General features: G+C 41.6%; 55 protein-coding genes (1 of these 55 running past the window's edge). 33 read left to right on the top strand and 22 right to left on the bottom strand.

Annotated features, from left to right (window positions below):
- Positions 1–172 carry the 5' end (the start) of an aminodeoxychorismate synthase component I gene (gene pabB / locus F899_RS12800; protein WP_004891544.1) on the bottom strand. The gene continues 1,160 nt to the left of window position 1, outside the view, so only the first 172 of its 1,332 coding nucleotides appear in the window; it begins with the start codon at positions 170–172; its stop codon lies off the left edge, out of view.
- Positions 173–453: 281 nt separating this feature from the next.
- On the opposite strand from pabB, the gene F899_RS12795 reads away from it, so the two are divergent.
- Both F899_RS12795 and F899_RS15730 read left to right on the top strand, forming a co-directional pair.
- The gene (locus F899_RS12795) at positions 454–1,386 is read left to right on the top strand and encodes an IS5 family transposase (RefSeq protein ID WP_034434103.1); all 933 of its coding nucleotides are present in this window, start codon (positions 454–456) and stop codon (positions 1,384–1,386) included.
- Between the two features lie 120 nt (positions 1,387–1,506).
- On the top strand, positions 1,507–3,369 hold the full coding sequence (locus F899_RS15730; RefSeq protein WP_212749412.1) for a putative pilus system protein FilF: 1,863 nt from the start codon (positions 1,507–1,509) through the stop codon (positions 3,367–3,369).
- An 83-nt stretch (positions 3,370–3,452) separates the two neighbouring features.
- On the opposite strand, the gene F899_RS12785 is transcribed toward F899_RS15730, so the two are convergent.
- Positions 3,453–5,087 carry a phospholipase D family protein gene (locus F899_RS12785; RefSeq protein ID WP_416201954.1) on the bottom strand — a complete coding sequence of 545 codons (1,635 nt, stop codon included), beginning with the start codon at positions 5,085–5,087 and terminating at the stop codon, positions 3,453–3,455.
- 101 nt (positions 5,088–5,188) lie between these two features.
- On the opposite strand from F899_RS12785, the gene F899_RS12780 reads away from it, so the two are divergent.
- Positions 5,189–6,199 (top strand): metallophosphoesterase, encoded by a 1,011-nt coding sequence (locus F899_RS12780; RefSeq protein ID WP_005223149.1) that lies wholly within the window; start codon positions 5,189–5,191, stop codon positions 6,197–6,199.
- A gap of 22 nt (positions 6,200–6,221) precedes the next feature.
- On the opposite strand, the gene F899_RS12775 is transcribed toward F899_RS12780, so the two are convergent.
- From F899_RS12775 to trhA, 3 genes are all read right to left on the bottom strand, one after another.
- Entirely contained in the window at positions 6,222–6,662 is a 441-nt protein-coding gene (locus F899_RS12775; RefSeq protein ID WP_005223148.1) for a hypothetical protein, read from the bottom strand.
- A gap of 143 nt (positions 6,663–6,805) precedes the next feature.
- Positions 6,806–8,113, bottom strand: coding sequence for an MFS transporter (locus tag F899_RS12770; RefSeq protein ID WP_004891555.1), 1,308 nt, complete (start codon positions 8,111–8,113; stop codon positions 6,806–6,808).
- A 142-nt stretch (positions 8,114–8,255) separates the two neighbouring features.
- Complete coding sequence (gene trhA / locus F899_RS12765; protein WP_004814489.1) at positions 8,256–8,900, bottom strand: PAQR family membrane homeostasis protein TrhA; 645 nt, start codon at positions 8,898–8,900, stop codon at positions 8,256–8,258.
- A gap of 101 nt (positions 8,901–9,001) precedes the next feature.
- Here trhA and F899_RS12760 point away from each other — a divergent pair, with 101 nt between their 5' ends.
- The gene (locus F899_RS12760) at positions 9,002–10,222 is read left to right on the top strand and encodes a class I SAM-dependent methyltransferase (protein WP_005223146.1); all 1,221 of its coding nucleotides are present in this window, start codon (positions 9,002–9,004) and stop codon (positions 10,220–10,222) included.
- On the top strand, positions 10,216–10,647 hold the full coding sequence (locus tag F899_RS12755) for a GNAT family N-acetyltransferase (protein WP_004891559.1): 432 nt from the start codon (positions 10,216–10,218) through the stop codon (positions 10,645–10,647). Before F899_RS12760 ends, F899_RS12755 begins: the two co-directional genes overlap by 7 nt.
- Before the next feature lie 60 nt (positions 10,648–10,707).
- Here F899_RS12755 and F899_RS12750 read toward each other — a convergent pair whose 3' ends face one another.
- The 4 genes from F899_RS12750 to F899_RS12735 all read right to left on the bottom strand — a co-directional run bounded on the left by F899_RS12750 (position 10,708) and on the right by F899_RS12735 (position 15,784).
- Positions 10,708–11,049, bottom strand: a complete 342-nt coding sequence (locus tag F899_RS12750) for a hypothetical protein (RefSeq protein ID WP_004891561.1) — start codon at positions 11,047–11,049, stop codon at positions 10,708–10,710.
- Between the two features lie 154 nt (positions 11,050–11,203).
- On the bottom strand, positions 11,204–13,336 hold the full coding sequence (locus F899_RS12745) for a 3-hydroxyacyl-CoA dehydrogenase NAD-binding domain-containing protein (protein ID WP_004891563.1): 2,133 nt from the start codon (positions 13,334–13,336) through the stop codon (positions 11,204–11,206).
- 10 nt (positions 13,337–13,346) lie between these two features.
- On the bottom strand, positions 13,347–14,552 hold the full coding sequence (locus F899_RS12740; RefSeq protein WP_004891565.1) for an acetyl-CoA C-acetyltransferase: 1,206 nt from the start codon (positions 14,550–14,552) through the stop codon (positions 13,347–13,349).
- Between the two features lie 221 nt (positions 14,553–14,773).
- Positions 14,774–15,784 (bottom strand): AraC family transcriptional regulator, encoded by a 1,011-nt coding sequence (locus F899_RS12735; protein WP_004814497.1) that lies wholly within the window; start codon positions 15,782–15,784, stop codon positions 14,774–14,776.
- Between the two features lie 212 nt (positions 15,785–15,996).
- Here F899_RS12735 and F899_RS12730 point away from each other — a divergent pair, with 212 nt between their 5' ends.
- From F899_RS12730 to F899_RS12720, 3 genes are all read left to right on the top strand, one after another.
- Positions 15,997–17,118, top strand: a complete 1,122-nt coding sequence (locus F899_RS12730) for a CaiB/BaiF CoA transferase family protein (RefSeq protein ID WP_004891568.1) — start codon at positions 15,997–15,999, stop codon at positions 17,116–17,118.
- A gap of 256 nt (positions 17,119–17,374) precedes the next feature.
- Entirely contained in the window at positions 17,375–19,018 is a 1,644-nt protein-coding gene (locus F899_RS12725) for a nitrite/sulfite reductase (protein WP_004891571.1), read from the top strand.
- Positions 19,011–19,496: a DUF934 domain-containing protein gene (locus F899_RS12720; RefSeq protein WP_004814500.1), complete on the top strand. Its 486-nt coding sequence runs from the start codon at positions 19,011–19,013 to the stop codon at positions 19,494–19,496. Before F899_RS12725 ends, F899_RS12720 begins: the two co-directional genes overlap by 8 nt.
- A 43-nt stretch (positions 19,497–19,539) precedes the next feature.
- Here the strand turns inward: F899_RS12720 and F899_RS12715 are convergent, their stop codons facing one another.
- The 3 genes from F899_RS12715 to F899_RS12705 form a co-directional block, all read right to left on the bottom strand.
- Positions 19,540–20,001, bottom strand: a complete 462-nt coding sequence (locus F899_RS12715) for a VOC family protein (protein WP_004891573.1) — start codon at positions 19,999–20,001, stop codon at positions 19,540–19,542.
- A gap of 262 nt (positions 20,002–20,263) precedes the next feature.
- Positions 20,264–21,439, bottom strand: a complete 1,176-nt coding sequence (locus F899_RS12710) for a thiolase family protein (RefSeq protein ID WP_004891575.1) — start codon at positions 21,437–21,439, stop codon at positions 20,264–20,266.
- A 111-nt stretch (positions 21,440–21,550) separates the two neighbouring features.
- Entirely contained in the window at positions 21,551–22,072 is a 522-nt protein-coding gene (locus tag F899_RS12705) for a GspH/FimT family pseudopilin (protein WP_004814504.1), read from the bottom strand.
- 372 nt (positions 22,073–22,444) lie between these two features.
- Here F899_RS12705 and omp38 point away from each other — a divergent pair, with 372 nt between their 5' ends.
- A complete protein-coding gene (gene omp38 / locus F899_RS12700) occupies positions 22,445–23,494 on the top strand; it encodes an outer membrane protein Omp38 (RefSeq protein ID WP_004814506.1) in 1,050 nt (349 codons plus the stop codon).
- 108 nt (positions 23,495–23,602) lie between these two features.
- A complete protein-coding gene (locus F899_RS12695) occupies positions 23,603–24,136 on the top strand; it encodes a cysteine peptidase family C39 domain-containing protein (RefSeq protein WP_004814508.1) in 534 nt (177 codons plus the stop codon).
- Between the two features lie 45 nt (positions 24,137–24,181).
- Here F899_RS12695 and F899_RS12690 read toward each other — a convergent pair whose 3' ends face one another.
- From F899_RS12690 to F899_RS12680, 3 genes are all read right to left on the bottom strand, one after another.
- Positions 24,182–25,645, bottom strand: a complete 1,464-nt coding sequence (locus F899_RS12690) for an amino acid permease (RefSeq protein ID WP_004814510.1) — start codon at positions 25,643–25,645, stop codon at positions 24,182–24,184.
- Complete coding sequence (locus F899_RS12685) at positions 25,645–26,679, bottom strand: methyltransferase (RefSeq protein ID WP_005223141.1); 1,035 nt, start codon at positions 26,677–26,679, stop codon at positions 25,645–25,647. The genes F899_RS12690 and F899_RS12685 overlap by 1 nt, the downstream gene beginning before the upstream one ends.
- Positions 26,680–26,744: 65 nt before the next feature.
- Positions 26,745–28,115: a uracil-xanthine permease family protein gene (locus tag F899_RS12680; protein WP_004814515.1), complete on the bottom strand. Its 1,371-nt coding sequence runs from the start codon at positions 28,113–28,115 to the stop codon at positions 26,745–26,747.
- Between the two features lie 162 nt (positions 28,116–28,277).
- On the opposite strand from F899_RS12680, the gene typA reads away from it, so the two are divergent.
- Together typA and mscL are read left to right on the top strand one after the other, a co-directional pair.
- Positions 28,278–30,113, top strand: coding sequence for a translational GTPase TypA (gene typA / locus F899_RS12675; protein ID WP_004814517.1), 1,836 nt, complete (start codon positions 28,278–28,280; stop codon positions 30,111–30,113).
- A gap of 173 nt (positions 30,114–30,286) precedes the next feature.
- Positions 30,287–30,724, top strand: a complete 438-nt coding sequence (gene mscL, locus F899_RS12670) for a large conductance mechanosensitive channel protein MscL (protein WP_004814520.1) — start codon at positions 30,287–30,289, stop codon at positions 30,722–30,724.
- Positions 30,725–30,830: 106 nt separating this feature from the next.
- Here mscL and F899_RS12665 read toward each other — a convergent pair whose 3' ends face one another.
- Entirely contained in the window at positions 30,831–31,115 is a 285-nt protein-coding gene (locus F899_RS12665) for a peptidylprolyl isomerase (RefSeq protein ID WP_004814521.1), read from the bottom strand.
- The gene (gene mutM / locus F899_RS12660; protein WP_005223139.1) at positions 31,115–31,972 is read right to left on the bottom strand and encodes a bifunctional DNA-formamidopyrimidine glycosylase/DNA-(apurinic or apyrimidinic site) lyase; all 858 of its coding nucleotides are present in this window, start codon (positions 31,970–31,972) and stop codon (positions 31,115–31,117) included. Before mutM ends, F899_RS12665 begins: the two co-directional genes overlap by 1 nt.
- Positions 31,973–32,353: 381 nt before the next feature.
- Here mutM and F899_RS12655 point away from each other — a divergent pair, with 381 nt between their 5' ends.
- From F899_RS12655 to F899_RS12645, 3 genes are all read left to right on the top strand, one after another.
- Positions 32,354–33,616, top strand: coding sequence for a carbohydrate porin (locus tag F899_RS12655; RefSeq protein ID WP_005223138.1), 1,263 nt, complete (start codon positions 32,354–32,356; stop codon positions 33,614–33,616).
- 91 nt (positions 33,617–33,707) lie between these two features.
- Complete coding sequence (locus F899_RS12650; protein WP_005223137.1) at positions 33,708–34,832, top strand: NADH:flavin oxidoreductase/NADH oxidase; 1,125 nt, start codon at positions 33,708–33,710, stop codon at positions 34,830–34,832.
- A gap of 81 nt (positions 34,833–34,913) precedes the next feature.
- Positions 34,914–35,849 (top strand): AEC family transporter, encoded by a 936-nt coding sequence (locus tag F899_RS12645; RefSeq protein WP_005223136.1) that lies wholly within the window; start codon positions 34,914–34,916, stop codon positions 35,847–35,849.
- A 47-nt stretch (positions 35,850–35,896) separates the two neighbouring features.
- Here the strand turns inward: F899_RS12645 and F899_RS12640 are convergent, their stop codons facing one another.
- On the bottom strand, positions 35,897–36,715 hold the full coding sequence (locus F899_RS12640; protein ID WP_005223135.1) for a tetratricopeptide repeat protein: 819 nt from the start codon (positions 36,713–36,715) through the stop codon (positions 35,897–35,899).
- A 217-nt stretch (positions 36,716–36,932) separates the two neighbouring features.
- Here F899_RS12640 and F899_RS12635 point away from each other — a divergent pair, with 217 nt between their 5' ends.
- On the top strand, positions 36,933–37,184 hold the full coding sequence (locus tag F899_RS12635; RefSeq protein ID WP_004814532.1) for a hypothetical protein: 252 nt from the start codon (positions 36,933–36,935) through the stop codon (positions 37,182–37,184).
- Between the two features lie 43 nt (positions 37,185–37,227).
- Here F899_RS12635 and F899_RS12630 read toward each other — a convergent pair whose 3' ends face one another.
- A complete protein-coding gene (locus F899_RS12630) occupies positions 37,228–37,953 on the bottom strand; it encodes a CAF17-like 4Fe-4S cluster assembly/insertion protein YgfZ (protein WP_005223133.1) in 726 nt (241 codons plus the stop codon).
- A 116-nt stretch (positions 37,954–38,069) separates the two neighbouring features.
- A complete protein-coding gene (locus F899_RS12625; RefSeq protein ID WP_005223132.1) occupies positions 38,070–40,208 on the bottom strand; it encodes a multicopper oxidase family protein in 2,139 nt (712 codons plus the stop codon).
- 784 nt (positions 40,209–40,992) lie between these two features.
- On the opposite strand from F899_RS12625, the gene acnD reads away from it, so the two are divergent.
- The 9 genes from acnD to F899_RS12585 all read left to right on the top strand — a co-directional run bounded on the left by acnD (position 40,993) and on the right by F899_RS12585 (position 49,557).
- Positions 40,993–43,599, top strand: a complete 2,607-nt coding sequence (gene acnD, locus F899_RS12620; RefSeq protein WP_005223130.1) for a Fe/S-dependent 2-methylisocitrate dehydratase AcnD — start codon at positions 40,993–40,995, stop codon at positions 43,597–43,599.
- 74 nt (positions 43,600–43,673) lie between these two features.
- A complete protein-coding gene (locus tag F899_RS12615; protein WP_004814543.1) occupies positions 43,674–45,341 on the top strand; it encodes an ATP-dependent nuclease in 1,668 nt (555 codons plus the stop codon).
- Between the two features lie 121 nt (positions 45,342–45,462).
- The gene (locus tag F899_RS15455) at positions 45,463–45,606 is read left to right on the top strand and encodes a zinc ribbon-containing protein (protein WP_004814545.1); all 144 of its coding nucleotides are present in this window, start codon (positions 45,463–45,465) and stop codon (positions 45,604–45,606) included.
- A 125-nt stretch (positions 45,607–45,731) separates the two neighbouring features.
- The gene (locus tag F899_RS12610) at positions 45,732–46,310 is read left to right on the top strand and encodes a DUF4126 domain-containing protein (protein ID WP_004814547.1); all 579 of its coding nucleotides are present in this window, start codon (positions 45,732–45,734) and stop codon (positions 46,308–46,310) included.
- Between the two features lie 187 nt (positions 46,311–46,497).
- On the top strand, positions 46,498–46,710 hold the full coding sequence (locus tag F899_RS12605; RefSeq protein WP_004814551.1) for a hypothetical protein: 213 nt from the start codon (positions 46,498–46,500) through the stop codon (positions 46,708–46,710).
- A gap of 144 nt (positions 46,711–46,854) precedes the next feature.
- Positions 46,855–47,553 carry a hypothetical protein gene (locus F899_RS12600; protein WP_005223127.1) on the top strand — a complete coding sequence of 233 codons (699 nt, stop codon included), beginning with the start codon at positions 46,855–46,857 and terminating at the stop codon, positions 47,551–47,553.
- Positions 47,554–47,682: 129 nt separating this feature from the next.
- Positions 47,683–47,940 carry a hypothetical protein gene (locus tag F899_RS12595; RefSeq protein ID WP_004814555.1) on the top strand — a complete coding sequence of 86 codons (258 nt, stop codon included), beginning with the start codon at positions 47,683–47,685 and terminating at the stop codon, positions 47,938–47,940.
- Positions 47,941–48,463: 523 nt separating this feature from the next.
- The gene (locus F899_RS12590) at positions 48,464–48,703 is read left to right on the top strand and encodes a DUF6868 family protein (protein WP_004814557.1); all 240 of its coding nucleotides are present in this window, start codon (positions 48,464–48,466) and stop codon (positions 48,701–48,703) included.
- A 140-nt stretch (positions 48,704–48,843) separates the two neighbouring features.
- Positions 48,844–49,557 carry an SIMPL domain-containing protein gene (locus tag F899_RS12585; protein ID WP_005223125.1) on the top strand — a complete coding sequence of 238 codons (714 nt, stop codon included), beginning with the start codon at positions 48,844–48,846 and terminating at the stop codon, positions 49,555–49,557.
- A gap of 38 nt (positions 49,558–49,595) precedes the next feature.
- On the opposite strand, the gene F899_RS15945 is transcribed toward F899_RS12585, so the two are convergent.
- The gene (locus F899_RS15945) at positions 49,596–49,724 is read right to left on the bottom strand and encodes a hypothetical protein (RefSeq protein ID WP_264821565.1); all 129 of its coding nucleotides are present in this window, start codon (positions 49,722–49,724) and stop codon (positions 49,596–49,598) included.
- Between F899_RS15945 and F899_RS12580 the strand changes: the two genes are divergently transcribed.
- The 6 genes from F899_RS12580 to F899_RS12555 all read left to right on the top strand — a co-directional run bounded on the left by F899_RS12580 (position 49,723) and on the right by F899_RS12555 (position 54,380).
- The gene (locus F899_RS12580) at positions 49,723–50,388 is read left to right on the top strand and encodes an RluA family pseudouridine synthase (protein ID WP_005223123.1); all 666 of its coding nucleotides are present in this window, start codon (positions 49,723–49,725) and stop codon (positions 50,386–50,388) included. The genes F899_RS15945 and F899_RS12580 overlap by 2 nt on opposite strands.
- A gap of 597 nt (positions 50,389–50,985) precedes the next feature.
- Entirely contained in the window at positions 50,986–51,921 is a 936-nt protein-coding gene (locus tag F899_RS12575) for an SNIPE associated domain-containing protein (RefSeq protein ID WP_005223119.1), read from the top strand.
- Positions 51,922–52,160: 239 nt separating this feature from the next.
- Positions 52,161–52,544, top strand: a complete 384-nt coding sequence (locus tag F899_RS12570) for a ribonuclease E inhibitor RraB (protein WP_004814565.1) — start codon at positions 52,161–52,163, stop codon at positions 52,542–52,544.
- A 218-nt stretch (positions 52,545–52,762) separates the two neighbouring features.
- Positions 52,763–53,101 (top strand): zinc ribbon domain-containing protein YjdM, encoded by a 339-nt coding sequence (locus F899_RS12565; RefSeq protein ID WP_004814566.1) that lies wholly within the window; start codon positions 52,763–52,765, stop codon positions 53,099–53,101.
- A 140-nt stretch (positions 53,102–53,241) separates the two neighbouring features.
- Positions 53,242–53,604, top strand: coding sequence for a 5-carboxymethyl-2-hydroxymuconate Delta-isomerase (locus F899_RS12560; protein WP_017401434.1), 363 nt, complete (start codon positions 53,242–53,244; stop codon positions 53,602–53,604).
- Between the two features lie 326 nt (positions 53,605–53,930).
- Positions 53,931–54,380 carry a YybH family protein gene (locus F899_RS12555; protein ID WP_004814571.1) on the top strand — a complete coding sequence of 150 codons (450 nt, stop codon included), beginning with the start codon at positions 53,931–53,933 and terminating at the stop codon, positions 54,378–54,380.
- Positions 54,381–54,512: 132 nt separating this feature from the next.
- On the opposite strand, the gene F899_RS12550 is transcribed toward F899_RS12555, so the two are convergent.
- Complete coding sequence (locus F899_RS12550; RefSeq protein WP_004814574.1) at positions 54,513–55,283, bottom strand: hydroxymethylpyrimidine/phosphomethylpyrimidine kinase; 771 nt, start codon at positions 55,281–55,283, stop codon at positions 54,513–54,515.
- Positions 55,284–55,376: 93 nt separating this feature from the next.
- Between F899_RS12550 and F899_RS12545 the strand changes: the two genes are divergently transcribed.
- Positions 55,377–56,027, top strand: a complete 651-nt coding sequence (locus F899_RS12545; RefSeq protein WP_004814576.1) for an HAD-IA family hydrolase — start codon at positions 55,377–55,379, stop codon at positions 56,025–56,027.
- 535 nt (positions 56,028–56,562) lie between these two features.
- The coding region (locus F899_RS15190; RefSeq protein ID WP_005223118.1) for a GA-like domain-containing protein at positions 56,563–57,671 on the top strand (1,109 nt) is incomplete at its 3' end.

The following is a 57,671-nucleotide window of genomic DNA, read 5'->3' as shown; positions in this document are numbered from 1 at the left end:
TTTGTATAATATCATCCTGTATAACTGTATAACGTTCAGCACAGCAGGCAATAAATGGCGTACCGTTGTCATATAAATATACAGCATGATCCAGGGAGCGCAATGCTTCCAAAATGGCATGCGGGGAACTATTTGAAGCAGACAGGAGATGTTGAAAAGTTAGGCTATGCATTCAGTTTAAAGCATTCAAGAGACTGAGATGATTCTATCTCAATTATCAAGAAAAATGAGGTAGAACTTGTATATACCGTTTATCGGTGAATAACGAAATGCGACCAACAACAGTTGAACAAAAAATGACACGCAGCTAATTTAGGGGGGCGAGCAAATCACTCAAGGATTAATTGTTCGTGCTGTCGTAAAATAAAAATACATCATGGACAAAGAGTGATTCACAACGGCTTTGTTGCACAAACCTATCTGTAAAGGCTTTTTTAGCGATATAATTTTCAAATGAAGAAGCCTACACAGAAAATCTACCGCACAACCAATTGGCCCGCATATAACCGAGCACTCATGAGTCGCGGAAATATTGCCATTTGGTTTGATCCTGCTACGCAATGGTATGCTCCATCAAAAGGCAAACAAGGGCGAAATCAAACCTACTCCGACGCAGCCATCCAATGCTGCTTAATGATTAAATCCTTATTTCGTCTGTCTTTACGTATGGTTACTGGCTTTGTACAAAGTCTGATTAAACTTTGCGGATTAAATTGGATAGCTCCAGATTACACCACGCTTTGTAGAAGACAAAAGCATATTGATATTGTAATCAGCTACCAAAAAAGTAGCGATGGGCTGCATCTACTCATGGACTCTACAGGCATGAAGTTTCTAGGTGAGGGCGAATGGAAACGCAAGAAACATGGATCTGAATATCGTCGCCAATGGCGTAAACTTCATATTGGTATAGATGCCAAAACCCTACAAATACGAGCAGTTCAGCTTACAACCAATAATGTCAGTGATTCACAGGTGCTTGGTGATTTACTTGATCAGATTCCACAAGATGAGCGGATTGACTCTGTTTATACCGATGGAGCTTATGACACCAAGCAATGCCGTCAGGTCATTGCAGATCGGCAAGCGCATGCGGTGATTCCACCTAGAAAAAATGCGAAACAATGGAAAGATACAAAGAGTAGCTCGCTAGAGCGAAATGAATTACTTCGAACAATTAAACGTTTAGGCAGGACACTATGGAAAAAATGGTCAGGCTATCATCGGCGAAGTTTGGTTGAAACTAAGATGCACTGCATTAAATTATTAGGAGATAAACTCAGCGCAAGGAGTTTTGGTAGCCAAGTGAATGAGATCCATGCACGTGTAGCAGTCCTTAACAGATTTACGGAATTAGGTCGCCCACTTACCCAAGTTACGCCTTAAATTTGGCTCAATTAGGGGCGCTTTGCATTTCAAATCTTTGTGCAACAAAGCCGTAGTACAGTCAATGGGGCCTGTATTGGCACAAATTCGGGTTGTATTGAATTTGCTTTAGATTATCCATTGCAAACTTTAGATTTCCATTGTGGTGATGATACAAAGCAAACATTTGTCACCACATATGATGTAGATAAGGGTGTGGCAACAGGTGCCTGTAAAGTAGGCCAGTCAATTACTTTCTATATTCTAGGTAAAGATGAAAGACGTGTAGATCTGGGTTCATTCTCAATGAATAGGATTGGTAATGTTACATCTAAATCTCATTATCCACGTATGAATTTATTGGATATCGCTGAGGGCATCCGTAACACCAACTCAGCAGGTGATCTGTCTCAATATGATATTGCTATTCGCTTAGTCCAGTTAATTCAAGCCATGGGTTTAAATACTGATCAATTACGATCAGCAACGGAAATCTATCCTGTTGCGATAAATGAAGATATTCGAGCTGGACTTGATCAATTAGATGAAGATATTACTGTTGAAAAAATCAAGACTTTATCTGATCAGGATTTTGATGCCTTACTGAAAAAATGGTTGGGACCAACAACGATTACTAAAGAACAGGCCGAACAGGTACTTCAAGCATTATTAAATATTTCAAATGCTGCTGTTTATCAGCCAGAATTTTCCCTGTTTTCTACTGAATCCTTAGGTAGTTATGTTACCGGTTCAGAAGGGTTAGTAGGATGCAGTAATCTTAACCGAGAATGCTCGCTAACAGATACTGACCTGACACATATCTTGGGTCATTTTATATTGATGACTGACCGTCAGGGGATGACTTTCGGCAGTGGCTTACAGTGGAAAGGCAAAATAGAAAGCACAACCCAGAATCCTGGTGATTTCACCACGATAGGTGGACTGAATGCTCATTTAATTCGTAGTATTAAACCTGTACAAATGACTGCTGATGCCCAAAATTCATGGATTGACCCGGAAACAAAACAAATTGCCAATACACCAGGTTATCTATTCAGAGTAGGTGACTCTACTACCGAGAAACTCAAGATTGAACAAGGTCGCTTATATAATGATTATATGATTGCTGGTAAAGAGCGTTTTTATAAGGTTTTGACCGGTAAGAGTGTGAGTTATAACTTAAATGAGAGTGAAAAACGTGAGCTAGGTCTGTGGCAGCAAACCGGGGGAACACTGAATTTTGCTGGTACGATGGATCTTTATAAAATCTATCCAATCACACATTTGGACCGAAGGGTTTTCACGACTCAAAATAATGTAAGAAATCAAGAAAATTATTTTTTCCCGCTTTATGGAAATTTAAAATTTACCTTAACAAATGATTCAAACAGAATAATTAATTTGGGCATTGTGATTGATGAGAATGGTGATATTCGTACGAATATTAAACCTGCTACAGCAAAAGTTGATGAATGTAGTGCTGAATACAATCCATCTACAATGCAAACAACCTATTTGGTCGAGGATTCTGAGGATACGGATGCGGTAGAAACAGTACAACAATATCGTATTGGAACCGTTTCACGTGCCTTTGTACCTGCAGCTGTGAGAAAGAAAACAGACAATACACTTTCTATTCGTATGGTTTTCGCTAATGAGGAATTAGGCGATTTGAACGGTGCTCTCATTGGTATGAATTCCACCATCAAGACCTCAACTGATGGTTCTTCCGAATCCATAGTGGTAGGGGGAGCATTAGTGAATTTGACTGATTTATTTAATGTGAGAGTAACAGGTGACGGTACGAATACTCCTAAACCGACGATCAGTTTGACAGACTCTGAAGGGAATACGGTAAAATGGGCAAATAGCTTTGCTAGCTTTAGCCAAGTTTATGGTAAACAGAATCCTTCTGATGAAAGTGTTAAGAGATTATCCAAACTTGCAGGAGGTACAGTTAGCCTGACCGCTGCTGAATGCTATAAAGTAAAAGCGAAATCCTAATATAAAAAATTCAATAAAAAACCAGTCGCATCGACTGGTTTTTTATTATTTGGTTCAGCTATTTTTCCAGACGGGCCATGTTGTTACATGAACCCTTCAAGCGGAAGCCAAGACACAAACTTTAATAGGGCTTTTTGATGCCATTTCATTTTCGGTTCTTTGGTCAAAGTTTTAATTTCACCATTCGGTTGCTGGATCTTCCAGTTGATATTCTGATTGGCATCTAATACCAGCTTATAAGCATATTTACTTAAGTTCTGATCCATGGTTTTATGCACAGCTTGTGCTAAGGAAGGGCTATTGAGTAATACACCAATCTCTGTATTTAGATAGGCTGAACGCGGGTCAAAGTTAAAAGAACCAATAAATACCTGTTTCTCATCTAAGGCCATCAGTTTTGCGTGTAAACTGGAACGACTCAGACCTTTCAAGCTCACTTTAGCCTTGTCAGCAATTTCCTTGGTATTGGCATTCAGGTTTGCTGCATCTGGCGCCGCTAGAAATTCGTACAACTGTACATCATGTTCCAGTAAATCTTTACGGTACTTAGAATAAAAAGCATGCACAACAGGAACGTCATTGGCTTTATAAGAATTGGTGAGTACTCGAATCTTTATATCTTTTTGAGCCAGACTTTTGAGCCGTTCTGCACCTTCTTTTTCTGGTACAAAATAAGCAGAGACAATATCTACACTTTGTTCAGGTTTTTCCAGATGCTGTAACAACTGGAAATTCAGGTGTTCTTCTTTTTTTGCCTTGGACTTGATCTTGGTAGGCGGGTCTTTGACTACTTCTGCTTCAACCCAATCCAGCTGGATATTATGATCAAGCCATTTATCAAAAGCCTTAGACCTGTTAGCTAAGTCGAGGTAGTTTTGTACTCGTGGGTCATCCTGATGTGCTTTTAGCTGCTGTTTAAGGCTTTCAAAGCGTAGGCTATGGTGACGTGGATTAACAATATTCCGCACTGGATAGGCATAGTCATCATTCCAGTATTCATCAAAGGAATGGATAATCTCATCTGAGGCAGCACCAACCAGCAACACATCTACATCGGAAAATTGATAGGCATCACTTACATTGTAATACTGATTGCTCATATTACGTCCGCCAATCAAGGCAATCTGATTATCTGCAATAAAGCTCTTGTTGTGCATACGACGATTGATACGTTTCAAATCCAGTACCATATCCATGGCACGATGCTGACGAAAACGATAGGGATTATATAAGCGGACATCGATATTTTGATGCTGATCCAGTGCCAGATAAATGCCTTCCATCTTCTTGGCATTGTTGTCATCAATCAGAAGGCGGACCTTTACTCCACGGTCAGCAGCCTGAATAATGCCATTTAAGGCCAGTGCACCAATCCGGTCATTGTCCCAAATGTAATATTGCAGGTCTAAAGTCTGCTCGGCCTTATGAATCAGTTGCATACGGGCTGCAAGTGCTTCAAGTGGATCATAGAGAACATGATATCCAGTCAAACCTAGATATTGATCACGTAAAGGTTGAACAATTTTAGCCAGGGAAGTCTGTGAAGTATCAGTTTCAAAGGCAGTATGTGAAGGTTGTTCTACCTGCGGAGGAAGCGTGCTGCAGGCAGAGATCCCCAGAACAAGACTCAAACCCAGTAAAACAGCAGATTTATATGGAGTATTACGTTGGGAAGTGACCATGGGCTGGTCAGCCTTGGAGCGGGGAGCATTCGTCATATGAATCTAAGCGTGATAAATTAGGTTTGAGTATAATTGCCAGCTGTGAAAAGATAAATACAGAGCAGAGAATGTACTAAAGAACTGGACAAGGCAAAATTATGGGGAATATCGATTCCGTGATCTTATATTTCTATATCGGAATGGCGATTTTGGCGCTGTGGTGTATATCGCAGGCGTGGATCAGTCAGTCACATACCCAGACGATTCATCCCTTTAAAGCCTTTACCCATCTGCTCGCTTATTATTTATCTTATCTACTGATTCCTTTATTTTTCTTTAGTATTTATGGCGGTTTTAATGGGTATTATTCCATTCATGAGGCAGTATTTATCTGTCTGCTCAGTGGTGTACTGTGTTATGCACGTTTTATTGAACCGCATTTAATCCAGATCAAGACTACCCGGTATCAGATTAATACTGATAAAAAAATGCGGCAACCTGTTCGTATTGCTTTAATTGCGGATTTGCATATTGGTTTATTTTCTGGTCATGAACGTCAGCTAAAACAAATTGTACATAAATTAAATCAGCAGCAGCCTGATTTGGTGGTCGTCGCAGGCGACTGGACCTATGAACCGGAAGATACTCTGACCCAAGAACTCGCCATTTTGCAGGAAATTCAGGCACCGGTATATTCTGTGAATGGTAACCATGACGAACAGTATCCGGGACCGCCTATTCAGGAGTTATTACATACTGCTCTAGTAAGCAATAATGTTATAGATATTGAAGGGCAAATTGTTGAGTTTGATGAATTTCGCCTGGTGGGTATTGGTGATCTCTGGGCAGGTAAAGCAGATATGCGGTTCTTGCCGGAGTTGCCGCAAGATAAGCCTTGGGTGATCCTGTCACATAACCCGGATACGGTAGACATGGTGCCGAAATTGCCAAGCCGGCCATTGATGCTCTCTGGGCATACGCATGGTGGGCAAGTGGAATTGCCGTGGTTGACGGATTATGTGATGAAACGGGTGTCAATTCTCGGACATAAGCGCGGTTTATACCGACATGCACATGCCGATGTATTTGTCACTGTCGGAACAGGTCTGGTGGGTGTACCTTTCCGTTTTCGTGTACCACCCACCATCGATATCATTGAGTTGATATAAATGATTTGGCGGATTTCAGTATCTAGCCAACCATCCAGATAATTAGCAGAATCAGAAGAATAATACCTGCAATGATCCAGATCAGATGCGGTTCATTTTTTGCAGTGACCGGTTCAGCGACTTTTTTCTGTAACTCTTGGGTCGACTCTGGAATGGGTGGGCGGGTAGCATGATCTTGTGTAGCGCTTGCAGGGATGGAGACTGCAATAAAGTCGGTTAGTGCTTCAGTCTTCAGCTGTGGATTAATGGTGACATCATCACTAAATCTTGCGCCTTGTGTCTGTAGCTGTAAGGCAGCATCATGCTCCATCACGATCGCGGCAATCACTTCAAGCGCCTGCTGTTGGTCTAATGGCGTATGTTGAACAATATATTGGATGGCTTCGGTTTTCTTGTCTTCTTCCAGTAAGACCACAATATGAACCAGCTGGTCTTCGGTCAAATGTTCGATTGGATCCTGCATATCTTATCCTTCTCGTTATGAATCCGTTTCTGTATTGTTCCGTAAATAGAGGAGGAGAAATAGCAGTTTTTTGTTGCACACCAAATTTCGGAAATAAAAAAGCCAGTGCATTCACACTGGCTTTTTAGAAGGTAATCCTAGAATTAGATCTGATTGTTCACATCATCATTCTTGGTTTCACGAATCAGCAGAAATGCCAGCAGTGACAAAATAGAGGCTGCTGTCAGATAATAACCTACGGCAGATAAGCCATATTGTGTTGCCAGCTTGGTTGCGATTAAAGGCGCAAAAGATGCACCGAAGATGCCTGCCAAGTTGAAGGTCAAAGCGGAACCTGTATAACGTACTGAAGTCGGGAAGATTTCAGACAATACGGTACCAATTGGGCCATAAGTTAAGCCCATGATCGCAAGTCCGATACACAGGAACAGGAATACGATAACTGTACTGCCTGATTCAAGCATGTCGGCAAAGAAGATACCGAAGATCGCAGAAACGATACATACACCGATGGAAGTCGCTTTACGACCGAACTTTTCTGCGAATACAGCAGATAATGGAATGAATGCAGCAAAGCATAGCGTTGCAACTAATTGCAACTGAAGGAATTCTTCACGTGAATAGCCTAACTGCTTAGTACCCCATTGCAGCGCAAATACAGTTGTTAAGTAAAATACAACAAAGGTACAGATAGCTGCAATTGTACCCAGTACTAACATTTTAGAATGTTTTTTAAATACTTGAACAAAAGGTACGTTTACTTCTTTTTGCTTGTCCAAAACGTTCTGGAATGCAGGTGTTTCATGTAGTTTTAAACGAATCCAAAGACCTACAATAACAAGAAGCGCACTTGAAATGAATGGAATACGCCAGCCCCAAGCCATGAAGTCAGCTTCAGACATCAATGCACCGAGCGTCAAGAATGAGCCAGTTGCTAGAATAAAGCCAATTGGTGCACCCAATTGCGGGAACATACCATACCAGGCACGTTTACCTTCAGGTGCATTTTCAGTTGCAAGTAAGACCGCACCTGACCATTCACCACCCAGACCAAGGCCCTGACCTAAACGGCATAATGCCAAAAGCAAAGGCGCTACAATACCAATTTGAGCATAAGTTGGCAGCAGGCCAATCGCTACAGTAGACAGTCCCATGGTCAGCAAGGCAGCGACCAGGGTGGCTTTACGACCAATTCTGTCGCCGAGGTGACCAAACAATGCCGCACCGATCGGACGTGCGATAAAGGCAATTGCGAAAGTCGCAAGTGACTGGATCGTTGCGGTCATTGGGTCTGTACTTGCCGGGAAGAACAAATAAGGGAAAATAATGACAGCGGCAGTAGCATAAATATAGAAATCGAAGAACTCGATTGTAGTGCCTACTAAACTCGCTGTTAAAACGCGGAATTTTGAGTTTTGTGCTGGCTGAGCAGCAGAATTTGACGACGCCATGAATGACCTTACACTTACTAAAAATAAAAGAACTTAGTTTTAAAAGCGTAATCTTTTTAAAAAAGGCGTAATTTCTTAAAAAAACAACTGCAATCTTCTCAATTCAACTCGCTCAGGGTCACTGAAATGGAGAATGAGAGGATTAAATCACGTAAAGATAGATAGACAGAAAATGTGATCCTGCGCCTATCAATACAAAAATGTGCCAGATAGCGTGCGTATATCTTACTCTTTTTAATGCATAAAACAATGCACCCACCGTATAAGCAAGTCCCCCAATGATGAGAAAGGTTAAAGATTGTACTGATAAATATTTCTGCATATCATCAATAACTAACAGTGCAAGCCAGCCCATTGCCAGATAAGCAAACAGGGAAAGTTTCTGAAAACGATGAATGAAAATGAACTTGAATAGTGTTCCAAGGACAGCAATGATCCATAAAGCAATCAACAAATACTGGGCTTTGGCCGTTGGAATGGCAATTGCCAGAAAGGGGGTATAAGTACCGGCAATCAGATAATAGATCGCAGTATGGTCAATTTTTTTATAGAAATAACGTCGGTCTGCAGTTGTGGCCATGTGATACAGCATGGATGCAGAAAAAAGTACAATCATGCTCAGTGCATAAACCCATAAGCCAATCCATTGACCCGTACTAAGATAAGAGCCTTTAATCACCAGTAAAATACCGGCAATTACTGACAAGGCAGCACCTACACCGTGACTGATGTAGTTGATGCGCTCTTCGACAGCATCATAATCCTGGAGTAGTGGTGCATTTGACATAGTTATCATTCTTCTTAAATATACAAATGTATAGTAATTCAATTTTGCTTTTAGGGTAAGAACATTTACACTTTAACGGCAATTCATTTCAGGTTTCTTTTATGTCCATTTTGGCTTCTCTCTCGGTTCAAGAACAGCAATTTCTGGATACTTTCCAGCAAGCTATTGAAACAGATCAATTTGATCGTCTGATTTTAAGTCAGTATAAGGGCGAACTGGAACAACTGGAGAAAATGACCTTACGCGTCATTTGGCTGAATGAGCAAAAAGTACTGAGTTGTCTGTACAGATATAAAACCCAGGACGTCACTAAAAATTATCCTTTAATTGAGGCTTTGTCTCAGGTCACTGAATTATTGGCCTGTTGCAAGCAGGTCAATCTGATCACTACAGCCGAAGAATTGCAGCTGAAAAAAAACAAGAAAAAAATCATGCTGACCCGCAGCAAAACTCAACCTGTCGTTAAATCCAAAACTGCTGAACAGGGCCATGACCGGGTCAAGCAGCGTTATGTGGATCAGGACAGTGTGTTTCTGCAGCATCTCGGCATTACTGATCAGCAAGGTCAGGTCATTCCGAGCATGGCGCGCAAGTGGAAACAGATTAACAAGTTTGTGGAAATTTTCTCGAATGCGCTTTCGCAGATTAAAGCCTCTCAGGAAGGTCTGCAGGTAGTAGATTTTGGTTCAGGTAAGGGCTATCTGACTTGTGCCTTGTATGACTATATGCAAAAGCATGGACAGACACCGTGGGTGACGGGTGTAGAACTGAATCCGAAAATGGTCGAGTTTTGTCAGAAGGTGGCAGACCAATCCCAGTTTAACCAGCTCGATTTCTTCCAGGGTGATGTGCGCACCTATGAGCCTGAGCATCTGGATGTGATGATTGCCTTACATGCTTGTGATGTGGCCACGGATTTTGCCATTCATACCGGCATTCGTCTGAATGCGCAGATCATCATGTGTGCCCCATGTTGTCACAAGGAACTACGCCCACAGTTACAGGCGCCAAAAGTTTTGAGTCCAATGCTGCAATTCGGGATTCATGCGGGCCAGCAGGCAGAAATGCTGACAGATACTATTCGTGCCTTGTTGCTGAAAGCCTATGGTTATGAAACTAAAGTATTCGAATTTGTTGCGCTTGAGCATACCAGTAAAAACAAAATGATTCTGGCGGTGAAGCGCAAGGACGATCAGGAACCGGATCAGGACGTGCTGAATCAGATTCAGGCTTTGAAAGAGATGTATGGGATTCAGAAACACTCCCTTGAATTATTGCTCAAGGATGAATGGGATCAACAGGGGATTGGTTGTAAATGCTAAATCATGCTGAGCTAAAAATTGTTGCAGGCACTTGGGCCGAGCTGGCTGCCGCAGCCAGACTGATTCGCGAAGCTGTGTTTATTCAGGAACAGCATATTGCATCGGAAGATGAATGGGATGCAGAAGATAAGCTGTGCACCCATTTTGTGGCTTATCTGCATGATCAACCGGTTGCCACAGCCCGACTATTAACAAGTAATAGTATCGGTCGTGTTGCAGTACTGAAATCAGCGCGTGGTTTCAAGATCGGTCAGCAGTTAATGCAGGCAGTGATTGACTATGCATGCGCTGAAGGACGGCAGTTTATCAAACTTTCCTCTCAAGTCCACGCTATCGGCTTTTATCAGGTTTTGGGTTTTCAGCTACAGGGTGATGAATATCTAGACTGTGGAATTCCACATATCGATATGTATTTACAACTTTAAAGATTCATTTTCAGATATAAAAAAGCGAGGCATGAACCTCGCTTTTTTTATCGTAAGATCTTAATGATCATGTGCACCATGTTCGGTATCCATATGGGCATGTTCATCTGCTGACATATGCTGTTCTTCAGCAGCTGTTGATTGCGGTTCAGTACCTTGTTGAGCTGCTGCACGTGCTTCACGATCTGCCTGAGCTTTGGCAATGGCTTCTTCTGACATGGTTGGGGCATTTTTAAATGCGTGTTGCTGGGTATCCTGTTTCTTCTGCTGGCTTGGCATGTAGTCCGGTTCATTGCTGACAGCTAACCAGAAGATAAACATGAATATACCACCAATTATGCAGAAGATAATCAGTGCTCTCCAACCCCAAGGCGAATTTTCAGGAGTATTTTGATCAGACATGGTATGAACCCAAAGAGGATATAGAATCTATGTTACTTTATAACATAGATTGGCTGAAAAGCAGACTGGATTTGCACTGTAAAATATGATCATTTTTTCAGTAGACTTATAAAAAGAGGAGCTGAACGCTCCTCTTTATTCTGTGCGAATGAGATTAAAAAGTTTCAGCAGCAGAAACCTTATTTTTTAACAGTGCCGGTGCTTTAAAGCGTTCACCATATTTTTTTTCCAGTACATTGGCACGTGCCAAGGCCTTCGCCAGTCCATACTGATTTAAATACTGCACTGCACCACCGGTCCAGGCAGGGAAGCCAATGCCAAAGATCGAGCCAATATTTCCTTCTGCAGTTGACTGCAACACGCCTTCTTCCAGGCAACGTACGGTATCCAGTGCCTGTACAAACAGGAAGCGTTCAATCATCTCCTGCTCAGAAATCTCGGTATTTTTATTCCAGTGACTGAGGCCTGACCAGAGTTGTTTTTTCCCACCTTCAGGATAGTCATAAAAGCCCGCGCCAGCTGCCTTTCCTTTGCGATTAAACTGGTGAATCATGGTTTGAATGACTGCATCGGCAGGTGAGGCCTGACGTTCTTTACCTTCTGCCTGAAGTACCTTGCGCGTTTCATTGCTAACATGCTCGGTCAGGGTTAAGGACACTTCATCCTGAACTGCCAATGGACCAACGGGCATACCAGCTTTTAAAGCAGCCATTTCAATACGTGCTGGATGCACACCTTCTGACAGCAGACGCAAACCTTCTTGTACAAAAGTACCAAAGACACGGCTAGTAAAGAAACCACGACTGTCATTCACGACGATTGGCAACTTGCCGATCTGCTGCACGAAATCAAAAGCTTTGGCGAGGGTTTCGTCTAAGGTATTTTGCCCCCTGATGATTTCTACCAGCTGCATTTTATCCACCGGACTAAAGAAATGCAGACCGATAAATTTATCTTGATCCTTACTTGCCTGTGCCAGATTGCTAATTGGTAAGGTCGAAGTATTTGATGCCATTACGCCGTCGGCAGCCAGATATTGTTCTGCTTCCTGAATCACCTGAGCTTTCAGTTCCTGATTTTCAAAGACCGCTTCGATGATCAGGTCACAGCCCGTCAAATCTTCTGTGTTTGCAGTGGGATGAATCAGATTTAAAATCTGTTCGCGCTGTCCAGCTGTAAGTCGACCTTGACTGACTTTCTTGTCCAGCAGTTTCTGGCTATAGGCTTTGCCTTTTTCAGCAGCTTCGATCGAGATATCTTTTAGAACGACCTGAATACCTCTGCTGGCGGTGACATAAGCAATTCCAGCGCCCATCATCCCTGCACCCAAAATCCCAACTTTCTTGGCTTGCCATTTGGCACAATCTTTTGGGCGATGAACCCCGGATTTAATACTGTTCATGCCATGCCAGAAGGTGCCGATCATGTTTTTCGATATCTGACCGGTCGCCAGATAGGTGAAATAACGGGATTCAATACGGAGGGCTGTATCGACATCGACCTGCGCACCTTCAACTGCTGCAGACATAATCGCTTCAGGTGCTGGATAACAAGCTTTGGTTTTATCACGTAGCATCGCAGGAGCAATTGCCAGCATTTGTGCCACTGCTGGCGTGGATGGTGAGCCGCCTGGAATCTTGTAGCCTTTTTCATCAAAAGGTTGTACGGATTTAGGATGGGCTTTAATGCATACAACTGCTTTTTCCAGCAGCTCATCAGGGCTATCAGCCGTGTCATGAATCAAGCCCAATGCTTTAGCTTTTTCTACACCGAGCTGCTTACCTTCCATCAATAAAGGAAGAGCGGTTTGCAAACCCAGCAAACGAACAGTGCGGACTATGCCGCCACCACCGGGTAGCAGACCTAAAGTCACTTCAGGTAAACCAAATTTGCTTTTTGGATCATTCAAGGCAATCCGGTGGTGGGCACACAGGGCAATTTCCCAGCCACCGCCAAGAGCGGTGCCGTTCAAGGCTGCAACCACCGGAATACCACGGGTTTCGATATAGCGCAGCTGTACTTTCATCTCTTCAATCATGTTGAAGAATTCAGTGGCATGTTCTGGTGTAGCTTGAATCAGTTCATCCAGATCACCGCCAGCGAAAAAAGTCTTTTTGGCTGAACGGAAAATAATTCCGGAAATTTCATCATCTACTTTAAGCCTATCGACAACTTCGCTAAGTGCAGTGCGAAAGTCGGCATTCATGGTGTTAGCAGACTGGTTTGGAGAGTCAAAAGTCAGAACAACAATATTGTCCGCTGTTTTTTCAAATTGAATGGCGCTCATGGTTCTCTCCTTAAACCAGTTCAATAATAGTGGCAATACCCATGCCGCCACCGACGCATAAAGTTGCTAATCCACGTTTTTTACCCTGGCGTTCCAGCTCATCTAACAAAGTACCGAGAATCATGGCACCGGTTGCACCCAGTGGATGTCCCATGGCAATGGCGCCACCGTTAACATTGACTTTGGCTGGATCAACGTTGAGTTCTTTAATAAAGCGCATAACGACTGCGGCGAAGGCTTCATTGACCTCAAACAGGTCAATATCATCAATGCTGAGACCAGCTTTAGCCAAAGCTTTACGTGCAGCCGGGGCAGGGCCGGTGAGCATAATGGTTGGATCAGCGCCCACCAGAGCCGTTGACAAGACTTTGGCACGCGGTTTCAGGTTCTGCTCTTTAACAGCCTGTTCTGAAGCAAGCAGGACCAAGGCAGCACCATCCACGATGCCAGAAGAATTTCCCGCATGGTGCACATGATTGACTGTACCGACTTCTGGATATTTTTGCAGGGCAATTGCATCAAAGCCCATCTGTCCCATGGTGGCAAAGCTTGGGTTGAGTTTGCTGAGTGTTTCAATTGTCGTATTCGGTTTAATGAACTCATCTTTATCCAGAATCACCACACCAGCTTTATCTTTAACTGGCACAATCGATTTATCAAAATGACCACTGGCCTGAGCTGTTGCCGCTTTTTTCTGGGACTGTTCTGCAAAACTATCTACATCATCACGGCTATAACCATCAATGGTCGCGATCAGGTCGGCACCAATGCCTTGTGGAATAAAATCACAAGCCATATTGGTTTCAGGATCGAGCGCCCAAGGGCCGCCATCCGAACCCATCGGTACGCGGGACATGGATTCGACTCCACCCGCAACCACTAAATCCTCCCAACCTGAACGGACTTTTTGTGCGGCCATATTGACTGCTTCCAGACCAGAAGCGCAGAAACGGTTAATCTGTACACCAGCCACATCGTTATCCCAACCCGCTGCAATTGCTGCAGTTTTGGCAATATCAGCACCTTGGTCACCAATCGGAGTGACACAGCCCAAGACAATGTCATCAACCTTGGAGGTATCTAAGGAATGACGCTCTTTCAGTTCATTGAGCAGGGTAGTGAGTAAACTGATCGGTTTGACTTCATACAAGGATCCATCCTTTTTTCCCTTGCCACGTGGTGTGCGAATGGCATCGATGATATAGGCCTCGCTCATACAATTTCCCTTTTTTGAATGAATAAGATTTGTTCTAATCATTTTGAGTGTAATGATTCTTTAACTAAGCGCAATGACGAGAACGGACCAGGTCATTTGAGCAATCTGGTCAATGGCGATGATTCAAGAAAAAGATCAGACGAAAAAATGCCCAAGTCTGGAGCTTGGGCATGAACTGAGATTAGCAAAAGAGCTAATATTGAATATGAAGAGAATGTGGCTTAATGGTAACCATGTAATTGGCGATATAAACCTGGTGTTACACCGGTCCATTTTTTGAAAGCACGATGGAAGGTGCTGGTTTCACTAAAACCAACTTGCTGCGCGACATCTTCCAGGGTTAAATCTGGATTTAACAAGAGGTGGATGGCAGCATCTCGACGCAGTGCATCTTTAACGCCTTGATAACTCTTGCCTTCAGCAGCCAGACGACGACGTAAAGTTTGTGGAGATAGATATAGCATGGAAGCGACATCATTCAGCGTCGGCATTTCTTCGCCGATCTGGCTCTTCAGTACATCACGAATACGGGAGGTTAGAGAGTTGGTATTTTTGAATTTTACCAACAGTTGAGCAGGTGCAGCTTTCAGGAACTCTTCCAAGGTTTCTTCATTCTGACGGATGGGTAAATCGAGATAATCCGCTGCAAAAGTAATTTCAGTACGTGGCGCGTCAAACTGCATCACGGGTGCAAAAAATAATGCGTCATACTCATCCGCATGATTTGGACGTGGATAGCTGAAATGTACACGTTCCAATGGAAGGCGGCGTTCAATCAACCACGAAGCCAGACCATGCCAGATCATTAGCATGCTTTCAGTGATGAAATGATCCGGGTCCATCTCTTTCGGAATTTGAGGGACTAAACGTGCTTCATGCTTGTCACGTTCCAGTGTCACCGCCCAGTCATCGCCAAACAGCTTGTAGAACTGGGAAGAAAGTTCCAGCGCATCACCTAAAGTTTTAGCATGGATGATCAGCTGACACATGATTGCAAATGTGCCCAGACGGCGAGGCTGTTTGTCAAAGCCGACATGCTCGTCCTGTGTCACCATCCACAGCATTTTAATAAAACGGGTATATTGTTCTGGCGAGATACGGGCCTTAGGCTGATGCAGAAGTTCAGCTTCAATACCAACATGAGACAATAACGTATCGACGTCCATGCCGAGACGCTTCACGCCGTAGAGTGCAGCGTTAACGAAATGGATACTGATCGTATCGCGACTCATGTTTAATCCTTCAGTCTCTTTGATGTTCACTAATGCTTGACCTAATTGACAACAAATAATAAATCAATGGCAATTTACAAAATCGGATTTGCCATTTGTTACATATTAAATTGCCGAAATGATCAAGGTAAATGGCTGAACATGACATTGTTTTTGTGTGTTTATGTTTCTAATATGCATAAAAAACCATCATAAATAGAGTAATTATTCTAATGTCCTATGCATTAAAAGGATTGAAAGTCCTCGATTTTTCTACACTTTTACCTGGTCCTTTTGCCACCATGTACTTGGCAGACCTCGGTGCCGAGGTTGTGCATATTGAATCACCAACACGTCCTGACCTATTGCGATTAGTGCCACCATACGCACATGGACAGGCAACTGCACACAATTATTTGAATCGTAACAAACAATCTATCACGCTGGATCTTAAAAATCGTGACTGTATCGAACAGATCAAAACCAGGATTTCGGACTATGACATCGTGGTTGAACAGTTCCGTCCCGGCGTAATGCAACGTTTGGGACTGGATTACGCCACCTTGGCTGAAATCAATCCGCGACTTATTTATTGTTCCATTACTGGCTATGGGCAAACTGGTTCTTATAAAGATAAGGCCGGGCATGATATTAACTACTTGGCCTTATCCGGAATTGCCGGACATAGCGGTCGGGTTCAGGGTGGTCCACCGGCTTTAGGTATTCAGGTCGCTGATGTTGCTGGCGGTTCCATGCATGCGATTATCGCTATCCTGGCAGCGGTGATTGAGCGCCAGCGTAGCGGAATGGGACAGTATATTGATATTTCCATGACCGATTGTGCGGTGACCTTAAATAATATGGCAGCCGCCGCCAGTCTGGCAGCAGGTGTGCATGCCCAACCGGAATCGGGGCATCTCAATGGCGGCACTTTTTATGATTATTACCAAACTCAAGATGGACGTTATCTTTCTATTGGCAGCTTGGAGCCACAATTTATGCAGGGTTTGGCCCAGGCATTGCAGTTACCAGTTCTGTTAGAAAAAGGTTTATCCTTAGATGCTCAAGACCAGAAAGAAGTGAAAGCAGCAATTCAAGAGAAAATTCGCAGTAAAACTCTGAATGAGTGGCAGACTATATTTGCTACTTTAGATGTGTGTGTGGAGCCGGTATTACACCTGGATGAAGCCTTAACTTCACAACTGGCACAAGAGCGGGGCTGGGTGGTGCATGTTCCAGTCAAAGCAGGGGAACAGGAGACTGAGCCACAGCTGGCCTGTCCAATCAAATTTTCCCGTTCTAGCTCACGCTATGATTTTATGGGACAGGCACTAGGTGAATCTGAACAGTGGTAAGTTTTTAGATTTTTTAATGATTATTTATTAATCAGCAGAGGTGAGCTGCTTTTATATGAAAATAAATGCTAAAGATTTAAAAAATAAATCATTATTCGTTGAAAAGGAGTTTTGCTCGACAAATCCTTTAAATCACTGAATTTCTGGTAGGCTTATCAATAAAATCGCTATGAAATATGTATAAAAAGCATTTTATTGATAGTTTTAATCTCGTTATCCTTGCCGACGATATAATAGAAACTACTAGCTGTACGCCATGTATTTATATACTGATTTCGATCAGCAACTGATTAATGAACGTGTTGCACAGTTCCGTGACCAAACGGAACGTTACTTAGCGGGCAAATTGACGGAAGATGAATACCGTCCGCTCCGCCTTCAAAATGGCCTATATGTACAACGTTATGCGCCAATGCTGCGTGTAGCAGTACCGTATGGTCTGATGAACTCTAAACAGTTACGTAAAATTGCGGAACTGGCAAAAGAATACGACCGTGGTTATGCACACGTATCAACACGTCAAAACTTCCAGTTCAACTGGCCTGCACTGGAAAATGTGCCAGATATGCTGCAAGAATTGGCATCAGTACAAATGCATGCGATTCAGACATCAGGTAACTGTATCCGTAATACGACGACTGACCAATATGCTGGTGTCGTTGCAGGCGAGATTGCAGATCCGCGTCCAACATGTGAATTGATCCGTCAATGGTCTACTTTCCACCCGGAATTTGCTTTCTTGCCACGTAAGTTCAAGATCGCTGTTTCAGCACTGGAAGAGATCGACCGTGCAGCAACTTCATTCCACGATATCGGTGTATATATCGTAAAAAATGAAGCGGGTGAGATGGGCTATAAAATCAAAGTCGGTGGTGGTCTAGGCCGTACACCAATTATTGGTAGCTTTATCCGTGACTTCCTTCCACGTGAAGACCTGATTGCATACCTTGAAGCTGTACTTCGTGTATACAACTTGCATGGTCGTCGTGACAACAAATATAAAGCGCGTATCAAAATCTTAGTAAAAGCACTCACACCTGAAGTATTTGCTGAGAAAGTAGAAGCGGAATTTGCACATACCATTAAAACATTGAAAATCGATGCTGAAACCTTGGCAAAAATGGATGAGAACTTCACGCCATTTGCTTATCAAGATTATGCAGATGAAGATTTCTCTGAACAGTTCGCGGCGCATCCGAAATTCAAGCAATGGTTCAATATCAATACCAATGCGCACAAAGTGAAAGGCTATCGTATCGTTACGATTTCACTGAAACGTACAGGTGTGGCTCCTGGTGATGTAACCACTGAAGAGATGAACCTGATTGCAGATCTTGCAGACAAGTACACTTTTGGTGAATTACGCACGACTCATGAGCAAAATATTGCCCTTGTTGATGTCCCACAAAAAGACCTGTTCGAATTGTGGACGATCCTGGAACAAAACAATCTGGCACGCGCTCACATCGGCTTCTTGACGGACATCATTTGCTGCCCGGGCGGTGACTTCTGTTCATTGGCAAATGCAAAATCAATTCCGATTTCTGAAGCAATTTCACGTCGTTTCGATGATCTGGATACGATTTATAACCTTGGCAAAATCGACCTGAATATTTCAGGTTGTATGAATGCCTGTGGTCATCACCACGTCGGTAATATCGGTATTTTGGGTGTAGACAAAAAAGGTGCTGAATTCTACCAAATTACTTTAGGTGGTAATGCAGACCATGATGCATCGATTGGTGACATTCTTGGTCCATCATTTGCTGCTGACGTAGTGCCGGATATCATCGAAGAAATCCTGAATACTTATCTTGACCTGCGTCAGGAAGGTGAAGAATTTATCGATACCTATCGTCGTGTTGGCATCCAACCATTCAAGGAGCGTGCATATGCTTAATACCGCACTACAAGTGCTCTCTAAAGATGGCACGATTGCAGACAATACTTATCAGTTAATTGGTGAAGATGGCGTATTGCCACAAGGTGATGTGGTTCTGACTGTTGAACAGTTAGAACAAATCGCCAATGTTCCGGGTAAAAAAGCACTGTACTTAACGGTAGATGCTTCTCCTGAAACCAATGAATTTCCACTTGATCAGTTGGATGCAATCTTTATCGAGTTTGCCGGTTTTAATGATGGCCGTGGTTATTCATTTGCAGCACTTCTTCGTCGCCAGGGTTTTCAGGGCGAGCTGCGTGCAACAGGTGATGTATTTAAAGACGTACTGAACTATATGAAGCGTTCGGGTTTCGATACTTTCGTGATTAAAGAAGGTAAAGATATTCAGGAAGCGGCAGCGGGTTTAAATGACTTTAGCAATCCGTACCAAGCATCCACAGCTGTGCCAAAACCGAACTATCAGACTGGAGCTTAATCCGTCTTCAGTTAAAAGCCTCCAAATGGAGGCTTTTTTATTTCTAGAAATTTGGACTACGTTCTTCTAATAGACAGTTAATCATCCACTGCACACCAAACTGATCGGTACAGGCACCGTAAAGTGCGCCCCAAAAAGTTTTTTCCAAAGGCATTTCAATTTGACCCTTGGCAGATAAAGCCTCAAACAGTCGTTGAGCTTCGGCTTGTTCACTAGCACTTAAAATAATTGCAATATAGTGATTGGTCCCTTTGGTAAAAGTAGGGGGGCTAGGACTGTCTAGCTTTTCATTAATATCTGATCCCATTAATTCAGTATATTCATTGATAGGAAGTGAAATATGCAAAATCTGGCTTCTATCCGTATCGGAGAGGTCAATGCCTTCCTGTCCGGGCATATCGCCATAACGGCTCAAATTAGAAAATTCACCACCAAACACTGAACGATAAAAAGTAAAAGCGGCTTCAGTTTCACCTTGGAAGTTGAGATAGTGATTAAATCGCATGGAGGTTTCCTTTTTTCTTGTTTTGATTCTCTCTAATTTACTCTTTGCAACGTGTCTGATTGATAAAGAAGCTTTATGAAAATGTAAGTAAGGGAATTCTTCTATTGATAGGATAATCAAGACAAAAATAATTTTTAGTTTAAGACCCGGTTTTAAATGATTGTTCGAGTAATGCTTTAGTAGACATCATTAAGGCCAGATTTTGGATTAATAAAAAAAGAGGGCTTTAAAAGCCCTCTTCAGTCGTTTGACTTTTTGAAAATTAGATTAGCTCAATCGCGACTGCAGTTGCTTCACCACCACCGATACATAGAGCTGCAACACCTTTCTTGCCGCCAGTGCGCTTTAAAGCATGGATCAAAGTCAGGATAATACGAGAACCTGTAGAACCCACTGGGTGACCTAGTGCACAAGCACCACCATTAATATTGACTTTTTCAGGATCAAGCTTGAACTCATCCATTGGACACATGGTGACCATGGCAAAGGCTTCATTAATTTCCCAAAGATCTACTTCTTCAGCTGTCCAGCCTGCTTTATCCAGTACTTTCTGAATAGCACCAACTGGAGCAATTGTAAACTCGGATGGATGCTGAGAGTTTGACGCATAGGCAACAATTTTTGCTAATGGGTTTAAATCTTGAGCTGCTGCATTGTCAGCAGAAGTTAAAACCAATGCAGAGGCACCATCAGAAATAGAGCTGGCATTTGCTGCAGTAATGGTACCATCTTTAGCAAAAGCAGGACGTAATGTTGGGATTTTATCAATATTGGCATTGAATGGCTGTTCGTCTTTATCAACCACTACATCACCTTTACGGGTGGAAACAGTGACTGGCACAATTTCATCTGCAAAGTAGCCTTCATTGACCGCAGTTTGTGCACGTTTTAATGAACGGATAGCGAAATCATCCATCTGTTCACGCGTATAACCTTTGGTATTTGCCATATCTTGGGCAAAAGAACCCATTAGGCGACCAGTTTCTGCATCTTCTAAACCGTCCAGGAACATATGGTCTTTAATTTCACCATGGCCCATACGGAAGCCGCCACGTGCTTTAGGTAATACATAGGGCGCATTGGTCATCGATTCCATTCCACCAGCAACTACATAAGTTGCAGAACCGGCCTTGATCATGTCAGCAGCTTGCATCACTGCTTTCATGCCTGAACCACAAAGCTTATTAATAGTTACAGCACCTGTGCTGTCTGGAAGACCAGCCTTACGCATTGCCTGACGGGCAGGACCCTGTTTTAAACCGGCAGGAAGAACACAACCCATAATGACTTCTTCGATGTCTGTTGGTTGTAAACCTGCACGTGCAATGGCTTCTTTGATCGTGACAGCACCTAGTTCAGGCGCAGTCACACCTGATAAGCTGCCTTGGAAGCCACCCATGGCTGTACGTGCACCATTGACAATTACGATGTCAGTCATTGTTGTATCTCCATATGAGTTTTAGTCTTTTATTCTCGACCTAAGCAGTATATTGAAAAAACTGCAAGATTAAAGCCTCAAAAAAATTGAATCATAAACCGGACAGTTTTCTCAGCATGTATTTAGATTCTCTTTACGCAGATGCCCCATTTTGCTAAGTACAATTTTGTAATAATAGGAATGCTGAAAAGAACAGTAGTAAAAGCTGCCATTGGAGCCAATAGGTAAATTGGTTTGAGCCTGATAGTTGATACTTGGGACACTTAAAGCACCTCTCCAATCCAGCTGTCCATATTTAAGCCTTAGATGATCAACATGCAGTACGGTTTCGCCGGCATCAACCTGTCTATTTTTATTTTGATCGACAAATACCAGCCAGGCATTGCTCCACTGATTTGTTTGACAGGTCGATAGATTTAATGTGGGACAAATCACAATATTCTGCCGTAATACTGCCGATTGACTGCGTGCATAGCGATTCACTGCTGTAATCTTCTGATAAATACTGTTAGCTTCTTGTTTTGACTGATATTCTTGAAACAGAGGAACTGCTAGGGTTGTAAGTATTGCAAGAGTGGAAATAACAACAATAAGCTCCACAATTGTGAACGCATTATTTCTTTTTATATACATGGTTTAACCTATTTATATATTATTTTTATTTGAAACATGCTATTAATTAGGCGTTTTTTAATGCTTTTTTTTATTTACCTAGTATTTTTGTACTTGAAATAGGAGAAAGCTGTTAAAATTAGGTAAGAGACAATAAGGTATTCACAATAAAAAATTGAGTAAAAATTTACCGAATTACAACGGAAATTGTAAGTAATTTTGTCAATAATTTACTTGATTAGATTAATCAAGCACTTGGAAAATTTATTCAGTGTTTGTATGATTCCCTGTGAATAGCTTAAAAATAAAACTGGGGTAAAAGAAGCCTATCTCAGGAAAGCCAATTTAGGCTTGAGCTTGAACAACAATTTGTTATCTCTGGAGGATAAATCCATGAAAATGAGTCGTATTGCTTTAGCAATGCTTGTAGCTGCTCCTTTCGCTGCTGCAAACGCAGGCGTAACTGTTACTCCATTACTGGTTGGTTATACTTGGCAAGATACAAAACACAACAACAGCTATGAAGATCATCTATATGGTGAAACTCCTGAGCTTCAAGACGACCTATTCGTAGGTGCTGCGCTTGGTGTTGAACTGACTCCATGGTTAGGCTTTGAAGCTGAATATAACCAAGTGAAAGGTGATATCGAAGACAGCGAAGCTTCTTACGGTGAGTATAAGCAAACTCAAATCAATGGTAACTTCTACGTTACTTCTGATCTGATCACTAAAAACTATGACAGCAAAATCAAACCATACGTACTTTTAGGTGCTGGTCACTACAAGTATGAATATGATTTAGATGGTGATGCGCGTCTTAAAGATGACGAAGGTACTTTAGGTAATGCTGGTCTAGGTGCTTTCTGGCGTTTAAACGATGCTCTGTCTCTACGTACAGAAGCTCGTGCAACTTATAACATTGACGAAGATTTCTGGAACTACACAGCGCTTGCTGGTTTAAACGTAGTTCTTGGTGGCCACTTGAAACCTGCTGCGCCAGTCGTAGAAGTTGCTCCAGTTGAACCAGTTGCTCCAGTTGCTCCAGCTCCACAAGAGTTGACTGAAGACCTGAACATGGAACTTCGTGTATTCTTTGATACAAACAAATCTAACATCAAAGATCAGTACAAACCAGAAATCGCGAAAGTTGCTGAAAAATTGGTTGAATATCCAAACGCAACTGCTCGTATCGAAGGTCACACTGACAACACTGGTCCACGTGCACTGAACGAACGTTTATCTCTTGCTCGTGCTAACTCTGTGAAATCTTCACTAGTTAACGAATACAACGTTGATGCTTCTCGTTTGTCTACTCAAGGTTTCGCTTGGGATCAACCGATTGCTGACAACAACACTAAAGAAGGTCGTGCTATGAACCGTCGTGTATTCGCGACTATTTCTGGTAGCCGTACTGTACTAGCTGAACAACCAGCTGCTCAATAATTCATTATTGAACACTGATTAAAAAAAGCGACTCTCTTATGAGTCGCTTTTTTTATTGCCCTGATTTGACTACACTGCATAGCCCTAAACCTGTTTTTGAGTCTGAGCATGAGTGTGGAACTTCCTGAAGATTTACAAAATCTGGAGGCCAATAGTGGCCTCTATGCGATCTGGATGATTTTTCATCACTATGGTATAGATCTGCATATTCCGGATCTGGTACAGCTCACACACCATGATCCTGAAATGGGAACCTCCAGTATTGCGCTTGCAGTTGCTTTAAAAACACTGGGTTTGGATGTTCATTTTTATACTGAACATGACCCAGATAAACAGCCAATTGAAATTGAGTTCTATCAACAAGCATCTCGTTTACAAATCCCGGTTATAGAACAGCCATTGTCTTATGCAGACATTCAGGAAAATGTAGAAGCTGGTCGTTTTGTGATTGTGTTCTATGACACCCTGGAGGGCGTAGGGAATCATTCTTTGGTGTACGAAATCAATAAAAGTGAAATCAGCTTCTTTGACAGTTTTGAGTCCATGCGGAAAGAAGTGTTTGAACAGCAGCGTCGGGTAGAGGGGATTTGTCAGCAAACTATCGTCATTGACGATCGAAATTTTGTTATGCGCCACAGTTAATACAATAAAAAAGCAGCCATTCAGGCTGCTTTTTCAGATCGAAAATTATTCATGATCTATTTTCATCGGCTGAACATCCATCTCTTTATAAGAAATGAGTTTGGTGTTGTGTTTCCACTTATAACCTAACCAGATTGCCAAGAATAAGAAAATACCAATGTAAGTAGAAAGTACTGCAAGCCATTCACCACTCAGTACTGCTTGATAGTTTTGCCCCAGGACCACAATCGCACATAGCACAAAAGCAAACCATGGTGCAAATGGGAAGAACTTGGCGCGATACGCCAGATCCTCAAGTTTATAACCTTGAGCCAGATATCCTTTACGGAAGCGATAATGAGATATTGCAATACCCAACCATACAATAAATCCACACATACCAGACATATTGAGTAGCCAGTTAAATACTTCCTGTTCACCAATAAATGTTGTCAGAAAACATAATGCTGCGATTGCAGTGGTGGCATATAGTGCATTCATTGGCACACCGCGCGCATCCAGACGACCAAACAATTTTGGTGCACTGCCTTTACGTGCCATATCAAACAGCATACGAGTAGAGGAGTACATGCCCGAGTTACCCGCAGACAGAATTGCAGTCAAAATCACTGCATTCATCACACTGGCAGCAAAAGCGAAACCAGCTTGTTCATATAGCAAAGTGAAAGGCGAAAGCGCAATATCTTCACTAGACGCTGCCTGTAAAAGACGTGGATCATCATAAGCAATCAGGGTGCCGATAATGAAAATACACACAATATAGAATAACAGGATACGCCAGAAAATTTGCTTGATTGCTACTGGAATGGTTTTCTGCGGATCTTTAGATTCACCTGCAGCGACACCGACCATTTCAGTCCCTTGGAAGGAGAATCCGGCAATCATTGCCACCCCGATCAGGGCAGATAAGCCACCCACAAATGGTGCTTCACCTTTGGTCCAGTTGGCAAATGTAGCAACCTCAGGAGTTAACATGATTTTTGCAATCATGAAGATACCAATGATGATAAACGCAATAATCGCCAGCACTTTGATTAAGGAGAAGAAAAATTCAGATTCACCAAAGCCTTTTACCGTCAGTGCATTAATCCCGAAGACCACCGCCAGGAACAGGGCGCTCCAGTAAAAACCAGGAATATCCGGAAACCAGAATTTCATGATGAACTGGACTGCGACCAGCTCAAAGGCTACGGTGATTGCCCAGTTGTACCAGTAGTTCCAGCCTAAAGCGAAACCAAAACCACCTTCGACATATTTAGTACCGTAGGTAAAGAAAGCACCTGAAGTCGGATTATGGGTTGCAAGCTCCCCCAAGCTGGTCATCAGGAAGTAAATCATGACACCAATGAGCGCATACGCAAGTAATGCACCACCTGGTCCGGCATTGGCAATAGTTGCACCTGAAGCCAGGAACAAACCTGTACCAATTGATCCACCGATGGCGATCATATTCAGATGACGAGCACTTAGCTTACGCTGCAGCTGTGTGCTGTGTTGAGTTTCGCTCATCATGATTCCTTAACATTTTTTTGAGTGCTGGCGAAAAGCACCTTGAAGCCTTGTTGATCTGTTTTGACTGTACACTGGCCAAAACTTTGCTCAATTAAAATCGGGTAATTTAAGAAGCGGTTTGCCACAATCCATAATTCACCACCAGACTTGAGATGACGACGTGAAGTCTTGCACAGATTTTCACTGGCATCATAGTTGGTCTGAATGCCCTGATGGAAGGGTGGGTTACTGACGATGGCGTGCAAAAATAATGGTGCATCATCAATCCCGCTCACTGCCTTAATTTCAAGTTGCTCAGGCTCAAGCTGATTTTTCTCAAAAGTCATTTTAGTAGAGGCTAATGCAAAAGCATCTACATCTAAGGCAAAGATACGATTGTTCGGATTGAGCTTGGCAAGATAGGCACTAATGACGCCGGCACCACAGCCAAAGTCGGCAATTTTACCTGAAGTCACTTCAGACAGGTAGGGCAGGAAAACTGCTGTACCGACATCCAGATGATTCTGGCTAAATACACCAGGGAGTGCACAAATCTGTAAATCGCCTTTGGGAGTGGAGACGCTATAGGTTTGTGCCCAGTCAGCTAATGCTCTTTTCTCGACGTTGCAGTCTAGTGTCAATTGCCATAATTGGCAATGTCGTGCGCTATCGAGTTTGAGGCTTTTACCATAGGGTTGCAGCTGTTTTGCCGCGCGTTCCACGCCACCTTTTTTCTCACCTACCAAAAATACCTGGCTGCCTTGTTTTAGGTAAACCGCTACATTGTGAATCAGGTAATTAAGTAATTCTCTGGATTTTGGAACAAAGATTACAGCCTGATCAAATTCACCTTCAGGAAATTCTGTACCAAAATGTACATTAGCTTGCTGGGCCTGAAAATACAGGTAGTCATTATAATTCCATGTCCACACTGCAGCCTGAATGGATTGATCAAATTCAGCCAGCAGATGATCCGTTGGAGGATTAATCAGCAGTACACGACCCGACAAATAATCATATTGTCTTAATAAAACTTCGCTTTTAGCATCCATAGGAATCTCTCCAATAGAAAAACACTGTCCAAGTTCAACTCAGACAGTGTTTTCTGGACATGAACTTACTTCTTTGTTTCAGGAAGTACAATATTTAGAATCAAGGCCGCAATACCGCCGGTCGCAACACCAGAACTAAAGATATTACGGAATAATTCAGGAAGATGTTCCAGAATCTGTGGAACCTGTGCCACACCCAAGCCTAATGCAAGAGAAATTGCAATGATCAGCAAGGCACGACGGTCCAGGTGAATACCAGACAGAATGTTAATACCAGAGGCAGCGACTGCACCAAACATTACCATCACTGCGCCACCAAGAACAGCTTGAGGAACGGCCTGAATCACGCCAGCCACTGCTGGAAGTAAACCCAGAATGACTAAAAGTGCTGCAATCCAGATGCCGACATAACGGCTCGCTACACCAGTTAGCTGAATCACACCGTTATTTTGTGCAAATACAGAACTTGGGAATGTATTGAATAAACCCGCAAGTAAAGAGTTTGCACCATTTACGAGCACGCCACCTTTAATACGCTTCATCCAGGTCGGGCCATCGACTGGCTGGTTAGAGAGTTTAGATGTTGCAGTAATGTCACCAATCGCTTCTAGCGAAGTCACCAAATAAATAAACGCCATTGGAATGAATAAACTCCAAGAGAAACTTAATCCAAAATGCATTGGTGTCGGGATCTGAACCAGTGGAGCATCTTTTAAGCCTTCAAAGTTCAGGTGACCCATAAAGCCAGCAAGAATATAACCTACAACCAGTGCGATCAGAATTGCCGAACTTTTTACCCAGGTAATGCGCACACGATTCAGTAAAATAATCAGTGCCAGAACTGTACATGACATGATCAGGTTATCAGCATTAGCAAAGGTTTTATCATTCATGGCCTGATAACCACCACCCATGCTGATTAGGCCTTCTTTAATTAAAGTCAGACCAATCAGTAAAACTACAATCCCTGTTACTAAAGGTGTGATCAACTTTTTAATCCATGGCAGGATTTGCGATACGCCCATTTCAATAAATGAACCTGCAATCACCACACCAAAGATCGAAGCCATGACAGCTTCTACCGGTGTACCGGCAGCAACCATCGCCGAACCAATACCAATAATTGGACCAATAAAGTTAAAACTGGTGCCTTGAACAATCAGCAAGCCTGCACCAAATGGACCAACTTTTTTGGATTGTAAAAAAGTCGCGATCCCTGAAATTACCAATGACATGGATAAAATCATGTTGGTGTCTTCTTTAGAGACACCTAGTGCCAGACAGATCAGCAAGCCAGGAGTCACAATTGGGACAATAATGGCCAGTAAATGCTGGAACGCTGCTAGAAATGCGATAAATGGTTTAGGGCGATCTTCAAGGCCGTACACGAGGTCAAGTTGATCTTTGGAAGAAGGAGATTGATTAAAATCAGACATGTGTCAATGCAAATTAAGGCGGGGTGGCGCTATTCTAATCGAGTTACACGTCATTACAAAAGGCATTGGAAAAAAAATTGACGAAGTCAACAAACTGTCACTGTCAAAAGTTTGTATTTTTCTGTATAATTTGCCCTCAAATTTAATACGTATCGAATTTACATGTCAGATATTAAAACTCTCCGTAACATCGCCATTATTGCGCACGTCGATCATGGTAAAACCACTCTTGTAGACAAACTTTTGCAACAATCAGGTGCTCTCGGTGATCGCGCGGGTGAGATCGAGCGTGTCATGGATTCTGGCGCTATTGAAAGTGAACGTGGTATTACCATTCTTGCAAAAAACACTGCAATCAAATGGACTGATGCACGTACTAACACAGAATATCGCATTAACATCGTGGACACCCCGGGACACGCCGACTTCGGTGGTGAAGTTGAACGTGTTCTTTCTATGGTGGACTGCGTATTGCTTCTTGTAGACTCACAAGAAGGTCCAATGCCACAAACTCGTTTCGTAACGCAAAAAGCGTTCGCACGTGGTTTAAAACCAATTGTTATTATCAACAAAGTCGACAAGCCAAGCGCACGTCCTGACTGGGTAATTGACCAAGTATTCGATTTATTCGATAACTTAGGCGGTACTGACGAACAGTTAGACTTCCCGGTTGTATATGCATCTGGTCTTCGTGGTGTAGCGGGCCCTTCTCCTGAAGAACTTGCTGACGACATGACGCCGTTGTTCCAAACAATCGTAGACATCGTTGAACCACCAGCAGTTGACGTTGATGGTCCATTCCAAATGCAAGTGTCTTCACTTGACTATAACAGCTTCGTAGGTGTAATCGGTGTTGGTCGTATCCAACGCGGTTCAGTGAAATTAAACACGCCTGTGACTGTGATCGACAAAGAAGGTAACACTCGTAACGGCCGTATCTTGAAAATCATGGGTTACCATGGTTTAGAGCGTGTTGATGTTGAATCTGCTCAAGCAGGCGACATCGTTTGTATCACTGGTATTGATGCACTAAACATTTCTGACACAATCTGTGATCCGAAAGCAGTTGAAGCACTTCCAGCACTTTCTGTAGACGAGCCTACAGTGTCTATGACTTTCCAGGTAAACAACTCACCGTTTGCTGGTAAAGAAGGTAAATTTGTAACTTCACGTAATATCCGTGAACGTCTTGACCGTGAATTAATCCACAACGTAGCACTTCGTGTTGAAGACACTGACAGTCCAGACCGTTTCAAAGTATCTGGTCGTGGTGAGCTTCACCTTTCAGTTTTAATTGAAAACATGCGTCGTGAAGGCTTTGAAATGGGCGTGTCTCGTCCACAAGTCATCATCAAAGAAATTGATGGTGAAAAACAAGAGCCATATGAAAACGTAACGTTTGACGTTGAAGAACAGCACCAAGGCGCTGTAATGGAGCAAATGGGTCACCGTAAAGGCGAAATGACCAATATGGAAGTTGACGGTAAAGGCCGTATCCGTATTGAAGCAACTGTACCTTCACGTGGCTTGATCGGTTTCCGTTCAGAATTCCTGACCATGACTTCTGGTACGGGTATCATGACGTCTAGCTTCTCGCATTATGGTCCAATGAAACAAGGTACTGTTGCGAAACGTCAAAACGGTGTACTGATTTCTATGGTTCAAGGTACTTGCTTGGGCTATGCATTGTTTACGCTGCAAGACCGTGGTCGTCTATTCGCTAAACCACAGTTAGAAGTTTATGAAGGCATGATCGTGGGTATTAACTCACGTTCTGATGACATGGTTGTTAACCCAACTAAAGCAAAACAGTTAACCAACGTACGTGCCTCTGGTACTGATGATGCGTTAACACTTGTTCCTGCAATTGAATACACGCTAGAACAAGCGCTTGAATTCATTGAAGATGACGAGCTCGTTGAAGTAACACCGAAGTCAATCCGTATCCGTAAGCGTTACCTGACTGAAAACGAACGTAAACGTAACCGTGCTAAATAAGTTCGATTACTGATACTTCAAAAAACCGCTGACATTGTTCAGCGGTTTTTTTACGTGCCTAGATAAGGTTGAACAGGATTACATAAACCTGATCAATTAGACTTAAATAGAAATATCTAACTCCTGTATAATCTATCGCAAAATTGAAAATTGTATAAGAAACAGGTGACTTTATGAGTATTATTCAAGAATTTAAGGAATTTGCGGTCAAGGGCAATGTCATGGATCTCGCAGTCGGTGTGATCATTGGTGGCGCCTTCGGTAAGATTATTGACTCGATGGTAAAAGACGTCATCATGCCTTTAGTGAGCTGGGTTCTAGGTGGTGATGTCGACTATTCCAACTGGTTTGTTGTATTAGGAGATAATCCAAACAATATAAGCAACCTGGCTGCTGCACAGGCAGCGGGTCTGAATGTCCTTGCTTATGGTAATTTCCTGACGATTCTAATTAACTTCCTGTTATTGGCATGGGTCGTATTCTGGTTAGTAAAACTAATGAACAAACTGCGTCGTAAACAAGAGGTAGCTCCAGAGCCAGCAGCAACACCGGAAGATGTTGCATTATTACGTGAAATTCGTGATGAGTTAAAAAAACGACCTGAATCTTAAGCTTTCTTGATCAAAAAACGGCGCTTCTCGCGCCGTTTTTTATTTCTTAACCTCTCCCTAAAAGAAGAGGGGAAGTCCCCTTTACTTATAGAGGAATTTAGGGGGATTAAAAATCCATTCGGAACTTGATTTCTAGCAAATGAAAACCAAACTGACTTTTGACTGGACCATGTAGAACATGTTCTGCAGCGGTAAAAACCAGTTTATCAATCACTGGAACGAGTTGGCCTTTTTTTACTTCACCGAGTTCACCACCACGTTTGGCAGAGTTGCAAGTCGAGTACTGTTTGGCAATCTTAGAAAAATCTGCGCCTGCTAGAATCTTTTTCTTGAGCTGTTCGGCAGTTTCTTTATCTTTGACCAGAATATGACGGACGATTGCAGTCTTCATTAGTTTTTACCTCGTACAGCTGCTACACGTTTGCTGGAAAGCTTTACCTTCTTTAGCGGCTGGCATTCAGGACAGTAGACAGATGCACGTTGTCCCAACTTCATGTTTTCCAGCGTGGTTTCACAGTTCACGCACATTTCCCCAGCACGGCCATAAGCCAGCAGCGTTTGCTGGAAATAGCCATTTTCTCCCATGGCATTGGTATAGTCGCGTAAGGTTGAGCCACCCAGATCAATCGCCTGTTTTAAAATGCGCTTAATTTCAATGACCAGCTTTTCAATCTGCTCAAAACTCAATGTAGAGGCAGGCTGTGCAGGATGAATGCCCATATTGAATAGGCTTTCGGTTGCATAAATATTGCCTACACCCACGACAACATGGTTATCCATAATTGCAACTTTGGTGCCAACATTTTTATTTTTTAATTTTTCAAATAGATATTCAGCATTAAAACTATCACTGAGTGGCTCTGGCCCAAGTGTATCAATCAGCTTGCTTTGAGACTGTGCATCTAACCACAGGATGCAGCCGAAACGGCGTGGGTCATGATAGCGCAGCTGGATATCTTCAAACTGAATAATCAGATGATCATGCTTACGCAATTCTTCACTGGCTTCACATAAGCGAAAGCTACCTGACATGCCTAAATGCCATAGCATCGTATCCTGTTCAAATTGCGCCAGAATATATTTGGAACGACGTGTCAGTTGAGTCAGGCGTTGTCCTTGCAGACGAGCAATATCCTCAGGAACCGGCCAGCGTAAGCTTGACTGACGCACCTCCACGTATAGAACTTTCTGATCAAGGAGAGGCAGGAGACTGGTTTTGGTGGTTTCAACTTCTGGTAATTCAGGCATAACATTTAGCAGCTAATATCATGACGCTAATATTGGGCGTTTTATAGTTGAATGCAAGTCCTGTTTAAAAGAGAACTAAAAATTGAAGATGGAAATTTATTTTAACAATTGTTTAAAAAATAAACTTTAATATCAGGTGTGTTTTTACTGTTAGGTTTAAAGAGAAACAGATTTTAGACCTTTTTAATTAATTAAATACCTGAAAAATATACATTATATAAATTAAATTTTATATGAAATATTATTTCTTATAACTTAAAGTTTTACCAATAATAAAAAAAATGCTGTGTATTTAAGTGAAAAGTTATGTAACGTTCTGTATCAAGTCATACAGGGCAAGTCTCAGGCTGCCTTTACTCTCTCCGTATGTTTAGGTTTTATATGAAAAAGTTAAGTCTAGCTTTACTGCCATTCATGGTAGCCATGACTTCAGCTCAAGCTGAATCTGCATTTGACCCTCAAGGGCAGTACCTGTTCGGGGACTGGGATGGGAAGCGTACAGAACTTGCCCAGCAAGGTATTAAGTTTGAGGCAAATATACTGACAGATACGGCTTATCTGGCAGAGGGTGGCCGTAATGAAGGAGCAGATCCATTAACTTCTGCACAGTTATGGTTAGGTACCCAGTTAGATATGGAAAAACTGGCAGGCTGGGATGGTGTAACTGTTCGTGCAGTCGCTACCGCACGTCAAGGCCAAAGTACTTCAGTGCGTGATTTACAAGGAAATGCTCCTCACATGGCTAATGTTCAAGGTACTTTTGGTCGTGGTAACCAGGACAGTCGTTTAAGCGAACTGTCAATTGAGAAGACCTTCAAAGACCAAGGATTGAGTATTAAAGCAGGTCGCTTAGGTCTGGGTATGGACTTTAATGTCATGGCTTGTGATTTTGCCAGTACAGCATTCTGCGCTGCACAGATGGGTAAATGGCAGGGTAATATCTGGATGAATACCCCGGTATCTCAATGGGGGGCACGCGTTAAACAACAGTTAAATCCTGAAGTTGCAGTTCAAGTGGGGGTTTATGAATTTAACCCGGACAATGGGAATGGCAAGGCTGAAGGTCAAGGCTGGAGTCTGGATACCGATCATGCGGATGGTGTAACCATTCCGGCAGAGGTGGTCTGGACTCCAAAATCTTTTGTGAACGGTTTACCAGGTAGCTACCGTGTTGGTGGTATGTATAACACGGCTGATGATATTGCTAACCAAAAAGACATCGCAACAGGTGAAGGAAAAAACCGTACCTTTGCAGGCTGGTTGGCAGTAGAGCAACAGTTAACATCGACAGGTAGTGGCCGTCAGGGTTTACATTCATTTGCCAATTTTACCTGGCATGACCGTGATACCAATAAAGTGGATAATTCACAACAAATTGGTGTGAAATATATCGGTTTAGTGGATAGCCAGCCAAATGACATTTTAGGTCTGGCAGTGAATCGTGTGCATGTGAATGACCGTTTTGCAGATTCACGTCCAGCATTTGATGCTAGCGCTGAATACAATATCGAACTCAACTACAGCTATAACGCAACAAAGTGGTTAATGTTACGTCCAAACCTGCAATATGTAGTAAATCCAGGGTCTAGCAATCAAGTAGACAATGCATTAGTACTAGGTTTAACTACACGAGTGATCTTCTAAAGTTGGATTGTTCACGCTATAACTAAACAGGCTCTTGGGAGCCTGTTTTTATTTTGAATATCAATCAGCCAATAAGAAGAGGAAACACCGCGTGACATTACTATTTCAGCCCGTGCAATTTGGATCATTGCAACTTGATAACAAAATCGTAATCGCTCCGATGTGCCAGTACTCTGCAACAGAGCAGGGTGAAATCACCTATTGGCATGAGCAGCAATGGGCCAATTATGCTTTGTCTGGTGCCGGTTTATGTATTGTGGAAGCGACTGCGGTACAGCCACAAGGCCGGATTAGCTATGCAGATCTGGGATTGTGGAATGATAGCCAGACAGCACAGATAAAGACCTTACTGGAAAAGGTGCGATCTCTTTCGCCAATGCCCTTTGCGATTCAGCTGGCACATGCTGGGCGTAAAGCCTCCACAGATAAACCCTGGGAAGGCAAGGGGCAAATTGCACCAGATCAACCTTTGGGCTGGCAGACTGTCTCTGCCAGTGATATTCCTTTTCAGGCACATGAACATCCACCAAAAGCCTTAAGTCTTGAGGAAATCCAGCAAGTAATTCAGGACTTTGCTGCCAGTGCCAAGCGTGCTGTTGACGCAGGCTTTGAGCTGATTGAGCTTCATGCTGCGCATGGCTATTTGCTGCATCAATTTATGTCACCTCTGTCGAATCAGCGCCAGGATCAATATGGCGGTTCATTTGAAAACCGGATTCGTCTGACTTTAGAGGTCTTTAAAGCGATGAAAGCTGCGGTTCCTGAAGGCTATCCAATTGGCGTGCGTATTTCTGCAACCGACTGGATGAAAGATGTTGAAAGCTGGAACATTGAGGCTGCTGTTGAACTTTCTAAAGCGCTGGAAGCATCGGGTGCAGCCTATATCCACGTTTCGAGTGCAGGTTTACATGTAGACCAGAAAATTGATGTGCATCCGAATTATCAGGTTCCTTTTGCGGAAGCGATTAAAAAGGCGGTCAATATTCCAGTGATTGCGGTCGGTTTGATTACGGAAGCAATGCAGGCAGAAGGAATTTTGCAATATGGACAGGCAGATGCTATCGCGCTTGCGCGTGGCATTTTGTATGATCCACGCTGGCCATGGCATGCAGCTGCGACACTCGGTGAAACAGTAGAGGTGACGCCTCAGTATTTACGTTGCCAGCCACACGGTTTGCGTGATCTGCTTAAGCCTTTCTCTTCAGCGGACAAATAAAACTGCTTGTTAAATGAGTGGAAGTTAATCGTTCAGGGATGAACATATTAAGGAACAATGCAGTAAAACTGCAGAAAATTAATGTTATTCACTATTCTATTTCCAATTTGTGCCGTCGTATTTTTAGGTTATATTGCTGCACGAACCCAATTTATCACCCCCTCGCTGATTATGGCGATGAGCCAGTTTGTAATGAAGATTTCCTTGCCAGCTTTTCTGTTACAAGCCTTGGCAAGTAAACATCTCAGCGATATCTGGAGTCCACAGTATTTTATTGCCTATGCAGGTGGTTCTTTGCTGCTCTATGGCGTGGTATTTTTCTGCTGCCGCTATTTCTTCAAGGCTTCTCTCACTGAGTCAGGGGTGCTGGCCATGGGTGGTTCCATGTCCAATACCGGGTTTATCGGCACGGCGATACTGACCTTATTGATTGGTTCACATTCAGCAATTTATCTTTCATTGACTCTTATTGTAGAAAATCTGCTGATCGTGACCTTGATGCTGATTCTGGCTGAACGGGGTCTGCAAGCCCCCGGTACAGCTGGTAAAAGTATATTGACTGGAACATTGCTACGGATCTTGAAAAATCCGGTGATTCTTTCGATTATGCTGGGTATTTTGTGCATAGTTCTAGATATTCAACTACCAGAATTACTTAGCTCTACCTTAAAAATGTTAGGGCAAACCGCATCGCCACTGGCCTTATTTGTGATTGGTGGTAGCCTGATTGGCATGAATCTCAGCTCACTGACGGCCTTTAGCTGGTTCCTGACAGCCATAAAAGTCATCGTCATGCCATTGCTGATTTTCAGTTTATTATCGGCTTTCGATGTCAGTCGTGAGATGCTTTTTATCGGCACATTGCTGGCGGCATTGCCAATGCCAATCGCTTTTGGGATTTTTGCCCAGCATTATGGGGTACAGGACAAAGCTTTACCGCCATTGGTACTCAGTACCTTAATGGGATTTATTGTGGTGGCAGTCATCCTGACTCAGTCTGGTTATTATCTCAGTTAAACATTCCAATAAAAAAGCCCCGAATCAGGGGCTTTTTATAGCTTAGGTTAGCTTTTCTTTTGCGCCGTTGGTTGAGCTGGTTTCTTGCTTTGTTCAGCAATCATTTTCTCTACTGCCGCCAGAGACTCTTTGGCTTGTGGAATATTTTCCTGAGCCAAGGCACTAAAGATTTTCTTCGCTTCAGGCAGGTTTTGCGGCACGATATTACCATTGGCAAACATGTTAGCGACTGCCATCAGGGCAGGGATATAGCCTTTCTTGGCAAGCTCCTGAATCGAGCTTAAACCTTGCTGAATCGGTTTTTCATCTTTATTTTTAAAGCCCAGGCTGATGTCATACAGGGCTTTGGCATGAATTGCCTGGAAATTATCTTTTTTAATCAGTGGTTGAAGTTTTTTCAGTGCTTGCTGATCAGAAGCAGGTTTTCCTTCAGCAAAAAGTAACACTGCCAGATCCACAGTAGCATCATCAAAACCGGCACTGGATGCACGTTCCAGATATTGTTTGGCTTTGTTCAGATCCTGTTTCAGCCCCATTGTACCGCCTGCATAATTTTTACCGAGGACATAGTTGGCAACCGGGTAGTCTTTGCTTGCTGACTGTTCATACAGTTGTACCGCTTTTTTCTCATTCTTTGCGGTGCCCTGACCAGTCTGGGTTAAATAGCCTAAGTTATACAGTGCTTGAGCATTTCCTTTCTGTGCTAACTCATTCAGTAAAGTGTGGGCACCTTTAAAGTCATTGGCTTTGACTAGGGCTTCAACCTTGGCAAATTGAGGATCAACTGCTTCAGCTTTGGTATTTGCATTGGCAAGTGCATATTGAGATGAAACTGCGAGCATCGCAGCAAATATTATTTTTTTCATGGTTCCTGGACCTTGTTGTATGCAACACCTGATTCCGTGGTGTTTTTTAAATTATTACAGCTACATCATAAAATGATTTTATACTTTGTAAATATCCTAATTGTCACGAAATACAAATATAATGAAGAGAAGATGAAGACTATCTTTACCACAAAACTTTGAAATTCTATGAATCTCTGATTAAATCCGCGTTTGAGCCATGAAGTAGGGTGAAACAATGTTTATTAAAGGCATTAAACGTGCATATGATCAAATCAGTAAGGATGACAGTATCGCTGATGAGGATAAGTTCGATGCATTACTCATGCGATTGGGTCAAAACTTTTTAGTCAGCAATGAAGACCGTGTATATATTTTTGAGCATGAAGGTAAAACTGCACGCTTCGATGCGAAACATGCACGCGCTTTTCATTTTAAAGATTATGTGATTAAAGACATGAACAAATTGTTCCATGATTTTAATCTTTAAAAAAAATCCTCCATATAGGAGGATTTTTTTTAAAGTGATTTTCTTATTGTGGACGAGCGACATCACCACTGAGTGCTTCAGGCAGGTCGAGTACAGTCAAACCTAATTCAATAAGCGCTTCCGGTTTGGCAACCACGAGTGCTTTAAAGCCGCCGTCAATATTGACACTGTTTACGACTTCTACATCATTATTCAGTTTACTTGCGATAGCTGGTGCTTCAGCTGTACCTTGTACCAGATGCAACCAGTGTTTCGGTTTGGCTTTGAACCATAAACGGGCAATGACTTCCTGACCGAGGTAACACCCCTTGTCATAGTGGATGCCTTCACGCTGATACAGGCGCAGTTCTTGTGGCTGGAATTGTTCTGCGGTTGCTGCCTGAATCCATGCCTGACCTGATTCAATTGCATTCATCTCCCAAGCTTGAATATCCGTTGCTTCAGGACCAAATTCGCTATGGATGCCTGTGACGACTGGATAAGCTAAACCTACTTCTTCTAACTTCATTTTGGAGAAAGCTCCAAACTTGCGGATGTGCTTGGCAAAGTCTTCAGCCTGATCAGCAGTCACAACGATTTCAAAGCTTTCAGCGTTAATTTTTTTCAGCCATAAACCAAATAGAATGCGTCCTTTTAAACTACAGATTGCGGTATAGCGCGTTTGGTTTTCAGCCAAGGCTTCAGTATTTAAAGTCACTTGACCTTGCAGGAATTTTTGCGCATCTACTCCATTCAGCGTAAATAAGGTAAAAGCAGGAGATGTTGCCATGATCAGCCTCAGTTTGAATACTAAAAATCAATCAAGCTATTGTGCAGCAAGCATTATCTCTAGGCAAATAAAAAAGCCCGCAATATCAGATGCAGGCTTTTAATTAAAAGCGAGAGTTAATGATGATGGTCATGTGAACCAGGTAAATCAGCATTACAGTCAAATTTCCCGCCACAGATTCGTACATATTCCATCATGCCCTGATCTTCATGATCGAGAATATGACAATGCTGTACAAAGTCACCTTCGAATTTCTTGTAATGACTTCGAACAATCACTTCATATCCCGGTTTAACAAAGATGGTATCCTTGAATTGTCCTTTTAAACCTCGGTACTGGACATCATCCAGCTCATTGGGCGTGGTTGCAGGTTCCGATATTGCTTCACTTACGTCTTTTTTATCCGGGTTTAAAATTTTAACAATCTGGAACGGATTGACATGGATATGGAAAGGATGTCCCAGATTTGCGCTGGTCAGTACCCATTCATCGACTTTACCTATTTCTAGCTTGCGCACATATTTGCCATTGACCACACTTTCTCCAGTGAAGGTTTCTCCAAAACTATAGATGCCTGGATGATCAGCATAACGATAACCGAATTTACCATTTGGACCAAAAGAGGCATCAAAAGTAGAGCGTTGTTGTGGTCGGTCTTGAATCAGGTTATCTATTTCTCTGGTCATCAATGAGGGATGATCAGTAAAGGCAGACAGATTAAGTTGCGCTAATTGCGCCTGAATCTCCTTGCTTAAGCCGATTTTCTGTGCCTGATCTTTTAAAAACTGAGCAGCAGTTTGCGCCTTCAACTTGGTGGATTTTACATTTACCCAGCCCAGCAGCTGTGCATTTAGCCTGCTATTAGGAGATAACTGTGGGGTGATTTCACCGGAAGTTCTGGTATTAATTTCATCATCAATATTTAATCTTGAATCGAAGATGCAGTATTTATTGGTGGAGGGAAAGCTGAGCATGGCATCGTGACGATAACCTGGCTGGAACACGGAAAGGGTACGGGGCTGAGCCTGGCTCATCGTTAATCCGTCTTGGGCAATCGTGTGAACTGGCAGGCTGGTCAGTTGATCGAAAGCAACTTTTGAGGCGGGAATGAGAATATTCCCCTGATAGGAAAGACAGGCATCCACCGTTTGCTTGGCAGTATATTGGCTGGAGCCAGGTAATTCTTTAATGATTAAGCCAATAGTGTCCCGTACCCCTCCATGAATCATACGCCAGCGGTTAAATTCATTTTGATTGACCTGAATTTCGCCTAATACTTTGCCATTAATTGAAGTGTAGTAGTTATTTAGCCCCCAAGAGTTGAAGCTATTCAGACCAGCATAGTTTTCCATCGTGCCTATGCCTGCACCTTTACAATCATTGCTGTTTAAAGATTGGCCTTCAGTGTCAGTACAGTCATATTGAATTTGCTGGAAGACCAGGATTTTTTCATTTGCATCATTATGCTTGGCTTTATCTTTCCATAAAATATCGAGATCACCTGTAGAAGTCACCTTGCCATTTTTCACTTTAGGTACCCGGCTTCCTTCCACAATGAGTGGACCAGCCATCCCACTAGATACCTGAATTGCGGTCGAGCCATGTAAATGGGCATGGTACCAGTAAGTGCCCGCAGGATGATTGGGTTCAATCTTATATTGATAATCAAGATTCGCCTGTGGGGCAATTTTCAGAAAGACATTGTCACTATTTCCCTGAGGGCTGACCCAGAAACCATGTGTATGCAGGTTGGTGGTATTAAAACAATGGGGTTCATTCGGATCGAGAATATTTTCACAGCTTTCAGGTGTTTCATCAGGTAGCTGATTATTTAAATTAATCGACAAGGTTTCACCCTGTTTGACCCGAATCTGTGGACCAACCAGTTCATCCACAATTCCGGTTTCACGTGCTTCCTGCCTGTTCAATAAACTGGCTTTAGTCAAATAACCCCGAACCAGTAATTGATCCCATTGCGATTGCCTCGGGTTATAAATCTTATTGGTCTTATATGCCGCAACCAGTTCGTATTTACCTTTACCACCTTTTTGCAGCAAGGGTGGATTATTAATGAGTGACTCCGATTTACCAGAGGCGGGAGGGAAAGGGGGAGAAGGATGATCCGGTTTAGTGGGGTGGGTAGGAGTAGGTTTAGTCGGATTGTATGGATCGGAGGGCTTTTTCCCTCCAATCCAGCTGGAAGCCAAAACTGCCACTAATACAGTAATGATCCCAATAATGGCGATCTGTAACATGTTATTCACCTTTATTAATTTTTTATGTTGTGTGTTGTTGTTATGAAGTACTTATCGCTTAGATGTACTGAAATGTTTTAAGGGTGAATATCACCAAATTGGGATATACAGATAGATGACAGGAAAAGGTCAAAACTATTCAGATAATAAACTACTAAGAATAAGTATTAAGTTTTTGAATTAATTATGATATTTAAAGTAATTTGCAAGAAATCATCGACTGTAAAAAAAATCTTAAAAAAGTTAGGGATTTTAATCTAGCTCACTTGCTTTACAGGTTTCCAGGTATCAAGCGCATATTGTATTTCCCTCAAAATTAAAAAGAGCTAGAAATAAACTTGGAAAATTTTATTGATGCTATGGTTTATTGTCAGGCTAAGGATCTTGCCAAAGATGGAAAAGAGTCAAAAAAATTATCTATTCAATAGTGCTCTTTCTACCCAAAAAACTCAGATCATTTAAAAACCGTCTTTTGCCTTTAAATGAAAAAATAAAACATACCGTTAATCTTAAATAAGTCTATTTTTTGAGCTATAAGGCTATTCTTATACTAAAGAATAAGAAGGATTTGCCCGGTTTTTTTCTAAAAAATAAGGATTTAAAGCCATTCTTTTAAAGAATATGTATCCATTTATTTCAAAAACGCTGTTTTTTATATATAAGTTTATGAAATATAAGAGATTTGGGAAATGGCTTTTCCACAGTGTACTATGCCTGCAAAACGATGTGAAACATCTACAACAAGTATGCAGTACAGAAGAACGATTCAAGAGGCAGGTAAGCTATGAACAACAACTACCGTAAACCACTGCAAGGTACCCAGCTGGAATATTACGACGTGCGTCAGGCCGTTGAAGATATTCAGCCAGGCGCATATGCCAAACTTCCCTATACCTCCAAAGTGCTGGCAGAGCAGTTGGTACGCCGTTGTGATCCTGCCATTCTGGAACAGTCACTGCGTCAGCTAATTGAGCGTAAACAGGAGCATGATTTCCCGTGGTATCCAGCCCGTGTGGTATGTCATGACATTTTGGGGCAAACGGCACTGGTCGATCTTGCCGGTCTGCGTGATGCGATTGCCGATCAGGGCGGTGATCCCTCCAAAGTCAATCCGGTGGTGCCAACCCAGCTGATTGTCGACCACTCGCTGGCAGTGGAATATGGTGGCTTTGATCCGGATGCATTTGAGAAAAACCGTGCGATTGAAGACCGCCGTAACGAAGACCGTTTCCATTTTATTGAATGGACCAAAACGGCTTTTGAAAATGTTGATGTGATTCCAGCCGGTAACGGCATCATGCACCAGATCAATCTGGAAAAAATGTCACCGGTGATTCAGAACCGTGACGGTGTTGCATTCCCGGACACTTGTGTTGGTACAGACTCGCATACACCACATACCGATGCCTTGGGCGTAATCTCGATTGGTGTCGGTGGTCTGGAAGCTGAGAACGTGATGCTGGGCCGTGCATCCTGGATGCGTCTGCCGGATATTATTGGGGTAGAACTGGTGGGCCAACGTCAGCCGGGCATCACCGCAACGGATATCGTTTTGGCCTTAACTGAATTCCTGCGTAAGGAACGTGTGGTTGGCGCTTATCTGGAATTCTTTGGTGAAGGTGCAGACAGCATGTCAGTGGGTGATCGCGCCACGATTTCCAACATGACCCCAGAATACGGCGCAACCGCAGCCATGTTCTATATTGACCAGAACACCATTGATTATCTGACCCTGACTGGTCGTGAATCAGAACAGGTCAAACTGGTTGAAAGCTATGCCAAGGAAATTGGTCTGTGGTCATCGGAAATGATACAAGCAGAATATCCACGTGTATTGCGTTTTGACCTGTCGACTGTGACCCGTAATATTGCTGGTCCATCGAATCCGCATGCGCGTGTTTCAACTGCTGACCTGAAAGAGAAAGGCATTGCCGGAGTAGTAGAAAACCGTACCGATGGCCTGATGCCAGATGGTGCGATCATCATCGCGGCAATCACTTCATGTACCAATACCTCCAACCCACGTAATACTGTTGCAGCAGGTTTATTGGCACGTAAAGCCAATGAGCTTGGCTTAGTGCGTAAGCCATGGGTGAAATCATCTTTTGCACCGGGGTCTAAAGCAGCTGCGCTGTACTTGGAAGAAGCAGGTGTACTTGAAGATCTGGAAAAACTAGGCTTTGGTATCGTGGCTTATGCCTGCACCACGTGTAACGGCATGTCAGGCGCGCTAGATCCGAAAATTCAGCAAGAAATTATTGACCGTGATTTATACGCAACTGCGGTACTTTCAGGGAACCGTAACTTCGATGGTCGTATTCATCCTTATGCAAAACAGGCTTTCTTGGCATCTCCACCATTAGTCGTGGCTTATGCAATTGCTGGTACGATTCGTTTTGATATCGAAAAAGATGCACTAGGCACAGACAAAGATGGCAACCCGATTTACCTGAAAGACATCTGGCCATCTGATGAAGAAATTGATGCTTTGGTAAAAGAGTCAGTCAAGCCGGAGCAATTTAATAAAGTTTATATTCCAATGTTTGATCTGGGCGAGCGCGAGAAGGCAGCAAGCCCGCTGTATGACTGGCGTCCGCAAAGTACCTATATTCGCCGTCCACCGTACTGGGAAGGTGCACTGGCTGCACCGCGTACACTCACCAACATGCGTCCACTGGCTATTCTTGGCGATAACATTACCACTGACCATTTATCGCCTTCAAATGCAATTGTGCGTGATTCGGCAGCGGGTGAATACTTAGCAAAAATGGGTGTGCCCGAGGAAGACTTTAACTCTTATGCGACGCACCGTGGCGATCACCTGACTGCACAGCGTGCAACCCTGGCTAATCCTAAGTTGTATAACGAAATGGTGGTCCGTTCTGATGGCACCATCAAGCAGGGTTCTAAAGCACGTGTGGAGCCGGAAGGTGAAGTAATGCGTATGTGGGAAGCGATTGAAACCTACATGAACCGTAAGCAGCCGTTGATCGTGATTGCCGGTAAGGATTATGGTCAGGGTTCAAGTCGTGACTGGGCAGCCAAAGGTGTGCGTCTGGCTGGTGTAGAAGCGATTGTGGCTGAAGGTTTTGAGCGTATTCACCGTACTAACCTGGTGGGTATGGGCGTTCTTCCACTTGAGTTTAAACCGGGTACAGACCGCAAGACTTTAAAGCTGGATGGTACTGAGCTATATAGCGTGATTGGTAATATTGCACCACGTTCGACTTTGACACTTGTGATTGAGCGCGCAACTGAAGATGGTAAGGAACAGACGATTGAAGTGCCTGTGACCTGTCGTCTGGATACCGAAGAAGAAGTATCTGTGTATGAAGCAGGAGGGGTATTACAACGCTTTGCGCAGGATTTCTTGGAAGGGAGTGTGGCGTAAATTTTGTTCTAAAAGTATTTGATATTATTCAAAAAAGGCCCTACTGTTAGGTAGGGTTTTTTAGTCAAATAATTATGATCAAGAATATTAAATTAAAGTCAGGCCGAGCGTTAGATACAGCCAATACAAATGTTGATGCTTTACCAATTACAGTGTTTGTGGGACCTAATAACTCAGGAAAAAGTCAAATTCTTAGAGAAATAAATCAATTTTGTATAAATGGTAATAATAATTCAAATAATAAGATTATAGATACTATTGAATTTTTAGGTATTCATGAAAATGATGTTGAAGAAGCAATAAATAAAATAAGACTAGAGCCACAATTTAATGAAGTGATTTATCAAGATCATATTTTAGTAGGTCGAAATGGTGAAAGACAACAAGTACATTTACTACATTACAAAAATATTTTAATTAATTCGAATGTACATATTTCTGACTTTTGCAACCACTATTTGAGATACAGTACATTGATTTTAAATGGAAATAATAGAATTAATCTTATAAATACTCAGTCTGCTGGAAATCTTCAAGACCCGCCACATTCAAGTTTCCAAATGCTATTCAGGGATGATGAAAAAAGAGCTCAAGTCAGAAGAATAATTTATGAAGCTTTTGGAAAGTATCTTGTTATCGATCCTACACACTTAGGAAATCTTTCATTACGTTTGTCGAGTAAGAAGCCTGATAATGACTTCGAAGAAAGGGGAATTCATGCCGAAGCTGTAGAGTTTCACAAAAATGCTATGCCTATTGAATATGCAAGTGATGGAGTAAAAGCATTTACTGGTATGGTTACGGAAATGGTAGCGGGTGATCCATCTATTCTTTTAATGGATGAACCTGAAGCATTTTTACATCCGTCTTTAGCATTTAATTTAGGCAAAGAAGTTGCAAGTATTATGTCTCACTCAGATAAGAGATTATTTGTTGCTACGCATAGTCCAAACTTCATTATGGGATGTATCCAGTCTGGTGCACCAGTAAATATAGTTCGCTTAACGTATAGGGATGGGATAGCTACTTCAAGAATTTTACCAAATGAAGATATTCTGAAATTGATGAGAAATCCTTTATTACGTTCTGTAGGTGTATTAAGTGCATTATTTTACGAATTTGTGGTAGTAACAGAGTCAGATGCTGACCGTGCTTTCTATCAGGAAGTTAACGATAGATTGCTCAAATTTACAGACAAGGGAATTCCAAATTGCCTGTTTCTTAATGCGCAGAACAAGCAAACAGTAAAAACTATTATAAAACCACTGCGTCAGTTGGGTATACCAGTAGCTGGTATAGTAGATATTGATATTTTGAAAGAGGGTGGGAGTGTTTGGAGTGACTTCTTAGACTGTGCTTCATTACCAGCGATTGAACGACAGCCTCTAGCACAAACAAGACAAGCACTTAAACAAAAGTTTACTGAGTCTGGACGAGATATGAAAAGAGATGGAGGTATAAATATCTTAACAGGTCAAGATAAAGAAGCTTTGTCTAATCTTTTCCAAAAACTTGCAGAATATGGATTATTTGTGGTCCCCAATGGTGAATTAGAGTCTTGGCTATTAAATTTGGAAGCAACTAGTCATGGACCAAATTGGCTAATTCAAATATTTGAAAAAATGGGTGAAGACCCCAATTCAGGCACATATATTAAACCTGATGATAGTGATGTTTGGGCTTTTATTGAAGAAATTGGAAAATGGTTTTTAAATCCGTGGAAAAAAGGTATTCCTAATTAAAGTATCATTTTAAATAATGTTCGCCCAAATGCCACCATCATTTACAAAAATGGACAATAGACATTCATCACCAGAGGGTTATACTAGTTTCACCATTTTCTAAAAACAACGGAGAACAAAGATGGTTATTGCTGGCTCTAAACCGGGAACAGGTTTCTATTTTTGTGTTCAATGCGGACATCGCGTTTACTTAGAAATTGGTACAGACCGCTTACCACCGTGTACCAAATGCCAAGGCACCCAATATAACGATAAGGTTGCCTAAGCTACAGCAAAAAATAAAACAGAAAAACCTGTTTTAAATAAAAGCCCTATTACCCCATAGGGCTTTTTGCTATTTTAGGTTTATAAAAAAATCACAAATCGCCACAAACAGGTTTGGAGTGCAGTATGGAAACGATCCTCGGTTTATGTATTGGTATTGGACTCAGTGCAGCGTGTGGCTTCCGTATATTCGCACCTTTGCTGGTCATGAGTATCGCTTGTAATCTGAATTGGTTTGAACCGATTCAAGGTTTTGGCTGGCTGGCTTTACCCTCGGTTTGTTTGACACTGGGCATCGCGACCTTATGTGAAATCATCGCTTACTATATTCCCTGGGTGGATAATATCCTTGACATTATTGCCACTCCCGCAGCTGTCATTGCTGGAACGGTATCTACGATGGCAGTAAGTAGTGGGGAAATGTCGCAGTTTATAGCTTGGGCAACCGCATTAATTGTAGGCGGAGGCACCGCTGGAGCAGTACAATTTGGTACGGTGGCTTTGCGAGGTTTATCAACTACCACCACCGGTGGAGTAGGAAATCCGGTCATTTCTACAGGGGAGTGGGTCAGTGCGATCCTGATTTCAATTTTATCCTTCTTGGCACCTGTAATGCTGGTGGTAGTATTAATCATTGCTGCCATCTGGTTCGTACGCTGGTTTAAACAGATCAAGAAAAATAAAGCTGATCCTGGCATAGCATAAATTCTCTAAGTCACTGTTTTAGAAATTTAAAAATGAATAACAAGTTCATATAAAAGGAATAAAAAAACTCTAAAAAGTGATTGATTTTCATCCATGAAAGGCATAATTTTAGTATGGGATTAATAAATACATACTTTTATTATGGTTTTAATTCCTTCCTTTATGAAAAAGAATATGGGGAGTTTGCATGGATATGATCAAGTTTGTGATTGATGAGCATACGACAGACAATGGTGCACATCTGATCCATAATTCAACGATGGGGTGTGAAGACTTGCCTGATCCTAATGCTCAGATTCTGATTGGTTATTTTGCCAATTATGAACTGGCGTATAAGCGTGCGCGCATGAACTGGCCTAGAGAGAAAGTGACCGGTTGTGAAAAATGCTGCAAGGCATAACTCATGAATCAATCAGTAATTGAAAATGAATATGATGTTGAGATTTTTGACCCTGCCATTGTGTAGGGTCATTTTGTTTCAGCTTTCATCTTTCTATGTTAAAAATAATAAGCAACATGTGCCTATACATATGAGATCAGGAAAATGAAAATAGCAAAACTTGCAGTTTTTTTCAGTGCAACCATATTGATCTCGAATGCAGCCGTAGCGCAACAAGCTTTAAAGCCTCAACAGCGCCAGTCACAACAAGATCAAAAAACTTTTCAAGCTTATGTCCCAAAAAACTATTCTTTCTTTGAAGCGGTGAAAGGTGACTTAAATAAAGATGGTGTGCCGGATGCTGTACTGATTGTCAAAGCTACAGATCCTAAAGCTCTAGTTAAAGATGAATATCGTGGAACCTTAGACCGGAACCGCCGAGGTATCATTGTTCTTTTGGGGCAAAAGGACAAGAGTACTTATAAACAGTTTCTGCAAAACCTGAACTGTTTCAGCTCGGATCAGGAAGATGGTGGGGTGTATTATCCACCTGAACTGGTGCCTGAAATTAACAAAGGACTACTGCAGCTTACGTATCAGCATGGACGTTATGGCTATTGGAGCTATAAATTCCGTCTTCAGAATCAGGATATGCGACTGATTGGCTATGACCAGTTTTCTCATCATGGTCCTTTACTTGAGTCGAAAACCAGCTTTAATCTGCTGACTGGCAAGAAAATTTACAGTAAAAATTTAATCACAGATCCGGAGCGCAAACCAAAATATAAAGAAACGCATTCAGTGCATAAAAAGTCACCTATTTATTTATCCAAAATTAAAGACTTTGATCAACTCACATTTTAAATATCTAACTGCCTGAAATTGGCGCACATTTTGCAATTTATTTAATACGAGGATGCAAAGCTTCATCTAATCGTAGAACTTTGACTTAATTTAGTGCGCTTTTATGCACGATAAAGAGGGCAATTGAGTATGGATATGACCAATCACGTTTCTGAATCCCCGAAACTACCGCTTTCTGCACATGCCTGTGCGGCCTGGTCGCTCATATTTGTGCCTTTTTGTGGGGCAATTGGGCTGATCTATTTTGCGCTGGCTTATCTGATCAATCTGAAAGTACTGACATCTGAATTAAGCAAAATGAATAAAGTACTGGCAATTATCATGTCCGGGATGTGTGCCATGAGTGGCTGGTGGTTTACTGCACAATGGTTGCAGGGAACTTTTTAAAGTGAAAAAAGGAGAAAAGGGATAAATAAAATTCCAATAAAGCTCATTTTTTTAAAATAAAACGTCATAAAAATGAGTCAATGAGATTTATTTCTCTGAATTGTCTTTTAAATCGGAATAATTTTTCAAAAATTAGAAAAATGATAAAAACATAGGAAATTAATTCCGTGTGCTCAAGGCTAATATATGTCTCAAGGGTGTGACGGGATCGGAAAGAGTAGCATGCTGTGAGCGGCGCAAAACGCGAGAGCAGTACTTACCCAAAAGGTCTTGATCCGGCTTAGGACGCTATGAACCACAAGTTTGTAGGCTATAAGATCAATTCTTACAAAGATTGATAGTTGAAGTAAACCATCACGAGTTTTCCCAACACCCTAAAAAATTCTCCAGTAAAACCCATTAGAAAATATAAAAATAACTCTTCCATTCAAATCCCCTTAACAGTGTTATATCCGCCATTTCTTTTTATTCAGTCAATTTATGCTAGTCTGGAAATTGAACCATATCCTTTAGGGGAATCGTGATGGAGCTTGATTTCTGGCGGCAATTTTTACTGTATGCATTGTTCGTTAATTACAGCATATTAATATTCTGGTTCCTGATCATTGTCTTTGCCCGCGACTGGGTCAAACAGTTGCATGGAAAATGGTTCCAGCTATCAGATTCAACCTTTGATGCCATTCATTATGCGGGTATGGCACTCTATAAGATTGGTATTTTTCTATTTAATCTAGTGCCTTTATTGGCTTTATATTTGATGTAAATATAGAGAGAAATAATAGATTTGAATCTTTCATTAACGTGATTTTAACCTGTGGTCGAATAGTAATCTCAAAGACCCAGTTCAACTTATTAAAATTGACCAACTAAAAACAACAACATCGCTAAAAGGAGTTCAGGCAAATGAATCAGTTTAAACCCGCCCTGATTTTAGGGGCACTCATCGGTTTGGGAATGATTATAGCGGGATGGATTCTGGGGAATAGTGCCGTCAAGATCAAACAGTATGAACGGATTGTTTCGGTCAAAGGCCTGTCTGAACGTGAAGTTAAGGCAAATGTCGCGGTCTGGCCGATTCGCTTTAGTTCGGCCAGTCAGGATCTAACTCAGCTTTATGACATGATGGAACTACAAACCCAGCAAATCCAGACTTTCCTGAAAGGTGAAGGCTTTAAAGCCGAAGAAATTACCACGGGAGCACCCGTCACCACAGATAAATATGCACAGCAGTATGGTGGTGATGCTAATGTTGCCCTGCGTTATACCGCACATCAAACCATTACCGTGTATACCCATAATATTGATGCAGTACGGGCAGCACAAACCCGTTTAGCAGAACTGGGTAAAAAGGGCATTGCCTTTGGTGGCGATGATTCTGGACAACGAACTGAGTATCTATTTACTGGCTTGAATGACATTAAACCAGCGATGATTGAACAGGCCACACAAAATGCTCGGAGCGTGGCAGAAAAATTTGCAGCTGATTCGCAAAGTCGTCTGGGAAAAATCAAAACCGCTAATCAGGGTCTGTTCAGTATTGAAGATCGCGACAGTAATACACCTTATCTTAAAAAAGTTCGTGTCGTATCTACAGTCGATTACTATCTGGCAGATTAAATTAACCGGAAGCAATTCAGCAGTACGATCTGAGCAGTTTAAATCCGGCTGACCAGGTCGCAAGCCGAGTATAACCTCCTTAAATCAACTTCCTGTAAACGTTCAGATTGACACACTGGATTGACATTGTTATTTTGCGCATCTTTCTCCCCATGCAATTGCGCCATGCCACTAAACGATAACTTTGTTTACTGCCCACCTCAAGATCCACTCAAAATTCTCTATGAAGATGATGATCTGGTGGTGATTGAAAAACCGGCAGGGTTATTATCGGTGCCGGGTCGTCTGCCAGAGCATCATGACAGCGCGTATTTACGTGTGCGCGAGCAATTTCCGGAAGCACGAATTACCCATCGCCTGGATATGGCTACTTCCGGAATTCTGATGTTTGCCAAGCATCGTGATGCAGAAGTAGCAGTCAGTAAAATGTTTCAGGCGCGTACGGTGAATAAGCATTACATCGCTTTAGTACAAGGCAAACTGGTAGGTGAGGGCGAAGTCAATGCCCCACTCATCACTGACTGGGAAAATCGGCCACGTCAGATGGTACATACGGAACTGGGCAAGCCCTCTAAAACCCTGTATCAAGTTTTGGATTATGATGTGGCACAAGATATTAGCCGTGTCTTACTAACGCCGATTACCGGGCGTTCGCATCAACTGCGTGTGCATATGATGCATATTGGTCATCCAATTACTGGCGATAAAATCTATCACCCTGAACCATTGCGCAGTCCGCTGCAACGTATGGCCCTGCATGCCAGTTATCTTGCATTTACCCAGCCCTTAAGTGATAAACCGGTAGAAATTTACGGTAGTGTGCCTTTTTAATGTTGTCTAGTTTCAACTCTATGTTTTATTAAATAATATTTGAGTTTGTGGAATGGATGCAGAACACTTTATTCATCTATTGCGTTGTATAAAGTGTGAGAAAATATTTCATATTTTTTCTTTAATTCTCCAAATTTACTTATTTTTTGATCTAAAAAGCATTAATTTAAATATAGTTATGTGCTTTGTTGAACCATGTAAATTTATAAGTTTACCTATCTTAATACTGTCTTATGAGGAAAATTAAATTTTTAAAAAGATCAAAATTTGGTAAATTTAAGTATATGTTATTAAAAAATATTATATTTTAATTCTATTAAAAATTAAGGAGTATAATATTATTTAATTAAATTCAATAACTTACTGTCTATCTTATAAGTTAATTCATACTTAAAGCTTTAATATTTTTATTCTGGCAAGATTTCAAGAGATAAAACAGTAAAATTCAACAAAAATATCAATATTATTAAATATTTATACCTAATTCTAGTGATAGGATTTTTGAGAAAATCAGTGCAAAATAAAAATCTTTCACAAGTTCTTTGGTTTGATTTAAAGCATTTTTCTTATTTTATTTTTTTAATTAGGGCACGGACGATGTTAAGCATTATTTTATTCGTTCTGGTGGGGATACTATCTGGCGTACTTGCAGTCACACTAAACAAATTAAAATCCCTGCGTGGAAACCTCGATGTTTTACAGGACAATCTGGATCATGCACGTCATAAACTGACGGATTATGAACAACAGGTAGAAGATAGTGAGTACGAGTTATCTCAGCTACGCGTGCAGATCAGTAGTTTACGCACGACTTTAGAAAAATATAAGAAATACCAGGAGATCTGCGAAATTGAACAATATGTCATTAACCGTACCTTACAGGCTGAAAATTTTGTAGAAATGACCAAGGTTGATGCTTCAATCATGGTGGATGACATTAAAGGCTATATCGAACGGGTGAAAGCATTTATAGAGGCTTATCAGGCTAAGGCAATTCAAAAGGTGGATCAGCAGGCACGGGAAAAACTGCAACGCTATTATAAACAGGCACAAGAAGAATATCGCTTGCAGGATGTGGTTACTGCCTTAGAGCATAAAATTCATGGTTATCAGCATGGATTCTCGCTAGCAGCTAAAGATGTTTTGACTGAATTAATAGAGGGTTATCAGGAGCAAGATGCTGCAAGACATTTACAGGATATTCATGAGCAGATTGGGCAGGCGATTCGAGACAAAAAAGTTGCGCAATGCAACTATGTCGATGAAGATCGCCGTAATACCACCATGGATATGATCAGTCTGGCCTTTAACAGCCGTGCCGACCTGTATCTGTCTCGTTTAACTGTAGATAATCTGGGACAGATGCTACAGGCACTACAAGATGATTTTTATTTAATTAATCATAAAGGACGTGATTTAAGTCAGGCCCGCATTCAGCAATCGTATCTGGATTTACGTTTGCAAGAACTCAAGTTTGCAGCCTTGCTTCTGGAATTAAAGAAAACACCAGGAAAAGTTCTTCACCTGGCTTAAGCCGCTTAGTCAAAAAAATTAGGCGTAAAATGAGGATGAAAATATCTCCAAAATAAGCAGTCAAAAGTATCTCTACCAGTTAAAAGTTAAAGAGATACTTTAAAAATAAAACTTCAATTTGATATATAAAATCAGTCATTTAAAAACTGTAAAAAATATTATTTTTCCTATCGTATCCTGTATAAAAATCAGCTAATCTAATTTGTATAATAAAACGGCAGCATAATAAGGACAGCCCTATGTCACGTGATTATCAGCAGTTCCCGGATGATGAAAATGGCAATGTACTCTGGCAGATGTTTCAGGATGGCGATGATCTGACTGAAGCACATGAAATTGAATTTTCGATTGCATTTAACGAAGAATCTCAAGCCGATCGCTGTGCTTTGCATCTATTAAAAGAAGAACAGAAAATCAGCCTGTTCCAGGACGAAGAAAGCGATACACTCGAGTGGGTGATCACGATTTTCGTTTATATGGAACCGAGCTACGAAGATATTGTTGATCTGGAGCAATGGTTTACCAAAATCGCGAGCGAATTTGGTGGCGTTTATGATGGTTGGGGCTGTATGGCTTATGTATATGACGACATCGACGATGATGATACGCCTTTGACCAGTTAAGCTAAATTACCGTTGAATATAGAATGAAGAGTATAAGCCCAGCCTATCTGGGCTTTTTCTTCTGGTGAATCAACAGTTTCTTAATGAATAATTTAAACTGATACTATTTAAAATGAGCAGAGAAATTGTAGAAATTAAATCCATATAAAATATAAGGTATAAAATGCTATAATGATTTTTTGATTTATCCATTTCTTATTTTTATTTTTGAGGTTCTTATGAGTCTACCCCATTGTCCAAAATGCCAGTCTGAATACACCTACGAAGATGGGGATTTACTGATTTGTCCTGAATGTTCGCATGAATGGAAAGAGGGTGAAGATACAGAAGAGCAGCTAATCATTAAGGATGCCAATGGTAATGTTCTTGCTGATGGTGATAGTGTAACAGTGATCAAAGACCTGAAAATTAAAGGTTCATCATCTGTGGTGAAAGTTGGCACTAAAGTAAAAAGTATTCGCCTGTTGCCAGATGCTGCAGATGGTCATGATATTGACTGTAAAATTGAAGGTATTGGCGCAATGAAGCTCAAGTCTGAATATGTGAAAAAAGCATAATCCAGTCCTGATCTGTTTTAATCTATTAAAGTTTGAACCAGAATGGCGGTTTAAAAAATAAGCCGTCATCACCTGCCTTGGCTTACATTTTATTTCACACGGGGCATAATCAAGAAAAAATACTGAGTAAATAAAACCTCATGCCTCATCTTCATATTGAATATTCAGATAATATCCAGAATCTGGAGGTCAAGCCGATGCTGCTTAAGATTCACCAGGCCTTATATACTGCAAATTATATTCAGGATCCGAATGATTTAAAAAGCCGGGCAATTTGTCAGCAGAATTATGTGATTGGACTGGATTTGAATACCACTCAGGCCTATGTGCATGCAAAAGTATCCTTATTGTCAGGGCGTAGTCCTGAATTGAAACAGGCAATTTCCCAGTGTGTCTTAGCAGTGCTGCGACAGCATGTACCAGCCCAGCAGGGTTTGACAATACAGCTCTGTGTAGAAATCATAGAAATGCCAAAGGACTGTTATAGTAAAGCCTTTATTTAACTTTAGTTTAACAATACTTGTATGTTGTTGGAATTATAGGTATTGTTTCTCGGGATTGTTATATTGTGACAAAACTAAAATCTCACAAACAGTGAAAAATAACTTAAATAAGCTTAAATTAACCAGGTTCCTTCTTAAGTTTTATGGAAGGTGTTTAGCTAACAATAAAATGATCTTTAAAAAATGAACTTTATGGGGCTTTTAATATATTTGATGATCTTAACTAGTTAAGGTTTTTTTGCTGTAATTCTAAAAAAATCTATGTCCTTCTGTAGGGGCAGATTGCAGTGATTATTTGACCATTTAAAAAATATAAGAGAATAGAGATGAAAATATTCGGGGACGCATCTTTAGGTAGAGAAATAGTTGATTTATTACATGAATGGGATAGTGCAATAACAGGCTTGGATATTCAGAATGTGCTTAAGTTGTGTGTATCAGATGTCAGGTTTTTTGATTTAAGTACAGAAGTTCATGGTCTGGAAGCTTATGAACAGAAATGGAATCTTTACAAGCCTTATATGCTGCATGGAGTGACCATACAGCGACATGATGTGACAATCCACGTAGAGCCTCATTTAGCTTTCATTCATGGTTATGTAAAACTTACACCAGCAAATGCTGAAAAAGTAAAATGGCTTCCCTCAGTGAAATGGTGTCGTACTAGCTTATGTTTGAAAAAGGAACAAGGGCAATGGAAAATGATGCATCAGCATATTTCGGTACCGGTAGAGATTGAAACACATAGCATGAAAGTATTAGAGCTAACCATTTAAATCTATAATGACATTATTTATATGAATTCATTCGCTATTTGAGTCCTCTACTATAGGACAATATTTTAAGTTGAATTCCAATAAAAAAAAGAGCCTGAATGATTTAGGCTCTTTTTATTTGCAGAATGAGTATTAACCAAAGCGTTTTGGAATTTTCTGTCCATTAGGTATAGGGGTTTCAGCATTTTTTAATACACCGAATAACCAGGTTTCAGCATGCTGTACGGCAGTCTTGAGCTGATCGCCTAATGCTAAACGACCGGCAATGAAACTGGCCAGTGAACAGCCTGAACCATGATATTCACCCTCCAGACGAGCACAACGGGTCTGGTTCACCAGCTCACCCTGAATATATAAACTGTTCTGGATATAATCGGGAGTATCTTCATGACCTCCTTTGACCAGTATAGCTTTGGCACCCATGGCAAACAGTTTTTGTGTCGCAAGTTCCAGATCCTGCTCACCTGTCAGTGCACGTAATTCCACTGTGTTCGGTGTAATAATAGTTGCATGAGGGATCAATTGGGTAAAAGCCTTGACCAAGGTTGCTTGATCTCCCAATGAGCCACCACTGTTCGCGACAAGTACCGGATCAAGCACATAAAAATATTCAGGATGCTCAGCAAGAAACTCGGCTAGGGCTGCAATATTGTCAGTAGTACCAAGCATGCCGGATTTGACACCACAGATGGGCAAGTCACCGACTACCGCATGAGCTTGTGCAAGCAGCAGACTTTTTGATGTTGCTTCAAAACCAAATACCTGTTGAGAGTTCTGAATGGTAAGGGCGGTACAGGCTATCGCAGCATGAGCCCCGCTTTGGCCAATAGCTTCAATATCAGCCTGGAGACCTGCTCCACCTGAAGGATCCAAACCTGAAAAGCATAGTACTGTAGGGCGCAAAACGATGTCCTTAAACTCTAGATTTGCGTTAGTATAGGCAAAATTTCATGAACACTCGATACTCATTTGCATCGAAGTAACCGGAGGACTGTGGTGATTCAGAATATCCTGATTGATCTGGATGGAACCTTAACTGATCCTAAAGTAGGGATTACTACTTCAGCACGTTATGGCTTGGAAAAAATTGGTCATCCTATTAGTCTCGATACCAATATTGACTGGATTATTGGACCACCGCTTAAAGCCTCACTCGCTAAAATTCTAAACGTTGCAAGCAATCACGTGCTGGCAGAGCAGGCACTAGAAGCCTATCGGGAACGTTTTGCAGTCACCGGGCTGTATGAAAATAAAGTCTTTCCCGAAGTGGCTGAAACTTTAGCTGAACTCAAACGCCGTGGATATCGACTATTTCTTGCGACTGCTAAACCCACCGTTTATGCACGACAGATTCTTGAACACTTTGAGCTAGATCAATATTTTAAAGGCATTTACGGCAGTGAGCTAAATGGTGATCGTACCAACAAAGGTGACCTGATCGAATACCTCTTGCAGCAAGAGCAGTTAGATCCAGCTACTTGTATCATGGTTGGAGATCGTGAGCATGACATTTTTGGTGCTAGACATAATGGGATAGAAACTATTGCAGTTACTTATGGCTATGGTTCACCAGAAGAATTTGCTCAAGCTGAGCCCAAATTTCAGATTCAACGCTTTAATGAAGTTTTTGATTGTCTAGGTAAATAATTTTTATATTTTAAAATTCTACGCTTTGTATATTTAAAATAATCTCGATTTATATTTCATGATTCGAGATTATTTTCTAGTTATTTAATTAACATATTTATATAAAGAGTAAATTAAATTATAAACTTATTATATTAAATTTAAGCTATTAAATAGTGGATTAATAACCTGTTTATAAATTTGTAATTCATGTGTTAAATCAAGTAACTTATTTGTTGTTAAGTGTAATTAATTTACAAATATACAATTAACTAGATATAAAAGCTTATAATTTAATATAAATCATTGAAATACATAATAATAAAATTAATATAAATTTTCTAATATAATTCATCAATAAATTGTATATAAATATAAATCAATAGCTTAAATCATATTAATTAATAAAATTAAACTTCAATTTAAAATTACTACATAATAATAATAAAATCTTACTTATTTTATGGTTTTAACTTGGATTTACTCCTGCTATGAAGAGCTGGTTGGGAATTATACACGGCGCGACTCATCATAAGAATATTCAGGAGTTTCTCTCATGGCTAGCATTGATATATTGGCTAAGAATAATGGACAAATTATTCAAAGTTTAAATGCCGATTCGGTTATATTAAATCAAAATTCCGTAGTTAAAATTGGCGTCAAAATAGAGGATGTTGCCAATATTTTAAGAGAAGGAAATGCGGCAGTTATCACACTTAAAAACGGTGAAAAAATTGTTGTAGAAAATTATTTCGACCCCGCGGTGAATGAAAGTTTACTTGTTTTTGAAGGGAATAATGGTGAGCTGTACTGGGCAGAATTTACCGACAGTTCAGGTCAATTATTAGATGTAGTTAAATACAACCCGATTACTGAGGAAGCCCTTCTTGGAGGAGAGGCAACTGACTTACTACCTTGGATTGGTGGAGCATTAGCTGTTGGGGGAATTGCAGCAGCGGTAGGTGGATCGGGTGGTTCAAGTAGTTCAAAAGATTCTACACCAGTAAATCCAATGGAAAATGCTGAAAGGCTAGTATCTCAAGCTGAAACGACTTATCAGAATGCATTAGAAATACTAGAACAAGCACAACAAGATGGCTTAATTACCCCTGAAGAACAACAAGCAGTTCAGGATGCGATTAATACAGCGGAAGAAGCAAAACAAGTTGCCCAAGATGCAGTAAATACTCTACCAGCTGGTACTGATAAAGAAGGTCTACAAGATCGCCTGGATGACCTTGTCGATATCGTAGTTCCACCGGTGAATGATGCCAATGAAAATGGCATTGATGATGGAGATCTTGAAGCCGAAGCAGCTGCCGAATTGGTTGCAGCAGCAGAAGCAGCACGTGCTGAACAACAAGAGATCTTGGATGGTCTTACAGATGCAGATGACAATGGTCTTATTACACCAGAAGAATATGCACAGGCTGAAGAAAGATTAGAAGAACTGCAAGGAATTGTAGATGTAGCGAAAGAACTTGCTCAAAACGCTGTCACAGGACTAGATGATGGTCCTGCAAAAGACACATTACAAGATCGTCTGGATGCGATTGAGGATCTTGTAATTCCAGCAATCACTGACTTTGATGGTGATGGTGATGTCGATGCTGATGATGCTGCAATCCAGGCACAACTTGATGCAGCGACAACAGCAGTAGAAGA

Origin of the sequence: Acinetobacter sp. CIP 101934 (genome assembly GCF_000369585.1) — a bacterium.
Lineage (GTDB): Bacteria > Pseudomonadota > Gammaproteobacteria > Pseudomonadales > Moraxellaceae > Acinetobacter > Acinetobacter schindleri.
This window is presented reverse-complemented; position numbering and strand designations above follow the sequence as displayed.

Coding starts and splice junctions, on each gene's coding strand:
- mscL (WP_004814520.1), top strand. CDS start 30,287: ATGAGTATTATTCAAGAATTTAAGGAATTTGCGGTCAAGGGCAATGTC.
- F899_RS15945 (WP_264821565.1), bottom strand. CDS start 49,724: ATGGCGCAATTGCATGGGGAGAAAGATGCGCAAAATAACAATGTCAAT.
- F899_RS12680 (WP_004814515.1), bottom strand. CDS start 28,115: ATGTCTGATTTTAATCAATCTCCTTCTTCCAAAGATCAACTTGACCTC.
- F899_RS12640 (WP_005223135.1), bottom strand. CDS start 36,715: ATGAAAAAAATAATATTTGCTGCGATGCTCGCAGTTTCATCTCAATAT.
- F899_RS12555 (WP_004814571.1), top strand. CDS start 53,931: ATGAAAATATTCGGGGACGCATCTTTAGGTAGAGAAATAGTTGATTTA.
- F899_RS12710 (WP_004891575.1), bottom strand. CDS start 21,439: ATGACTGACATCGTAATTGTCAATGGTGCACGTACAGCCATGGGTGGC.
- F899_RS12600 (WP_005223127.1), top strand. CDS start 46,855: ATGAAAATAGCAAAACTTGCAGTTTTTTTCAGTGCAACCATATTGATC.
- F899_RS12565 (WP_004814566.1), top strand. CDS start 52,763: ATGAGTCTACCCCATTGTCCAAAATGCCAGTCTGAATACACCTACGAA.
- F899_RS12655 (WP_005223138.1), top strand. CDS start 32,354: ATGAAAAAGTTAAGTCTAGCTTTACTGCCATTCATGGTAGCCATGACT.
- F899_RS12730 (WP_004891568.1), top strand. CDS start 15,997: ATGTCCTATGCATTAAAAGGATTGAAAGTCCTCGATTTTTCTACACTT.
- F899_RS12750 (WP_004891561.1), bottom strand. CDS start 11,049: ATGTCTGATCAAAATACTCCTGAAAATTCGCCTTGGGGTTGGAGAGCA.
- F899_RS12705 (WP_004814504.1), bottom strand. CDS start 22,072: ATGTATATAAAAAGAAATAATGCGTTCACAATTGTGGAGCTTATTGTT.
- F899_RS12795 (WP_034434103.1), top strand. CDS start 454: ATGAAGAAGCCTACACAGAAAATCTACCGCACAACCAATTGGCCCGCA.
- acnD (WP_005223130.1), top strand. CDS start 40,993: ATGAACAACAACTACCGTAAACCACTGCAAGGTACCCAGCTGGAATAT.
- F899_RS12605 (WP_004814551.1), top strand. CDS start 46,498: ATGGATATGATCAAGTTTGTGATTGATGAGCATACGACAGACAATGGT.
- F899_RS12715 (WP_004891573.1), bottom strand. CDS start 20,001: ATGCGATTTAATCACTATCTCAACTTCCAAGGTGAAACTGAAGCCGCT.
- F899_RS12615 (WP_004814543.1), top strand. CDS start 43,674: ATGATCAAGAATATTAAATTAAAGTCAGGCCGAGCGTTAGATACAGCC.
- omp38 (WP_004814506.1), top strand. CDS start 22,445: ATGAAAATGAGTCGTATTGCTTTAGCAATGCTTGTAGCTGCTCCTTTC.
- F899_RS12570 (WP_004814565.1), top strand. CDS start 52,161: ATGTCACGTGATTATCAGCAGTTCCCGGATGATGAAAATGGCAATGTA.
- F899_RS12630 (WP_005223133.1), bottom strand. CDS start 37,953: ATGGCAACATCTCCTGCTTTTACCTTATTTACGCTGAATGGAGTAGAT.
- F899_RS12745 (WP_004891563.1), bottom strand. CDS start 13,336: ATGAGCGCCATTCAATTTGAAAAAACAGCGGACAATATTGTTGTTCTG.
- F899_RS12735 (WP_004814497.1), bottom strand. CDS start 15,784: ATGAGTCGCGATACGATCAGTATCCATTTCGTTAACGCTGCACTCTAC.
- F899_RS12575 (WP_005223119.1), top strand. CDS start 50,986: ATGTTAAGCATTATTTTATTCGTTCTGGTGGGGATACTATCTGGCGTA.
- F899_RS12755 (WP_004891559.1), top strand. CDS start 10,216: ATGCTAAATCATGCTGAGCTAAAAATTGTTGCAGGCACTTGGGCCGAG.
- F899_RS12595 (WP_004814555.1), top strand. CDS start 47,683: ATGGATATGACCAATCACGTTTCTGAATCCCCGAAACTACCGCTTTCT.
- F899_RS12695 (WP_004814508.1), top strand. CDS start 23,603: ATGAGTGTGGAACTTCCTGAAGATTTACAAAATCTGGAGGCCAATAGT.
- F899_RS12740 (WP_004891565.1), bottom strand. CDS start 14,552: ATGAGCGAGGCCTATATCATCGATGCCATTCGCACACCACGTGGCAAG.
- F899_RS12775 (WP_005223148.1), bottom strand. CDS start 6,662: ATGCAGGATCCAATCGAACATTTGACCGAAGACCAGCTGGTTCATATT.
- F899_RS12645 (WP_005223136.1), top strand. CDS start 34,914: ATGTTATTCACTATTCTATTTCCAATTTGTGCCGTCGTATTTTTAGGT.
- F899_RS12720 (WP_004814500.1), top strand. CDS start 19,011: ATGCTTAATACCGCACTACAAGTGCTCTCTAAAGATGGCACGATTGCA.
- F899_RS12665 (WP_004814521.1), bottom strand. CDS start 31,115: ATGAAGACTGCAATCGTCCGTCATATTCTGGTCAAAGATAAAGAAACT.
- trhA (WP_004814489.1), bottom strand. CDS start 8,900: ATGTCAAATGCACCACTACTCCAGGATTATGATGCTGTCGAAGAGCGC.
- F899_RS12760 (WP_005223146.1), top strand. CDS start 9,002: ATGTCCATTTTGGCTTCTCTCTCGGTTCAAGAACAGCAATTTCTGGAT.
- typA (WP_004814517.1), top strand. CDS start 28,278: ATGTCAGATATTAAAACTCTCCGTAACATCGCCATTATTGCGCACGTC.
- F899_RS12770 (WP_004891555.1), bottom strand. CDS start 8,113: ATGGCGTCGTCAAATTCTGCTGCTCAGCCAGCACAAAACTCAAAATTC.
- F899_RS12585 (WP_005223125.1), top strand. CDS start 48,844: ATGAATCAGTTTAAACCCGCCCTGATTTTAGGGGCACTCATCGGTTTG.
- F899_RS12625 (WP_005223132.1), bottom strand. CDS start 40,208: ATGTTACAGATCGCCATTATTGGGATCATTACTGTATTAGTGGCAGTT.
- F899_RS12610 (WP_004814547.1), top strand. CDS start 45,732: ATGGAAACGATCCTCGGTTTATGTATTGGTATTGGACTCAGTGCAGCG.
- F899_RS12580 (WP_005223123.1), top strand. CDS start 49,723: ATGCCACTAAACGATAACTTTGTTTACTGCCCACCTCAAGATCCACTC.
- mutM (WP_005223139.1), bottom strand. CDS start 31,972: ATGCCTGAATTACCAGAAGTTGAAACCACCAAAACCAGTCTCCTGCCT.
- F899_RS12635 (WP_004814532.1), top strand. CDS start 36,933: ATGTTTATTAAAGGCATTAAACGTGCATATGATCAAATCAGTAAGGAT.
- F899_RS12780 (WP_005223149.1), top strand. CDS start 5,189: ATGGGGAATATCGATTCCGTGATCTTATATTTCTATATCGGAATGGCG.
- F899_RS12785 (WP_416201954.1), bottom strand. CDS start 5,087: ATGACGAATGCTCCCCGCTCCAAGGCTGACCAGCCCATGGTCACTTCC.
- F899_RS12560 (WP_017401434.1), top strand. CDS start 53,242: ATGCCTCATCTTCATATTGAATATTCAGATAATATCCAGAATCTGGAG.
- F899_RS12725 (WP_004891571.1), top strand. CDS start 17,375: ATGTATTTATATACTGATTTCGATCAGCAACTGATTAATGAACGTGTT.
- F899_RS12685 (WP_005223141.1), bottom strand. CDS start 26,679: ATGGATGCTAAAAGCGAAGTTTTATTAAGACAATATGATTATTTGTCG.
- F899_RS12590 (WP_004814557.1), top strand. CDS start 48,464: ATGGAGCTTGATTTCTGGCGGCAATTTTTACTGTATGCATTGTTCGTT.
- F899_RS12690 (WP_004814510.1), bottom strand. CDS start 25,645: ATGAGCGAAACTCAACACAGCACACAGCTGCAGCGTAAGCTAAGTGCT.
- F899_RS15455 (WP_004814545.1), top strand. CDS start 45,463: ATGGTTATTGCTGGCTCTAAACCGGGAACAGGTTTCTATTTTTGTGTT.